This window comes from Bacillus paramobilis, from assembly GCF_038096195.1.
GTDB lineage: Bacteria > Bacillota > Bacilli > Bacillales > Bacillaceae_G > Bacillus_A > Bacillus_A mobilis.
Genome location: NZ_CP151108.1, coordinates 4,728,015 through 4,785,685 on the forward strand (window position 1 = coordinate 4,728,015; position 57,671 = coordinate 4,785,685).

The 57,671-nt window shown below is 36.9% G+C and carries 44 protein-coding genes, 16 tRNA genes, 3 rRNA genes and 1 pseudogene (1 of these 64 only partly in view); 12 read left to right on the forward strand and 52 right to left on the reverse strand.

Annotated features, from left to right (window positions below; translation table 11 throughout):
• From AABL52_RS27170 to colA, 5 genes and pseudogenes are all read right to left on the reverse strand, one after another.
• On the reverse strand, positions 1-368 hold the beginning of the coding sequence (locus AABL52_RS27170) for a methyl-accepting chemotaxis protein (RefSeq protein WP_375337819.1). It extends 580 nt beyond the left edge of the window; 368 of the gene's 948 nt are visible here — the first part of the coding sequence; it begins with the start codon at positions 366-368; the stop codon falls past the left edge of the window.
• Between the two features lie 42 nt (positions 369-410).
• Positions 411-1,397: pseudogene (locus AABL52_RS27175) on the reverse strand (HAMP domain-containing protein); the annotation flags it as partial.
• Between the two features lie 245 nt (positions 1,398-1,642).
• A complete protein-coding gene (locus tag AABL52_RS24225; protein ID WP_000155003.1) occupies positions 1,643-3,217 on the reverse strand; it encodes a flotillin family protein in 1,575 nt (524 codons plus the stop codon).
• A 12-nt stretch (positions 3,218-3,229) separates the two neighbouring features.
• Positions 3,230-3,778 (reverse strand): NfeD family protein, encoded by a 549-nt coding sequence (locus tag AABL52_RS24230; RefSeq protein WP_341518594.1) that lies wholly within the window; start codon positions 3,776-3,778, stop codon positions 3,230-3,232.
• 246 nt (positions 3,779-4,024) lie between these two features.
• Positions 4,025-6,922 (reverse strand): collagenase ColA, encoded by a 2,898-nt coding sequence (gene colA, locus AABL52_RS24235; protein WP_341518595.1) that lies wholly within the window; start codon positions 6,920-6,922, stop codon positions 4,025-4,027.
• Between the two features lie 268 nt (positions 6,923-7,190).
• Here colA and opuD point away from each other — a divergent pair, with 268 nt between their 5' ends.
• On the forward strand, positions 7,191-8,741 hold the full coding sequence (gene opuD / locus AABL52_RS24240; RefSeq protein WP_341518596.1) for a glycine betaine transporter OpuD: 1,551 nt from the start codon (positions 7,191-7,193) through the stop codon (positions 8,739-8,741).
• Between the two features lie 93 nt (positions 8,742-8,834).
• Here opuD and AABL52_RS24245 read toward each other — a convergent pair whose 3' ends face one another.
• The 15 genes from AABL52_RS24245 to AABL52_RS24315 form a co-directional block, all read right to left on the reverse strand.
• Complete coding sequence (locus AABL52_RS24245) at positions 8,835-9,701, reverse strand: GNAT family N-acetyltransferase (protein ID WP_270606152.1); 867 nt, start codon at positions 9,699-9,701, stop codon at positions 8,835-8,837.
• Positions 9,702-9,856: 155 nt separating this feature from the next.
• On the reverse strand, positions 9,857-13,282 hold the full coding sequence (locus tag AABL52_RS24250) for a leucine-rich repeat domain-containing protein (RefSeq protein ID WP_341518597.1): 3,426 nt from the start codon (positions 13,280-13,282) through the stop codon (positions 9,857-9,859).
• A gap of 129 nt (positions 13,283-13,411) precedes the next feature.
• Complete coding sequence (gene yhbH, locus AABL52_RS24255; protein WP_097844064.1) at positions 13,412-14,587, reverse strand: sporulation protein YhbH; 1,176 nt, start codon at positions 14,585-14,587, stop codon at positions 13,412-13,414.
• 445 nt (positions 14,588-15,032) lie between these two features.
• Positions 15,033-16,928: a PrkA family serine protein kinase gene (locus AABL52_RS24260; RefSeq protein WP_000353278.1), complete on the reverse strand. Its 1,896-nt coding sequence runs from the start codon at positions 16,926-16,928 to the stop codon at positions 15,033-15,035.
• Between the two features lie 393 nt (positions 16,929-17,321).
• Positions 17,322-19,391 (reverse strand): sensor domain-containing protein, encoded by a 2,070-nt coding sequence (locus AABL52_RS24265; RefSeq protein ID WP_341518598.1) that lies wholly within the window; start codon positions 19,389-19,391, stop codon positions 17,322-17,324.
• A 128-nt stretch (positions 19,392-19,519) separates the two neighbouring features.
• A complete protein-coding gene (gene trmL, locus AABL52_RS24270; RefSeq protein ID WP_000538149.1) occupies positions 19,520-20,008 on the reverse strand; it encodes a tRNA (uridine(34)/cytosine(34)/5-carboxymethylaminomethyluridine(34)-2'-O)-methyltransferase TrmL in 489 nt (162 codons plus the stop codon).
• 58 nt (positions 20,009-20,066) lie between these two features.
• On the reverse strand, positions 20,067-20,954 hold the full coding sequence (locus AABL52_RS24275; RefSeq protein WP_000260544.1) for an amidase domain-containing protein: 888 nt from the start codon (positions 20,952-20,954) through the stop codon (positions 20,067-20,069).
• A gap of 44 nt (positions 20,955-20,998) precedes the next feature.
• Positions 20,999-22,141, reverse strand: coding sequence for a tRNA epoxyqueuosine(34) reductase QueG (gene queG / locus AABL52_RS24280; RefSeq protein ID WP_000345210.1), 1,143 nt, complete (start codon positions 22,139-22,141; stop codon positions 20,999-21,001).
• 159 nt (positions 22,142-22,300) lie between these two features.
• Positions 22,301-23,458 (reverse strand): RNA-guided endonuclease InsQ/TnpB family protein, encoded by a 1,158-nt coding sequence (locus AABL52_RS24285; RefSeq protein ID WP_341518599.1) that lies wholly within the window; start codon positions 23,456-23,458, stop codon positions 22,301-22,303.
• A complete protein-coding gene (locus AABL52_RS24290) occupies positions 23,455-23,718 on the reverse strand; it encodes a MerR family transcriptional regulator (protein ID WP_341518600.1) in 264 nt (87 codons plus the stop codon). The genes AABL52_RS24285 and AABL52_RS24290 overlap by 4 nt, the downstream gene beginning before the upstream one ends.
• Before the next feature lie 234 nt (positions 23,719-23,952).
• A tRNA-Gly gene (locus tag AABL52_RS24295) sits at positions 23,953-24,026 on the reverse strand.
• A gap of 114 nt (positions 24,027-24,140) precedes the next feature.
• On the reverse strand, positions 24,141-24,791 hold the full coding sequence (locus tag AABL52_RS24300) for a DsbA family protein (protein WP_000841315.1): 651 nt from the start codon (positions 24,789-24,791) through the stop codon (positions 24,141-24,143).
• A 187-nt stretch (positions 24,792-24,978) separates the two neighbouring features.
• Positions 24,979-25,755, reverse strand: a complete 777-nt coding sequence (locus AABL52_RS24305; RefSeq protein WP_341518601.1) for a transglycosylase domain-containing protein — start codon at positions 25,753-25,755, stop codon at positions 24,979-24,981.
• A gap of 482 nt (positions 25,756-26,237) precedes the next feature.
• Entirely contained in the window at positions 26,238-26,699 is a 462-nt protein-coding gene (locus AABL52_RS24310; protein WP_341518602.1) for an NUDIX hydrolase, read from the reverse strand.
• 149 nt (positions 26,700-26,848) lie between these two features.
• Positions 26,849-27,568 (reverse strand): YebC/PmpR family DNA-binding transcriptional regulator, encoded by a 720-nt coding sequence (locus tag AABL52_RS24315; RefSeq protein ID WP_000532956.1) that lies wholly within the window; start codon positions 27,566-27,568, stop codon positions 26,849-26,851.
• A gap of 351 nt (positions 27,569-27,919) precedes the next feature.
• Here AABL52_RS24315 and AABL52_RS24320 point away from each other — a divergent pair, with 351 nt between their 5' ends.
• Positions 27,920-28,240 carry a DUF3884 family protein gene (locus AABL52_RS24320; RefSeq protein WP_341518603.1) on the forward strand — a complete coding sequence of 107 codons (321 nt, stop codon included), beginning with the start codon at positions 27,920-27,922 and terminating at the stop codon, positions 28,238-28,240.
• 175 nt (positions 28,241-28,415) lie between these two features.
• On the opposite strand, the gene AABL52_RS24325 is transcribed toward AABL52_RS24320, so the two are convergent.
• The 18 genes from AABL52_RS24325 to AABL52_RS24410 all read right to left on the reverse strand — a co-directional run bounded on the left by AABL52_RS24325 (position 28,416) and on the right by AABL52_RS24410 (position 34,625).
• Positions 28,416-28,497 (reverse strand) — tRNA-Leu (locus AABL52_RS24325).
• Between the two features lie 10 nt (positions 28,498-28,507).
• Positions 28,508-28,578, reverse strand: a tRNA-Cys gene (locus tag AABL52_RS24330).
• A gap of 14 nt (positions 28,579-28,592) precedes the next feature.
• Positions 28,593-28,667: transfer RNA gene (locus AABL52_RS24335), tRNA-Gly, on the reverse strand.
• A 5-nt stretch (positions 28,668-28,672) separates the two neighbouring features.
• Positions 28,673-28,747 (reverse strand) — tRNA-Gln (locus tag AABL52_RS24340).
• A gap of 63 nt (positions 28,748-28,810) precedes the next feature.
• A tRNA-His gene (locus tag AABL52_RS24345) sits at positions 28,811-28,886 on the reverse strand.
• A gap of 19 nt (positions 28,887-28,905) precedes the next feature.
• A tRNA-Trp gene (locus AABL52_RS24350) sits at positions 28,906-28,979 on the reverse strand.
• A 7-nt stretch (positions 28,980-28,986) separates the two neighbouring features.
• A tRNA-Tyr gene (locus tag AABL52_RS24355) sits at positions 28,987-29,070 on the reverse strand.
• A 10-nt stretch (positions 29,071-29,080) separates the two neighbouring features.
• Positions 29,081-29,156: transfer RNA gene (locus tag AABL52_RS24360), tRNA-Thr, on the reverse strand.
• An 18-nt stretch (positions 29,157-29,174) separates the two neighbouring features.
• A tRNA-Phe gene (locus AABL52_RS24365) sits at positions 29,175-29,250 on the reverse strand.
• A gap of 9 nt (positions 29,251-29,259) precedes the next feature.
• Positions 29,260-29,335, reverse strand: a tRNA-Asp gene (locus AABL52_RS24370).
• A gap of 3 nt (positions 29,336-29,338) precedes the next feature.
• Positions 29,339-29,415: transfer RNA gene (locus tag AABL52_RS24375), tRNA-Met, on the reverse strand.
• Between the two features lie 24 nt (positions 29,416-29,439).
• A tRNA-Val gene (locus tag AABL52_RS24380) sits at positions 29,440-29,515 on the reverse strand.
• Positions 29,516-29,519: 4 nt separating this feature from the next.
• Positions 29,520-29,594: transfer RNA gene (locus tag AABL52_RS24385), tRNA-Glu, on the reverse strand.
• Positions 29,595-29,611: 17 nt separating this feature from the next.
• A tRNA-Ser gene (locus tag AABL52_RS24390) sits at positions 29,612-29,703 on the reverse strand.
• A gap of 2 nt (positions 29,704-29,705) precedes the next feature.
• Positions 29,706-29,780 (reverse strand) — tRNA-Asn (locus tag AABL52_RS24395).
• A gap of 8 nt (positions 29,781-29,788) precedes the next feature.
• Positions 29,789-29,904, reverse strand: a 5S ribosomal RNA gene (rrf, locus tag AABL52_RS24400).
• 101 nt (positions 29,905-30,005) lie between these two features.
• Positions 30,006-32,927 (reverse strand): 23S ribosomal RNA (locus AABL52_RS24405).
• Positions 32,928-33,073: 146 nt separating this feature from the next.
• Positions 33,074-34,625, reverse strand: a 16S ribosomal RNA gene (locus AABL52_RS24410).
• Together the 16S, 23S and 5S rRNA genes with 15 tRNA genes alongside form the textbook arrangement of a ribosomal RNA operon.
• 400 nt (positions 34,626-35,025) lie before the next feature.
• Here AABL52_RS24410 and AABL52_RS24415 point away from each other — a divergent pair.
• Complete coding sequence (locus AABL52_RS24415) at positions 35,026-35,382, forward strand: YgzB family protein (RefSeq protein ID WP_000025063.1); 357 nt, start codon at positions 35,026-35,028, stop codon at positions 35,380-35,382.
• A gap of 201 nt (positions 35,383-35,583) precedes the next feature.
• Here the strand turns inward: AABL52_RS24415 and perR are convergent, their stop codons facing one another.
• The 6 genes from perR to AABL52_RS24445 form a co-directional block, all read right to left on the reverse strand.
• Positions 35,584-36,012, reverse strand: a complete 429-nt coding sequence (gene perR / locus AABL52_RS24420) for a peroxide-responsive transcriptional repressor PerR (protein WP_000237831.1) — start codon at positions 36,010-36,012, stop codon at positions 35,584-35,586.
• Positions 36,013-36,310: 298 nt separating this feature from the next.
• Complete coding sequence (gene bcp / locus AABL52_RS24425) at positions 36,311-36,766, reverse strand: thioredoxin-dependent thiol peroxidase (RefSeq protein WP_341518604.1); 456 nt, start codon at positions 36,764-36,766, stop codon at positions 36,311-36,313.
• A gap of 44 nt (positions 36,767-36,810) precedes the next feature.
• Complete coding sequence (locus tag AABL52_RS24430; protein ID WP_000964346.1) at positions 36,811-37,215, reverse strand: potassium channel family protein; 405 nt, start codon at positions 37,213-37,215, stop codon at positions 36,811-36,813.
• Between the two features lie 72 nt (positions 37,216-37,287).
• Positions 37,288-38,073 (reverse strand): ABC transporter permease, encoded by a 786-nt coding sequence (locus AABL52_RS24435; protein ID WP_061676757.1) that lies wholly within the window; start codon positions 38,071-38,073, stop codon positions 37,288-37,290.
• A 4-nt stretch (positions 38,074-38,077) separates the two neighbouring features.
• The gene (locus AABL52_RS24440) at positions 38,078-38,869 is read right to left on the reverse strand and encodes an ABC transporter permease (protein WP_000521523.1); all 792 of its coding nucleotides are present in this window, start codon (positions 38,867-38,869) and stop codon (positions 38,078-38,080) included.
• Positions 38,862-39,875, reverse strand: a complete 1,014-nt coding sequence (locus AABL52_RS24445) for an ABC transporter ATP-binding protein (protein WP_097844067.1) — start codon at positions 39,873-39,875, stop codon at positions 38,862-38,864. Before AABL52_RS24445 ends, AABL52_RS24440 begins: the two co-directional genes overlap by 8 nt.
• A gap of 127 nt (positions 39,876-40,002) precedes the next feature.
• On the opposite strand from AABL52_RS24445, the gene hemL reads away from it, so the two are divergent.
• The 3 genes from hemL (at position 40,003) to AABL52_RS24460 (ending at position 47,284) form a co-directional block, all read left to right on the forward strand.
• Entirely contained in the window at positions 40,003-41,301 is a 1,299-nt protein-coding gene (gene hemL / locus AABL52_RS24450) for a glutamate-1-semialdehyde-2,1-aminomutase (RefSeq protein ID WP_000673239.1), read from the forward strand.
• Between the two features lie 199 nt (positions 41,302-41,500).
• On the forward strand, positions 41,501-45,937 hold the full coding sequence (locus AABL52_RS24455) for a glutamate synthase-related protein (protein ID WP_341518605.1): 4,437 nt from the start codon (positions 41,501-41,503) through the stop codon (positions 45,935-45,937).
• A gap of 258 nt (positions 45,938-46,195) precedes the next feature.
• The gene (locus AABL52_RS24460) at positions 46,196-47,284 is read left to right on the forward strand and encodes an aromatic acid exporter family protein (RefSeq protein ID WP_000765792.1); all 1,089 of its coding nucleotides are present in this window, start codon (positions 46,196-46,198) and stop codon (positions 47,282-47,284) included.
• A gap of 15 nt (positions 47,285-47,299) precedes the next feature.
• Here the strand turns inward: AABL52_RS24460 and AABL52_RS24465 are convergent, their stop codons facing one another.
• The 4 genes from AABL52_RS24465 to AABL52_RS24480 all read right to left on the reverse strand — a co-directional run bounded on the left by AABL52_RS24465 (position 47,300) and on the right by AABL52_RS24480 (position 50,628).
• Positions 47,300-49,060 (reverse strand): ABC transporter ATP-binding protein, encoded by a 1,761-nt coding sequence (locus AABL52_RS24465; protein ID WP_341518606.1) that lies wholly within the window; start codon positions 49,058-49,060, stop codon positions 47,300-47,302.
• Positions 49,061-49,114: 54 nt separating this feature from the next.
• Positions 49,115-49,645, reverse strand: a complete 531-nt coding sequence (ntdP, locus tag AABL52_RS24470; RefSeq protein WP_000506626.1) for a nucleoside tri-diphosphate phosphatase — start codon at positions 49,643-49,645, stop codon at positions 49,115-49,117.
• A gap of 252 nt (positions 49,646-49,897) precedes the next feature.
• The gene (locus AABL52_RS24475) at positions 49,898-50,158 is read right to left on the reverse strand and encodes a YgaB family protein (RefSeq protein WP_000997582.1); all 261 of its coding nucleotides are present in this window, start codon (positions 50,156-50,158) and stop codon (positions 49,898-49,900) included.
• A gap of 188 nt (positions 50,159-50,346) precedes the next feature.
• Positions 50,347-50,628 carry a gamma-type small acid-soluble spore protein gene (locus AABL52_RS24480; RefSeq protein ID WP_000039039.1) on the reverse strand — a complete coding sequence of 94 codons (282 nt, stop codon included), beginning with the start codon at positions 50,626-50,628 and terminating at the stop codon, positions 50,347-50,349.
• Between the two features lie 124 nt (positions 50,629-50,752).
• Here AABL52_RS24480 and AABL52_RS24485 point away from each other — a divergent pair, with 124 nt between their 5' ends.
• Positions 50,753-50,977 carry a hypothetical protein gene (locus AABL52_RS24485; RefSeq protein WP_141524251.1) on the forward strand — a complete coding sequence of 75 codons (225 nt, stop codon included), beginning with the start codon at positions 50,753-50,755 and terminating at the stop codon, positions 50,975-50,977.
• A gap of 120 nt (positions 50,978-51,097) precedes the next feature.
• Here AABL52_RS24485 and mutY read toward each other — a convergent pair whose 3' ends face one another.
• Positions 51,098-52,195 (reverse strand): A/G-specific adenine glycosylase, encoded by a 1,098-nt coding sequence (gene mutY / locus AABL52_RS24490; protein ID WP_097844073.1) that lies wholly within the window; start codon positions 52,193-52,195, stop codon positions 51,098-51,100.
• Positions 52,196-52,345: 150 nt separating this feature from the next.
• Between mutY and AABL52_RS24495 the strand changes: the two genes are divergently transcribed.
• Entirely contained in the window at positions 52,346-53,326 is a 981-nt protein-coding gene (locus AABL52_RS24495) for a metal-dependent hydrolase (RefSeq protein WP_000379118.1), read from the forward strand.
• Positions 53,327-53,350: 24 nt separating this feature from the next.
• Here AABL52_RS24495 and AABL52_RS24500 read toward each other — a convergent pair whose 3' ends face one another.
• Entirely contained in the window at positions 53,351-53,617 is a 267-nt protein-coding gene (locus tag AABL52_RS24500) for a YfhJ family protein (protein WP_000998156.1), read from the reverse strand.
• Positions 53,618-53,739: 122 nt separating this feature from the next.
• Here AABL52_RS24500 and AABL52_RS24505 point away from each other — a divergent pair, with 122 nt between their 5' ends.
• Both AABL52_RS24505 and AABL52_RS24510 read left to right on the forward strand, forming a co-directional pair.
• Positions 53,740-53,898, forward strand: a complete 159-nt coding sequence (locus AABL52_RS24505; protein ID WP_000517891.1) for a small, acid-soluble spore protein K — start codon at positions 53,740-53,742, stop codon at positions 53,896-53,898.
• A 37-nt stretch (positions 53,899-53,935) separates the two neighbouring features.
• Positions 53,936-54,088: a YpzG family protein gene (locus AABL52_RS24510; protein ID WP_000122093.1), complete on the forward strand. Its 153-nt coding sequence runs from the start codon at positions 53,936-53,938 to the stop codon at positions 54,086-54,088.
• A 64-nt stretch (positions 54,089-54,152) separates the two neighbouring features.
• On the opposite strand, the gene AABL52_RS24515 is transcribed toward AABL52_RS24510, so the two are convergent.
• A complete protein-coding gene (locus AABL52_RS24515; RefSeq protein ID WP_001057029.1) occupies positions 54,153-54,470 on the reverse strand; it encodes a YfhH family protein in 318 nt (105 codons plus the stop codon).
• A 10-nt stretch (positions 54,471-54,480) separates the two neighbouring features.
• Positions 54,481-55,293 carry a recombination regulator RecX gene (recX, locus tag AABL52_RS24520; protein WP_000268498.1) on the reverse strand — a complete coding sequence of 271 codons (813 nt, stop codon included), beginning with the start codon at positions 55,291-55,293 and terminating at the stop codon, positions 54,481-54,483.
• A gap of 81 nt (positions 55,294-55,374) precedes the next feature.
• On the opposite strand from recX, the gene AABL52_RS24525 reads away from it, so the two are divergent.
• Positions 55,375-56,280, forward strand: coding sequence for a TIGR01777 family oxidoreductase (locus tag AABL52_RS24525; RefSeq protein ID WP_341518607.1), 906 nt, complete (start codon positions 55,375-55,377; stop codon positions 56,278-56,280).
• A gap of 140 nt (positions 56,281-56,420) precedes the next feature.
• Positions 56,421-57,551, forward strand: coding sequence for an amidohydrolase (locus tag AABL52_RS24530; protein WP_000698308.1), 1,131 nt, complete (start codon positions 56,421-56,423; stop codon positions 57,549-57,551).
• The last annotated feature ends 120 nt before the right edge of the window (positions 57,552-57,671 follow it).

A 57,671-nucleotide genomic window follows, 5' to 3' on the forward strand; every position in this document is an offset into this window, starting at 1 on the left:
AACACAATCACTTTATCAGATTGTGAAACAGACTCATGGATTAATTGCATTTGATTCACAGTTTGTTCAACTAACTTCCCACCATCTTCAGCCTTTTTCTTCGTATACATAGATGCTGTGGATACTAATGAAGAACTATCTGCAACACGCTGAATTCCTTCTGTAACTTCTTCTAATAATGTTGCGCCTTCTTCAACTTCTTTCGTTTGTATTTCCGCTCCACTCGACACTTGCTCTATCGCTTGTGTAATTTGTTCCGTCGCTTCACTCGTCTGCTTCATACTAGCTGTTAATTCTTCTGAAGATGCCGCTACATGACTTGCTGAAGTATTTATATTAGAAATGACCTTCTGTAATGATGCTGCCATCTCGTTAAAACTTTCTCCTAGCTGTCCAATTTCATCCCTAGAATGAACTGTAATGGATTCTGTTAAATCGCCTTCACTAATTTTTTTCGATGATATAACAAGTTGTTTTAACGGATTAATAATAGAAGCAATGATGAAGTAAATTAAAATCCCACCAATTATTAATGCAATACCAATAACAGTTATCGTTTTATAGAAAATAGGTTCCGCTGCTTCAATAATTTCTTTTGAAGGCATAATTCCTGCTATTTTCCATCCAGTTATCTTATTTGTTTTAAAAGTGATATGGCGCTCTTCACCATCTAATGTGAAATTAAAATCACCTATTTCTTGTTTATACAACTTTTTTTCAAGCTTCTCTTCTACCTTATCCCCTGGCTTCATCGTTGGATGCGCTACTACATTTTTATCTTGATCAAAAATTGCTACATATCCACTTTTACCGATATTAACCATCTTCGAAGTGTTTACGATATCATTAATAATTAAATCAATACCGAGAACACCGCTCTTATCCTCATTTTGTTTTGCTATTGTAATAACAATATTTCCTGTCGTTTTTGATTTATATGGAGCTGTAATAATTACTTCTCCACTTTTTTTCGCTGCCTCTTTATACCAATCTCTTTCTGTAGGATTATATCCTTCTGGCATTTGAATAGACGGTGATTGAATAAACTGCCCATTGCTGGTTCCAGTATAGATGGCTTCCAGTTCTGGATGTAACTTATTATATTCTTCTAGTTTATTTTGGATATTTTGTATTTGATCCGCTTGGTAACTTGTTTGTGTAAATAACTTCGTAAAATAAACTGCATCTACTTTTTTACTATCCAATTCTTTATTAATTACATTATCCAAAACTTTTATATTGTCTTTCGCCGATTGTGAAATCGTTTCATTAAAATTTGTCTTCGCTTGCTGATAAGACGTCCAACCAATTACAATACTTGGAAGAATTAAAATAATAACAAATGATACAAGTAACTTTGCTTTTAAGCTACTACTCCTTAATTTTCCTTGAAACATGTTTCTACCCCTCCATACCGTTTTAAATGTAATGGTCTTACATTTAATTTCTTTATATAAATTATACGATTAAAATGTATCAATGTGACTCTCTATATCTTTCTCTATTGAAGAGTTGATACATACCTTTTTCATTCTATATAATTTATATAATTAAAACAATATATAAAAATGTATATTATTCGAAATATTATAATTCGCAGAAGAACCTCTAGTATCTCACTTACTAGAGGTTCCTCACTTTGCTATTCTTTATCTTTTGCTACTTCTTTTTTCTCATCTTCTACTACAGATACAACAGGTTTATCGTTTGATAATTGTTGTACTGCTCCTTTTCCAGCAAATCCTTCTAATAACTCTTTTAAGTCAATGCCAGAAGAAGCTTTTAATGTTTCTTGCATCGTTGCCATTAAATCAGTCGCATAACCTGCAACTTTTCCGGCGCCGCTATTTTTACCACCGCCGCCTGTATCGACAACTGTAATTTTATCAATGTTGCTAAGTGGGCTTGCAACTTCCTTCGCATAACTTGGAAGCATGTTAAGAACCATATCCATAATTGCCGCTTGGCCATATAACTCAAATGCCTCTGCAATTTTTTGCTTCGCTTCTGCTTCTGCTAAACCTTTTAACCTAATAACATCTGCTTCCGCTGTACCTTGTGCTTTTTGTACTTCTGCTTTTGCTTGACCTTGCGCTTTTTCGATTTCCGCTTTCGCTAAACCTTCTACACGTACTTCTTCTGCGCGAGCTCTCGCTTCAGCTTCAATCTTATATTGATCTGCATCTGCCTTTTTAATTTGCTTTACTTTTTCTGCTTCCGCTGATTGCTCAACAGCATAGCGATCTGCATCTGCTTTTTTCTTTACTTCTGCATCGTATTGCTTTTCACGACGCGCAATCTCTTTTTCTTCTAATTCAATTTGTTTCTCACGCTCAATGATTTTAACGCGCATTTGCTCTTCTGTAACACCTTGTTGCGCTTTAGCTTGTTGTAATTCGTAAGAAAGATCCGCATCTGCGCGAGCTTGTTCTTGCTCTCTCTTATAAGATTGTACTTTTAACTCTTTATGTTTTTCAGCTTCAGCGATTTGGGCATCACGTTGGTATTCAGCTTCTTTCGCTTCTTTCTCAGCACGAGCTTTTTCAATACGAGCTTCTTTTTCACGCTCTGCATTTGCAATTGTTGCATCACGCTTAACTGTCGCAATTTGCGGCTGACCAAGTGCATCTAAGTAACCGTTCTTATCCATGATTTCTTTAATTGTAAAGGAAACGATGCGAAGACCCATTTTCTTTAAATCTGTAGAAGCTACTTCATGTACCTTTTGAGCAAATTGCTCTCTATTACTATATGCATCTTCTACTGTCATAGAAGATAAGATAGCACGTAGATGCCCTTCTAAAACCTCTTTTGCTTCTATTTTCAACTCTTCTGTTTCTTTTCCTAAATATTGTTCAGCTGCTGTAGAAACTTCTTCAATGGTAGATCCTACTTTAATAATAGAAACACCGTTTACTGTAATCGGTACACCTTGTTTCGTATACGTATCACGTGTTCCCACTTCTAATTTGTAGTTTAATAGACTTAAAGGCTCTGCTCTTTGCATAATCGGAACTACGAAAGTACCGCCACCACGAATAATCTTAATCTTCTTTCCATCATCAGTGGTAACTACATTTTTCCCGCCGCCAAGCCAGTTTCCAGTAACAATTAATGCTTCATCTGGTCCAACTGTTCGATACTTTGTAATGAATACTAAAATGAGTAGAATTAATATTGCGAGTAATACTCCACCGATAATTAATGGAATCGTCATGTAAATTCCCCCTTATAATTTTGGTTTCTTTAAAGAATAAGCGATGTTCTGTACAAGCAAAACACCATCTTGGACTCCCTCGATAATAACTTCAGTTCCTTGTGAAATATCTTTCTTCCCAACTGTTTTAGCTAGGATTGCATTGTTTCCAAATTGGGAGGAAATTAATACTTCACCAAACCCTTCTGTAGGAATAGTCGTAATGACCTCTCCCTTACAACCGATGAATTCATCCATACGCTGCACTGTGTTTTGTTCTGCTTCTGCAATCGGCTTTAAAATTAATATTTTCATTATGAATACACCAATAAAGGATATAGCACATGCAGCCCCGAAAATAAGAATGCTATTAAAGGAAAATAAATATTCTCCTATATAACTAAGTCCACATAACATGGCGAAAAAACTAAGTAATAAAGTAACAACGGATACAGATCCGCCTCCAAAACTAAATATGGATTCAAATATATCTCCAAAAAAGATATAAATAACAGTGAGTATAGTAGCAATAATAAATCCGTATAAATAAATTGTTTCAAGTGGATAACCAAACAAAGCCATTTCTTATCCCCCTCTCTTAAACAATCCTTTTTTTGTTATGTGTATGCCCCACCTCTTTCAAAGATTATTGTTCTTAATTTTCAGTTATTTACTTTTTAAAGAAAAGCCTGTAAGACAGGCCTCTAAAAAAGAACAGGAGAAACCTATTGTGACAGGCTCCTCCTAGTAAATAACCGATATATTGTATATCTATATAATATACTATTTTCCACAAAAAGTAAAGTTAAACATACATTGGAAAAGCGCTTATTTTATTGATAATTTGTACGTTCCATCGCCATTATCATATTTATATACATACAAATAATACTTCCCTGGTTTTGCATTAAATTTTGCTTCTATATGATTTCCATTAGCTTGACCGTAAGCTGCATAATTTTGCATGTCTGATTCATGGTGAAGTACCCATGTCATCCCGATTCCATACTCATTTAAAACGGAAATATCGATATCTTTCGCTGATGCTACATTAAATGTATAAACATCAGTGTGATCTCCGCCGATAAGGCTACCTTTTATAGTAGTGTTTAGCCCAATACGATTTGCTTCCTCTGGACGATTATTTGGTTCTGATTCTGTTAAACTTCCATCTTTAATCGTAACAGTTGTTTCGCTTCTGCTCTCTTTACCTTTATCATCTTTTACTCTTAACGCTACTTTATAAGTTCCTTCTCTTTCATACGCATGTACTGGATTAACTTCTGCACTTGTGCTTCCATCACCAAATTCCCATAAATAAGAAACGATTTTTCCATCTTCATCATTTGAGCCATCACTTTTAAATCGAATACCTTCTTTTACAAGTCCGTTATAAGGCCCATTTATATTAACTGTTGGGGCTTTATTTTCTCCGTCATCTTTTGCGATACCGTGGAAGACTACATCATATTCAAATTGCTTTGAGCTATTCACACGGTAATTGACGAAGTATGCTGTAATAGTTTTGTAGCCACTCCATTCTTTTTGTGCCAGTTGTTCTAGCGCTTCATTTACTTTCTTACTCATTGCATTCCAATCTTCTGCCTCACCTTTTGTTGCACTACCCGTATACGTACCTTCTAATGTAAATGTATTAAAGAATTGTGAGCTATGTTTTGTCATTTTCCCATCTTTCATAGGCATCGTATCACTAATTTCTTTCTCTACTGCTGTTAGTGATTTCGGTGCATGTTCAGCTAAATAATCATTTGCTACTTCCGGCACATTATATTTATCTTGATTATCAATTAGCTGTTGCATATAATCTTGATACTCTTTATTTAGTTTAGAATCTTTACTTAGCTTTTCACGATATACATCATAATTTTTCACGTCATTTGCACGAATTAAATCTTGAATTTTATCAAACGTTTCAAATTGATGTGTATATAAATAAGACTGCAATGCAAATGAGTAATTATAGAAATCCCAAGAACCATATTTAGCAAATAATGTGCGCTCTGCTGTATAACGGCTTGCAGGATCAGATGATAATCCACTAATAATGCTCTTTCTCGGTACTACATTATTTGTACGAGTAGATCCTGCGAAAAATTCTGCATTTCCTTCTTGGAACCAAGTTAATCTTTCATTTTGATACATATCCCCTCTTCCAAATAAACCTGGCACTTCAAATCTACCTTGAAGATAATGAGTAAACTCATGACGGAATAACTCTTCTAAACTATAAATACTTTGCTCTGGCGTACGCTCATATGTAAAGAATGTTCCTGTTTCTTCAATATAAATTCCACCGTTGTTTGTTTCATATCCATACAGTTGTCTATTTAACTGATACTCCTCTGGACTGTTATAAATTACTATCGTTAATACATCATCTGCATTGCCTGGCTCTAACGCTTTGTCATTTCCAATTACACGATGATACTGTGCTTTTACTTCCTTTGCAGCCCAGTATAGTCTCTTAATTTTTTCTTCTGATACTTTATCCCCTGTTTTAAACACAATAGATCCATCATCGAATGTGTACGTTTTTGGTAAGTACTGTTCTTTTCCTTCTTTACGTATTTTCTCTAAATCTACTGTATTCCCGCTATAATCTTTCCCGTTATAATTTGTTGTAATTTGTTCTACTGCAACAAAATATGGCTCACTTAAACGCGGGTACATATGCATTGCTTGTGTAACAACCTCTAATCCTTTATTAGGATTACTATGAAACTTCCCTAAACGACTAGCGAAATAAATTCCATTATTAACGAGCCACTTGTTTTCTGGTGTTACTTCATTTAGAAGAGCGATACGATTTATTTCATTAATAAACCCATCTACTTTCCCATACCACATTGTATCTTTTGCCTCTTTACGAGTTTCAAATAAATAAGATTGCATATCATAATCAATACCCTGCATCATATCGTATACAGCTTGTCCTTTCATACGATCGTCTACATACGTACGAAGATTATCATTGTATTGTTTTAAAATATTAGCTGCGTATTGAACCGTTTCTACATCACTTGAAGCATTGCTGATTAATTTACCGTATGCAGATACGACTGAATCTTGCTCATATGTACCTAGCTTAAAGTTTGGATTTGTTGCGATTGCTTTTAAAGCAGGTAAACATTTATCCTGGAAGCTTCTCTCATTTAAATCGCTTAATTCATTATTGTAAAATGCAAGATAAAAAGCTGAACGTAACACTTCCGTAAACGTTTGAATTCCTTTTGAATCATCTTTCGTAAATGTACTACCTCGATGAGCTAATTCATCTATAACCACTTGCATTTTTCCTTTGTCTTTATAAAAAGCCTTTGCATCTTCATTGAACTGGAATAAGTCTGTAATTTGATTCCACTTAATACTTCCTAGTGTTTCAACTAATTCTTGATCATTCATTTTATTTAAATCAGCCATTGAATAGCTTTCTTTCATTTGCTTTACTTCTGAGCTCTTCATAATAGATGCTGGTCGCTGCGAGAAGTCTCCTACTTGTAACCGTTCTTTAAACGATAATGTCTCCTCTGCTTTAGAAACGTGCCCAATCTCATCTACTGGCTTTTCAATTCCAACCGGTTTCGAATGCAATACATTATATGGCACCTTTTCTTCTGCTGATACGTGAGTTTGAATTGCCCCCATTGATAGAGCCATTGTACTAATGCTAAGCATTACTTTATTAATTGTTGATTTCTTGTTCATATCCTTGCCCCCTATTCAAATATTCCATTCACGAATTTAACATAAAATCTATATACAACAATATAAAATGCAATATTTCATATTATTTCTTCTTACATTTTGTACAAATCGTGAACAACCTTCCCTTTATCTAACCTCCAATAGTTATGAATCTATGGCAATTAAACAGTCCCTTCACACGTGTCAAAAAGAGAATTTTTTGACAATTAAACCTTTAATTGTTATGATTAATATAATTGTTAACTTTATTAAATAAGGGTGGGATTCTATGATAAAAAAAGAGAACAGTGTATTTTATATCTCCATCTTGCTAACAACATTATTCATCATATGGGGAATTACCCCGGCAAGTTGGATACAAGGCTATGATTTACAAAGTGTTACATCTTCCTTAAATTCATTTATCCTCAATAAATTTGGATGGTTTTACTCTCTACTTATGACCGCAATGATTATTTTAGCCACTTATTTAGCATTTTCTAAGTACGGTTCTATTCGTCTTGGTAAAGATGGAGAAAAACCAAAGTATAGTTATCCATCTTGGCTATCCATGTTGTTTGGAGCAGGAATGGGAATTGGACTCCTCTTTTATGGAATCGCTGAACCAATTTCACATTTTACAGATCCATTAATCGGAAAAGCAGGTACAGAGGAAAGCGCCAAGCTCGCTATGCAATATTCATTTTTCCACTGGGGTCTCTTTCCATGGTCACTATACGCAATGGTTGCTTTAACAATTGCATATTTCACATTCCGCAAACAAAAAGGTAGCACAATTGGGGCTACAGTTACTCCATTATTTAATCGATCGAAAAATTCTCCTATCGGAAAAACAGTCGATATTTTAGCTGTTTTAGCCACAGTATTCGGTATTGTGCCATCTGTTGGGATTGGTGCTCAACAAATCGCCGGAGGATTAAGCTATTTATTCCCTTCTATTCATAACACTTTACTTACACAGCTCGTACTTATCGCCATCTTCGCTGTTTTATATTTAACAAGCGCACAAACGGGCTTAGATCGTGGGATTAAATATTTGAGTAACTTAAATTTCTCTCTTGCAGGTATATTACTCATCTCCTTTTTACTTTTAGGACCAACTGTATTTATTATGAAATATTTCACATCTACACTCGGTTCTTATATCGGAGCTTTACCTAGTATGGGATTAAATTTAGGAGCATTTAATGAAAAATCTTCTTCTTGGATTGAAAACTGGACTATTTTCTATTGGGGATGGTGGATCTCTTGGTCTCCATTCGTCGGTACATTCATCGCTCGTATTTCTAAAGGGCGCACAATAAAAGAATTTATTGTTGGAGTTGTATTAGTCCCAACTCTTATATGTACATTTTGGTTTGCAGTATTTGGCGGTACGGCTATCCATATGGAAATGTTCCAATCGCTTGGAATAGCTGATGAAATTGCAAAAAACGGTACAGAGATTGGATTATTTGCTGTTATTTCACACCTACCATTCTCTACATTTTTAACGGTTATCGGGTTAATTTTAGTAGCCACATTTTTCGTTACTTCTGCCGACTCGGCAACGTTTGTTGTTTCAATGCAAACGAGTAACGGAAGCTTATCACCGAAAAATAGTTTAAAACTTATATGGGGATTAACAATCGCGATCATTGCAGCTCTTTTATTACAAGCTGGAGGATTAAATGCACTACAAATTGCAGCTATAATCGCAGCACTACCATTTTCTATCGTAGTCGTTCTTATGGTTGCTTCGCTCTTTAAAGAGTTGCGAAAAGAAGATGTTAATTCGCAAACGAAAGAAGTTCCGAAAAAAATAAAAAAAGTTATGTAACGATTAGCACCCAAATCCGTTATTACTGAGGGCGGCAAAGTAAATTAAATAAAACCCATTCGTATGAATTATAATCTTCATACGAATGGGTTTTTACTCTATTATATAGTGTTGTAAACATGCTTTCTCCTCAAAACCTACTTTCTTGTACAACTTCATCGCACGATCATTATTCGTATTCAAACATAACTCTATCTCTCTCATCCCGTGGAACGAGAAAATATACTGAATAGCAGCTTGTAATAACCGCTCTCCGACACCTTTTCTTCTACTATTTTCAGCAGTTGCAATAAATTCGATATTCGCTTCTTGAAACTCCGGATTTACTTCAACATATACGTAACCTTCTAACTTATCATTCTTCATACTTACAAATAATTTATTCGTATCACTTAAACGTTCGATAATTTCATTTCCTTCATAATATGTATTAGGAAAAGCATTATTGTGTAAAGAGATAAACTGCTCAAATACTTTTGGTAAGGCTTCTTCTACATTACATATACTACGTTCTTCCACAATACTATGGCTTAAACTGAAAATACTATGTCGATCTTGTTCTTTTGCATATAATTCCTTCATTAAGCGGGCACAATTATTATTTTCTACATGATAAAAACCATAAAACTTTTCAATATGAAAAGGCACCTTTTCGATAAGTTCCTTCCACATATGTAAAGCAACTTCTTCCCAATTCGCTGAAAGAATAAACGGTCCCCAAATCTCTGCACATTTTTTTACTTCATCCACATCAAATCCTAATACACCTATTAAATTATTATTCTCATAAGTAGCAACAAAAGATTGTTCCCATCCTATATCCGAAAAATCATGAATAATTGTCTGCAACAACTCCTCTTTCTCATCTCCACAATAACCAACATGATGAGTAGCATCTTTATTCATATTCGCAATAAATGCTGCCACCTCTTCAATTTTCAAAATAGAACTAACATGCATAACCTCTCCTCCTTCTCTAATACATTTACACTTTTTCCATTTATATCCTTCAAAAAAAGACATTATCATAAGCATATTTCAAAATGAAATCGCCATAATAATGTCTTCTCAAAAAATCATATAATTATTTTACGTTATAGCAAGATAAAACGTTTTTATTTCTTAAATAATTTCTTTCTAAATACAAACATACTTAATGCTGAAAGAACTAATGCTAGGCCACCAAATAAAGATACATTATTTTCTTGCCCACCTGTTGCTCCTAGTGATTTCTTACTTTCTTCTTTCTTAGTAACAACTGGTTTATTTTCTTTCACACTTTGATTCGCTACTACTTTTTCTGCCACAACTTGATTATTCACGTTTTGTTCTTGAACTACTGCGGATTGATTTACTGCGTCTTTTGAACCTTCAACTCCTGGTGTTGGTTCTTTTGGCTCTTCTTTCGGTTCTTCAACTTCTTTTGTTGGTTCTTTTGGCTCTTCTTTCGGTTCTTCAACTCCTGGTGTTGGTTCTTTTGGCTCTTCTTTCGGTTCTTCAACTTCTTTTGTTGGTTCTTTTGGCTCTTCTTTCGGTTCTTCAACTCCTGGTGTTGGTTCTTTTGGCTCTTCTTTCGGTTCTTCAACTTCTTTTGTTGGTTCTTTTGGCTCTTCTTTCGGTTCTTCAACTCCTGGTGTTGGTTCTTTTGGTTCCTCTTTCGGACCTTCAACTCCTGGTGTTGGTTCTTTTGGTTCCTCTTTCGGACCTTCAACTCCTGGTGTTGGTTCTTTTACTTCTTCTTTCGAAACTTCAACTCCTGGTGTTGGTTCTTTTGGTTCCTCTTTCGGACCTTCAACTCCTGGTGTTGGTTCTTTTGGTTCCTCTTTCGGACCTTCAACTCCTGGTGTTGGTTCTTTTACTTCTTCTTTCGGAACTTCAACTCCTGATGTTGGTTCTTTTGGCTCTTCTTTCGGACCTTCAACTCCTGGTGTTGGTTCTTTTGGCTCTTCTTTTGGAACTTCAACTCCTGGTGTTGATTCTTTCGGTTCTTCTTTCGCTACTATATTTTGCATAACCGTACCACTGAATAATAGAGATAGACCGTGATAATTTCCATTTAAGGAGAATGCATAAACTTTTTCTCCTGGGGTTTTCCATACGACTGTTCCTCTATCGGTCACGATACCGTCTTCACTCTTCAGTTCAATATCTTCGAAGATTTCTCCCTCTAAATCGTAGATAGGAATTTGGATTTCTTGATTCATTTGTCCATCTTCTAAAACAATTTTTTGGTTTTTAATATCAACTGTTATCCATTGAGCCAATTGAATGATCGGTCTTACATCACGAATCTCATTTCCAGCTAATTTCAAGCTAAGTAAATCAAGCATAGAAGAAAAAGTAGAGATATCTTTAATCTTATTATCAGATAAATTTAACCACTGTAAGTTTTTCAAGCTAGCTAATGGAGAAATATCTCGTACTTTATTGCCCATCATTTCAAGCTTATTCAATTTGATAACTTTGCCAATCTCATCTAAATTATTGATTTCATTATTATTTACTAACAATGCATCTAGATTTTCCAATTGATGAATTCCATCCAAAGCAGCATTATCAAGTTTATTATTCGATAGGTCTAGATTTTTTAATTTCTGCATCTTAAATAATTCTGGAACATTTTTTATACTGTTATTGCTAATATTTAGTTTTTCAAGATGCTCTAATGAATGAAGTGGTTTAATATCTTCAATGTGATTATAGGATAAATCTACTGACTTCAAATTTCTCAAACTCGAGATAAATTCCACATTTTTCATATTAACATTTTGTAATGTCACTTCTTCCATATTTGTCATGAATTCTAATCCAGAAAAATCTGTTATGCCCTCTTTTTTCCCATCCGTAATTTTCAAAGTCTTAACTGTTAATAAATCTTCTTTCGTTATAGGGGTATTTACATTTTTCCGTTCAAAATTATGTTTATTCATGTATTGTCTTAGTTTCATATCCTGAATTACGTTCGAACTCTCTTCTCGTTTTTCAACGATATTTTGTATTACCCTTCCTTGGAACCTTATCTTACTTTCGCCAGCATCCATCTTAAATTCATACGTTTTTTCCCCAAGGCTATTCCACTTTATTGCTCTGTTCGTAATACTTCCGCCTTCACTCTTCCACTCAATATTTTGAAGTGCTGTCCCATTTACATCATATATAGGAATTTTCACTTCTTCATTCATATAGGCTTCATCTAAAAAGACTTTTTGTCTTTGAGCATCAATCTTAATTCGTTTTCCTAATTCTTGAATAGGTCTTATATCACGAATCTCATTTGTTGCAAGTTTTAAATCATATAAATTGTTCAAATTACTAAGAGATGATACATCCGAAACATAGTTTTCCTCTAAGTTAAGTGATTGTAAGCCAGTTAGTTTAGATAGTGATGCAATATCTTTAATATCATTTTTTTGAAGATCAAGTTCCACAATACCACTCATCTTACTAATTGGTTCAATATTTACAAGCCCATTACTTCCTACCCCTAATGTCCCTAACTTATTCATTTGCTCAATGCCTGTAAGATCAGTAATCTTATTATTACTTACATATAGCTTTCTTAAAGAAGAAACATTATATAAAGGCTTTATATCACTAATTTTATTACCTGATAAGTTAATTGTTCTAACCTTTTTAAGTTGACTCAGTGGAGTAATGTCAGCAATTCTATTATTTTGTAGCTCTAGTATATCCAGTTTTTCTAAGTTTACAAGCGGCTCAACATTTTCTATTTTATTAAAAGATAGATCAACTACTTTTAAACGTTTTAGTTGTGAAATAGAAGCTATATTTCGTACATCAGATCCTTGTATTGTTAGTCTTTCTAGATTTTCCATATACTCTAATCCATTTAGACTCTCAATTCCTTGACCTGCATATATATTTAACTCTTTAATTTCTTTTAAATCTTCCTCTAGTATAGGTTCATTTACATCTTTTCTATTTAACGCATTTTTATTAATTGCTTGTTGTAATCGTTTATCACGTATGATATTTTGTGTATCTTCAATTTGTTCCTCTTCATCCTCTTCTATATCGCTTTCTACAAATGTCCGCATATTGACTTCAAACTGAATTTTGAATTCCTTATCATACCCTAAAGTGGGGATTAAAATATGCATTTGCATATTATATCTTTTTCCTAACTCACCTACTTCAAATTGTATAACTTTCGTTCCATGTTTCCTTTTATCTTCTGAAAGCACCTTTACATCATGGAAGACACCTGGTTCTTTACTATCTTCGACTTTCAGATAGTCAAAGAAATCACTATCTTTTAATGTTGCTGTAATAATTCTTTTCCCATTTTCAATCGTCAGCTTTGGATCTTTTATATATACAGTTGCATATGATTCTTCATTTGAGTTATCTTTATAAGCCTTAATTACCGCATCAAAAACATTCTTTTTTTGACTTTGTGCAGCCATATTCTCTGTAGCAGCAGTAGCTGCTAAAACAGGTGTAGCATAAACCGCAAACGGTAGCGATAATGTCGCAGCCACTAACATCGCATTTATATGTTTTCTTTTATTTTTTTTCAACTTTACATCTCCTCCAAAATATATAAATCTAAATGTAATCATATCTCGAATAAATGATAATGATTTTCATTTTCAATGTCAACTAGAAAAATAAAAAGTTCACAAAAAAATAACCCCTTTTTTAAGGGGTTATGCCATTTTCTCTCCTGATTCTTCTCTAAAGAAGCTCTTCATCGCGTGGAATACATCTGCTTTTTGCTTTAAAATATAATATCTGAAATTCTCATCTTTAATATTTTTATAGGCTGACATAAGGGTACTGTGGCGGTTGTACTGGTTCACTTCCCCATACCCAAACATGTTACACTTCTTCATCAACTCTTCGACAAGCTTTACACATCTAGCGTTATCTGATGTTAAATTATCACCGTCTGAAAAATGGAATGGATAAATATTATAGCGGTCTGGTGAGTATTTATTATCAATTAGCTCGAGTGCTTTTTTGTATACAGAAGAACAGATTGTTCCGCCACTTTCTCCTTTTGAGAAAAACTCTTCCTCTGTAACGACTTTTGCCTCCGTATGATGGGCAATAAACTCAATATCTACTGTTTCATACTTCGTTCGTAGAAATCTTGTCATCCAGAAAAAGAAGCTACGTGCCATATACTTCTCCCATATTCCCATCGATCCACTTGTATCCATCATCGCTAATACAACAGCTTTTGAATCTGGCTTTAATACTTCATTCCAAGTACGGAACTTTAAATCTTCTTGGTGAATTGGGTGGAAGGATGCTTTACCACTCATTGCATTTCGTTTATATGCGGATATCATCGTTCGTTTCTTATCAATATTTCCCCATAATCCAGTTTTTCTAATATCATTAAATTCAACATGTTCAATCCGGTTTTCATCCAGTTCTTTTCTCTTTAAATTAGGCAGCTCTAACTCTTTGAAAAATGCTTGCTCTAATTCTAGAATAGAGACTTCAGCTTCATAATAATCTTCTCCAGCCGCATCTCCTGCTCCTTGCCCTTTTCCTGGTCCTTTTTGCTTTTGCCCACCTGATCCATCTCTCGCAACGACATCACCAACTTTGCTGTCACCATTTCCTTGCCCAACGTGTTTGTTTTTATCATAATTGTATCTAATCTTATACTCATCTAGAGAACGAATTGGTATTTTTACAACATCCTTGCCATTAGACATAACTATACTTTCTTCTGTTACAAGATCGGGTAAATTATTCTTAATTGCCTCTTGTACTTTTTCTTGATGGCGTTGTTGGTCGTCATATCCTTTGCGATGGAGGGACCAGTTTTCCTGTGAAATCGTATAATTTGGTTGGTTTTCTTCACCCATTTCTTTCCCTCCTTACTGTAATTGTCTTCCTATATGAACAGCAAGCTAGAAATTTTGTTTTATACTGTGCAAGCTAGAATGAAAGGTAACTGCCCATCGAAATTCATCCCATAAACATATATAACGTTTTTCATATAATACCCCGAGCATTCTAAACAAAATTTTGCCACTCACATACTAGAAAGAACATTCAGCCGTTGATAAGAAAGAAACACAATGCATAGTTGCACACATTTACACTTTGCAACATATTGTATTGTGTTGGCTTTTTTCGTATGAATGGTTGGTTACTCTATCATATGCATATTGTAAAAATAATTGACAATAAATTCATGAAATTGCATCTTAATTTATTATATTTGGACAAGGTATGACACTTTACACATATGAATGGATAATAAAACGCTGTCCCGCAAAATACAAGAGACAGCGTTTTGTTATCAAACTATCGGTTTAGCAGGCTACCTACATAGCGTAATAATTCATTCGCAGATGAAGAATTATAGCCGTGCTCATCAATTAAGCGGGCAACAACATCATTGATTTTCTTAAGCTGATTTTCGTCTGGCGTTTTCGTTGATGTTGTAATTTTCACTATATCTTTTAAATCAGCAAATAGTTTTTTCTGAATCGCTTCGCGAAGACGCTCATGTGAATTATAATCAAAGCGTTTTCCTTTACGCGCATAAGCAGAAATGCGAATTAAAATTTCTTCACGGAATGCTTTCTTAGCATTTTCTGAAATTCCAATTTGCTCCTCAATTGAACGCATTAACTTTTCATCTGGACTCATTTCTTCGCCTGTTAATGGATCACGTAATTTCGATTTATTGCAATATGCTTCAACGTTATCTAAGTAATTATCCATAAGTGTCTTCGCTGATTCTTCATATGAATACACGAATGCTTTTTGTACTTCTTTCTTCGCAATTTCATCATATTCTTTTCTCGCTAATGAGATGAAATTCATATAACGCTCTCGATCTTCATTACTAATTGACGGATGCTGATCCAACCCGTCTTTTAGAGATCTAAGTACATCTAATGCGTTAATAGATGGTACCTCTTTTCGAATAATTGTAGAAGAAATTCGGTTAATAACATAACGAGGATCAATACCTTTCATACCTTCATCTTGATATTCACGTTGCAGCTCCTCTACATCAATCGCATTATAACCCTCTACCGTTTCTCCATCATATAAACGCATCTTTTTAATTAAATCAATATCCGGACGCTTCGGATCTTTTAAACGAGTTAAAATCGTAAACATTGCTGCAACGCGAAGTGTGTGCGGTGCAATATGCACATTGGATACATCACTTTCACGAATCATTTTTTCATAAATATGTTCCTCTTCACTCACTCGTAAATTGTATGGAACTGGCATTACAATAATTCTTGAGTGTAATGCTTCATTTTTCTTGTTTGCTATGAAAGAACGATACTCCGTTTCATTCGTATGCGCTACAATTAATTCATCTGCTGAAATAAGCGCAAATCTTCCCGCTTTGAAATTCCCTTCTTGCGTAAGCGATAATAAATGCCATAAAAACTTCTCGTCGCATTTTAACATCTCTTGGAATTCCATCATCCCACGGTTTGCCTTATTCAATTCTCCATCGAAGCGATACGCTCTTGGATCTGATTCTGAACCGTATTCTGCGATTGTTGAAAAGTCCAGACTACCTGTTAAATCGGCGATATCTTGTGATTTAGGATCAGACGGGCTAAATGTACCAATCCCTGTACGGCGATCTTCCGAGAAGAAAATACGCTCTACAACTACATCCTCAATTCTTGAACCATATTCTTGCTCTAGGCGCATAACGTTTAGTGGTGATAAATTCCCTTCAATTCTAACCCCATACTCATCAAAGAAATCATCCCGTAAATGATGCGGAATTAAATGAAGTGGATCTTCATGCATTGGGCATCCTTTAATTGCAAAAATTGCTCCTCGATCTGTTCGTGAATATTTTTCTAATCCTCGTTTCAACATCGTAACTAATGTTGATTTCCCTCCACTAACAGGACCCATTAATAATAAAATACGTTTTCTAACATCTAATCGTTTTGCAGATGGATGAAAATATTCCTCTACAAGACGTTCTAAAGCATCCTCTAATCCAAATAGCTGATTACTAAAGAAATTATACTTTCTTCTACCATCTACTTCTTCAATTCCAGCATCTTTTATCATATTGTAAATGCGAGAGTGTGCTGTTTGAGCCACCCATGGTCTTTCCTTCACAAGCTCTAAATACTCCGCAAACGTACCTTCCCATTGTAAGCGTTCTTCTGCTTCTCGATGCTGTTCAATTTTTTTTAGAATATCCATTATAGCTCCTCCCCCATCTCCTTGTTCAATCGGATTATTATAAAAGGTATGCTAGGATGTCCTCAAACATTCTTTAAATCAAAATGAAATATACAGTAGTGCTATAAAATTCTCTCCAAAATTCAAAGAAAATTCTGTATAATATAGGTATTAAAGTTTTTACACCGCTATTCATTTTAAATAAATTCTTTTCTTCCAAGAACCTTACATACATTTCGATTCATATTTAAGATTCGTAAACTGAAAAAATAGGAGGGATATTAGTATGAAATTATTATTAATTTTAGGTGTATCACTCACATTTCTTACAGCTATTTTTACATCTGGTTACAATGATAAACCTGGTACAAATAAAAAGTGATGTGCTTCTAAGCACATCACTTTTTTTATCCATCATTTATAATACACATTTTCCACATCATCTTTTGGTAAAGGTCGACTATAATAATAACCTTGTACAAACTTCACATTCTTTTCCTTCAAAAATTGTATTTGTTCTGCTTTTTCTACTCCTTCTGCAATTACATTCAATTCCAAAGTATGAGCTAAATGAATAATCGCAGCCGTAATATTCGTGTCACGTTCATCTACATGTATACCTTCCATAAAAGAACGATCGATTTTCAAAGTATCAATTGGATACGTTTTTAAATAACTTAAAGATGAATATCCCGTCCCAAAATCATCTAAATGAATCTTTAAATTTTGTTCTTTTAATTGTAGCAATACTCTTTTCGATATGTCTTTATGTATAAGGGCTCCTTCTGTAACCTCAATCGCTAATAGATGAGCTGGTACATTATACTTATGTAACGCTCGTGTAATCATCTCTATTAGTGTAATAGAGCGAAAGTGCCTGGCTGAAATATTAACTGCAATCGGGACCACTTCATACCCTTTATTTAACCATTCACGTATTTGCCGACACACTTCATTTACTACCCATTCATCAAGCTTAATAATAAATCCTGTTCTTTCTGCTAACGGAATAAATTGATTGGGAGAGACAAATCCTAATTCTTTATTTTCCCATCTTATTAAAGCTTCCATACTAGCTATTTTTTTCGTTTCAATATTCATTTGTGGCTGATAATATAAGAAGAATTCATTTTTTTCTATAGCACGATGTAATTGGTTTTCTATTATAAATCTTTGTTCTCGCTCACAATCTAATCCACTACAATAAAAATAATAATGCCCTTTTCCTTTTTCTTTTGCTTTTTCCAAAGCAGCATCAACTCTTTGGAATAATATTTTTTCATCCTCTCCATCTGTTGGAGCCATTACAATTCCGATTGACGCACTTAAATACACGTCCTCTTCTTCGATTACAAAATGTTCACTAATCTTTTTTAATATGCTTTTTGCAACTACCTCTACACATTCTTTCGTTATATTTTCTATTAACATAACAAATTGATCATCGTGTTCTCTAAATAAGTGCATACCGCCTATTTGGATACTGCTTAAACATTCTGTCACTTTTTGTAATACTTTATCTCCTTCTTTATGACCAAAGGTATCATTAATAAGATGAAATTCATCTAAATCTATAAAGATAAACGCAAAATCTATCTTCTCATTTAAAAAAACATTTAACTTATTTGTACATGAAATTCTATTCATTAATCCTGTTAACTGGTCATAATAAGCTAAATATTCTGTTCTCATCTCATTTAATACTTGCCTTGTAACATCCCTCGTAACAATATATATCCCAACAATTTCACCGTTCACAATAATTGGAATAGTTCTCAAAGAAATATAGAGCTCGTACCCTTCTTTATGAACATATTTCTTTGAAACAATTTGCTTCGCTTTTCCTTGCATGGATCCTTTAAAGATAATTTGAAAATCTTTTTCATATTCTTTATTAATAAATTCAAAAATAAATTTATTGTTTAATTCTTCATATCGATATCCGAATATTTCATACGTTGCTGGATTGGCATATGTAATTCTACCTATAGAATCTATAGATATAATAGAGTCATTATTATATTCTAGTAATGACTTAAATAACATTTGTTTTTCCTCTATTTCAATCTTCTCCTCAATTTGAGCTGTAATATCCCTCGTAATACAAATAATAAACTGACATACTCCTTCTTCATCAAATACAGGATTAAGTGAAGATTCATAATGTGAATTACCAGTTGGTAAACCAACTACATCACAAAAGGTATGTGCTTTCGCTTCGCTCGCTACTTTTGCATATTGTACTTGCAATATTTCCGCCGTATCTTCTGGTAATACTTCAGCAAACGTTTTTCCATAACATTCTTCGCTCAGCTTCGCATAATCCATACCTATCTTATTTACATAAATATATTTAAAGGTTTCCTCATCAATAACTTTCACAATAAATACTAAGTCCTGAATAGCATGTAATAATCCTCTTCTTATTAAATCCATATCTATCATACTTAAAAAGGTATTTTGATTATTATATTGTTCCTTCATATTTATCTCAACCCGTCTAATCTATTTTTATTCATATATCCCCATTCTATATGAATATGTACCCTTTTTTAAATGTATGATTACATATTATTTTTATTTTTATAAAAAAAGTCGCCATATGGCGACTTTTAATAAACAATTTCTAAATCTAATCCTGGATAATTTTGTTGACGGAATGCTTCATAAATTAAAATAGCTGCTGTATTAGATAAATTTAATGAGCGCACTTTATCAGTCATTGGAATACGTAAACAATGATCGAAATTTTCTTCGATTACATTAGCTGGTAAGCCGTTTGTTTCTCTTCCAAATACAAAATAGTAATCCTTCTCACGTTTGCTATAATCAAACGCTGTATGAGCTTTCTCGCCATACTTTGTTAAATAGAAGAATTCACCGTCTTTATTTTTCTCATAAAATTCTTCAATTGAATCATAATACGTAACTTTCACGTGCTGCCAATAATCTAATCCTGCACGCTTTAACATTTTATCATCCGTTGAAAATCCAAGCGGTCTAATCAAATGTAATTCTGTTCCAGTTGCTGCACAAGTACGAGCAATATTCCCTGTATTTGCTGGAATTTCTGGTTGATATAAAACAACATGTACTCCCACGCGATATTCACCTCTGTTTTTTGTCTACTACGTATTATACCACTTGAGCGAAAAATCTCTACCCATTAATAATGTGAAAGAATTTATATTTCATTTGTGGTGTATATTTACTAGAATCTTCATAGTTCCAATAACGCCGACGGCTATTCGCTGAATGTGCATTTACAAGTGGCATACCATCTGCGTCTTTTGCTACTACAATCGTCGTATGATTCCACCTACCATCATCCTCGAAATCATAAGCGATGACATCACCAAGAATAAGATCCTCTGGCCTTTCTACCGCTTCTGCTCGAAGCCCTGTTGTAGCGCCTGACAAATACCAATAAAAAGAGTGTGCAACAGCCCAGCTCCAACTCCACTGATTCTCCCTTTGCCACCATCCTTTACGAATATTAGGATATCCATTCATTGGTACTTCTCCAGTATGAAGACATTGAGAAATAAAATTCGTACAATTATCAGGGAAATTACGATATACAGGGTTTCGATCATCCCACCAACGCTCTGCATATTTAACTGCCTCTAAACGGTTATACTGATAAGAACCATACTTCTCTTTTATAACTTCTCTTTCTAACGTCTCATTCATTCCAGCTGCTTCTGGCACTTCAATAGCATAATCACCTATTACCCGGCTCTTATTTAAACAAACTCTTCGTTTTAGTTGTTCCTCTTCGATATAAAATAATTCTTTATGCTTAATTAAATATTTAAAATGTATTTGATAATCAATTTCTTGATGATTGCTATTATTTAATTGTCTCATGAAAGAAACGTCCGCAGTTGCTTTCACTATATGTGCATTACGCTTTTGAAACAATTGTTTCTTTCTCTGTGCTATTTGGAATAAATCTTCAGCAATACCATCTACATTTGTTCGTTTTTCTGTTATATATGCTAAAAATTGTTGTACTTGCTTTTCAATATTTATTTTTACAACCATTTTGTCTCCCTCCCATATTACAATATGAAAAAGGGAGATATTATCTACTCTTTTTTCTGCGCTAATAATTCAAGCCCGCGATTCATTTCATGAAGAACCTCTTCATCTTTCTCGCGTTGCATCGCTTTTTCAATGGCTTCACCCACGGCATCTCCACCAATTTTCCCAAGTGCCCATGCTGCTGTTCCCCGAAGTACTGGTCTTGGATCATCTTTCATAACACCGATTAAATCAGGAATTGCTGATGCTTCTTTAAAATGCGCAAGTGCCAAAATCGCATTTCGTTGCAACGGCTTTTTACCTCTCCATGATCCAGACATAATTCCATATTTCTCTTTAAAATCACGATTACTAATTGTTAAAAGTGGTGTTAATAGCGGCTTAACTAACTCAGGATCTGGTTCCATCTCAGGGTGGTTATGAAAATCCATTCCTTTATTTTTCGGACAAACAGTCTGACATGTATCACATCCATATATACGGTTTCCTATTTTGTCGCGATATTCTTCCGGTAGGAATCCTTTCGTCTGTGTTAAAAATGCAATACATTTCTTCGAGTCTAACTGTCCTCCTTGTATTAAAGCACCTGTAGGACAAATATCAATACATTTTGTACAGCTTCCACATTGATCTTCTATTGGTTGATCTGGTGGGAATGGAACGTTTGTAATCATTTCTCCTAAATATACATACGAACCAAATTCAGGTGTAATAATAGCGCAATTCTTACCGCTCCACCCAATACCGGCACGCTCCGAAACAGCTCGATCACTTAATTCACCCGTATCAACCATTGACTTAACTTCTATATCGGGAAGTTTTTCGATTAAATATGCTTCTAATTTTTGCAAACGATCTCGTAAAACAAGATGATAATCTTGTCCCCAAGAAGCACGACAAAAAATCCCGCGGCGTTCTCCACGCTTACTTAATGGTGCATTTTTTAACTTTGAAGGATATGCTAATGCAATCGCAATAATCGATTTTGCGCCAGGTAATAGAAGCTGCGGGTTCGTTCGCTTTTCTATATCAGGCTCTTCAAATCCAGATTGATAATTTAATTGTTGCTGCTGGATTAAGCGCTGCTTTAATTCCTCAAATGGTGAAGCACTAGCAAAGCCTATTTTATCTATACCAATTGTTTTACTATACGCAATTACATCTTGCTTTAATTGTTCAAAATCCATTCCTAATCGCCTGCTACTAAAAATATAGACAAATGTATATTCTTAGAGTATTCCTGCTTCTACGTGCCCTGCCTCGCTAATCACTTGCTACTACAGTTTGCTGTGACACTCCACAGGCGTAAATTCCGATGTAGCCCACCGTACATATATACAATCTATTTACGTTAGTATTGTATATTTTTTTGCTTGTAAAAGGTTGATCGCTGCGTTCAAATCTCTATCCATTACATTGCCACATTCACATGTATATACTCGGTCAGATAGCTTTAAATCCGCTTTCTTTTGACTGCAACATGAGCATAACTTTGACGATGGATAAAACCGGTCTACTTGACGTAATTCAATTCCATATTCCTCACATTTCGTCAAAAGCCACGTTTTAAAAGCAAAAAAAGACTGCTTGGCAATTGTTTTAGATAAATGTTTATTCTTCATCATACCTTTCACATTCAAATCTTCCACTGTAATAAACGTTGGCTTGGTTTTCACCACATTCGTTACAATAGACTTTACATACTCTATTCGAATATTCGCTAATCGAGCATGCAACTTTTGCACTCTAAGAACATTTTTATCTATATTCACTCTTTTATTAGTAACAGATTTTTCACCTCTCTTTTTTAGATTTTCAAATTTACGTGCTAAAGAGCGTTGTTCACGTTTTAACCGTTTTTCTATCTTTTTTACTTTCATTGTTTTGTTGATGTTTTCATGAACGATCCCATCGCTACGTGTAGCAAAATCCTTCACTCCTAAATCAATCCCTAGACCTATTTTATTGAGTGCTAACTTTGTTGCCATTTCTTCCAATTCGCAAAGTACAGATACAAAATATCTTCCTGCTCTTTGATATACTGTGCCACTTTTTACAGTTGCATTTTTAGGGATATATCCATATTCTTTTAACCTTACCCAACCAATTGTAGGGACTTTTACTCTATGTCTTTCTACTGTCCAATCTGTTTTGTTGTTTTTCGGAAAGTAGCACTTCACATCTTGCTTCTTCTTTTTTTTATATCGTGGAAACTTAGATAAACCTTTAAAAAACCGCTTAAAAGCTTTATCTCCATTCATAATCGCTTGTTTTACCGCTTTGCTCGACACTTCTTTAATCCACTGGTCACACTCTTTTGTATGAATATTGTTTAGCCATTTGGAAAAGTCATAGCCACTAAGAAATTTCCCCTCCGACTCATATGCCTCTTTATTTTTAGAGATATACAGGTTATATACATATCGACACACCCCAATAGTTTGACGGATTTTACTAACTTGTTCAGTTGTCGGTTTGATTTCTATTAAATATGCTCTTTTCATAAGTCTCCACCCTCCGACATTTTCTTTTTGTATTTTCTCAACCCATATATTCTACAGCTAAATACATGAATGATAGATATTAAATCCTGAACAAGTTCTTCTTGAATCCCCATATATTCCTTATACTGTTCTTCTGTATAGTATCTTCTTCCTTTTGGGTTTCGGTAAGCAGGTAAAACACCTTGATTGTCCCACCTTTGTAATGTCTTAACAGAGACATTAAGCATTTCTGAAAATTCTTTTGGTTTATATTGTTTCATAATTACTTTTTACTATATACGCACATTTTTGTTTACTGTTTCTTTCTCCTCAGATGAATTCACCCTTTATGTAACGTCTATATTAGTTAGCAATTCACTTTTGGAATACTATTCTCTACTTCTATTTTCGCATACAATTACGTTTTTCAAACATTAAAAAACGCAATGCCTCGTTTATCTTAGAAACGAAACACTGCGTTGATCACAATTTATAGAAAAACATTTAATAAAATTTGGAGCGGGTGAAGAGAATCGAACTCTCGACCAGAGCTTGGAAGGCTCTTGTTTTACCACTAAACTACACCCGCAAATATGAAATAAATATAAGATATTAGAATAACTTATGTAAAGTAGTATAGCATGTAAAAAAAACGGAAGCAAGAATTTTATCGAAAAAAGTCGAAAAAGTGATGAGTAGCTCATCACTTTTTCAATTCTTTATCAATCGCCTTCTTCATACTATCGAAATCAGGGTTTGCAAGATTTCCGTTTATGTATACTGAAGGAGCACCTTGAACTTTTAATTTTTGAGCACGATCTGAATCTTTACGTACTTTTTCTTTTATTTCTTTACTGTGTAAATCCTTCTTAAATTGTTCTACATTAACTTTCGGAAGCTTCTCTTTCACAATGTTAAGAAGTAATTCTTCTGTAATCCACTCTTCCGTGTCTTTCTTTTGACTTTGATAAATCTCATCATAGAAAGTCCAGAATGAATCTTTATCTTGTTTATAAATTGCTTCACCAGCTGCTGCGCCTAAATCAGAGTCTTTTCCGATAAACGGGAAGTTAATAAAATATAACTGCACTTTACCTTTATCGATATACTCTTCTTTTAATCGTGGTAATACTGTTACATCCCAAGTACGACACGCAGGACATTTGAAGTCTCCAAATTCAACTACCTTAACTGGTGCATCATCTTTCCCTAAAGATTGTTGTGTGGAATAAGCAAACATCTCATTCCCTTTATCTTTTTTGTCATTTATGATGCTATAAGCAATCGTTCCGATTACAATCAATACTGCGATAGAAAAAACTATACCAAGAGCCATGAGTTTATTTGATTTCATATACATTCCTCTTTAAATTCATATTCTGTATACAGCATTGTACACAATACACATAATATCAACACTTATATACGTCACGCAATGAACACGCTCACATAAATTACAAAAATACAATAATTGTGACGATATTGTGTCACAATTTGTCACAATTTATTCAAAAAAAGAAGCTCCTATGTAGGAACTTCCTTTAGCTTACTGCTTTTTCACGCGCGTTATTTAACATCGACTGCTCTGTTTTGATATCATGACGAATTACTAACTTCTCACTAACTGCTTGCACATACTCATCATGATTGATATAGCCTTCTTTCTCCATCAATCTCAAAACGACATTTCGTCTCTCTACGGCCTTATCATAATTTTGTGCAGGTGAGTAATAAGCAGGTGCCTTTACTACAGCAGCCATCATTGCACTTTCAGCCAGCGTTAATTGGCTTACTTTTTTACCAAAGTAAAGGTTTGCCGCTTTTTCAATTCCCCATGCTCCTTCTCCGTAATAAATATTACTTACATACAATTTTAAAATTTCATCCTTCGTAAATGTGCGTTCAATTTTTTTCGTATAAAAAATCTCTTTCCACTTACGAGAAAATGTACGTTCATTTGTTAAAAAAGCATTTTTGGATAACTGCTGTGTAATTGTGCTTCCACCTTGCACAACACCACCAGCCTTTATATTCTCAACAGACGCTCTGACAATCGCTATATAATCTAAACCGTTATGATGATAAAACCTTTTATCTTCTGTCGCAATAAATGCATGTGTTAATGATTCTGGCACCTCTAACTTAGCCGGTACATGTAATTTACTAATATCACTTTGCTCGATCATTACATTTCCAACGAATAATAACGTACAACTTAACAATAATAATAAAATAATGGCTTTATAAAGGAATTTAGTCATTGGATTTAATGCAACTTTTTGATGATAGTTCACCCTAGATAATACTCGTTCTTTCATCTTGAACACCTCTTTTCCACACAGCATATAACTCATACTTTAAGAATACCTTGTTGCAAAAAAACATCCCATCGATTTCTCTTACACGTACCTTACATCATTGTAAGGTATAAAGTGAAACCTTAATCAGCCCTCACCAATCGGGCTGTCCGGCAAATAGCGGGGTAAAAAAGTATTGTATCACAGTCTTTTTTTATCTACTATTCATCTGAAATATTGAATATATATTATGCTAAACCAATAACAGAGTATACCTTAAGCCTATACTTCTCTATTAAAACATCCTATTTTCATTATATCATCTACAAATATATATATTTGTAAGTATCTAGTAATCTAAATGTATACAATATATCATACATTATACAGAACAAACGTTCTCAAAATCAATACTAGCACTATTATTATTTTGACCTTTTTCTTAAACAGTATACAAAAAAGAGTAGTGATTTGATTGTATCTCAAACCTGCTACCCTTTTCTTTACAATCTACCTATTAAATTATAAGGCTGCACTTCCCACGTTTCGTACGGAATAAAATGTGTTGCTCTCATCGCATCAAGCGTTCTGGATTTCATATGAGGACGAGTTATATACTCATCTATGTTCTCTTCATTTAAAGCAACAAATTTAGCCTCTTGTATTTCTTCAGGCTGAATTTGTATTTCACCGCTCACATATGCGACTTTAAAAACAACAGATAAAATATGCATAGAAGCATTATAGTAAACACCTGTAACTCCAAGCGGCTTCACAGTTAAACCTGTTTCCTCAAACATTTCCCTGCAAACTGCTTGATCGAGCGCTTCTCCTTCTTCCACCTGTCCTCCTGGCAACTCCCACGTATCCGCTCGCCAATGTACTTTAGCTAATAACACTTCACCTGTTTCATTTGTTAAATAACCTGCTACAGCAACGATATGCTTTGGTGTTTTATGTTCCATATTAAGCCTCCTAGCAATAATGAATATTTCATATATCCCTATAAGCATATTCCCTGTCTACAACAAAATCCCTTTACTCATTCATCATCTTAATTAACTTCATAAAAAAAGCCCCCTATCCGTTAAACGAACAGGGGGCTTCTATCGTATTATTCTCCTAAGTCTACGTTGTGGTAAACTTGTTGCACATCTTCTAGGTCTTCTAATGCATCAACCATTTTTTCAAATTGTACTTGAGCATCTTCAGGAAGTTCTACATCACTTTGTGCAAGCATTGTTAATTCTGCAACTGTGAATTCTTCAACACCAGCATCTTTAAGTGCAGATTGTACAGAATGGAATTGATCCGGTTCAGCATACACGATAACAGCATCTTCTTCTTCAAGAATGTCACGTGCATCTACATCTGCTTCCATTAAAATTTCAAGAACTTCATCTGATGTTTTACCTTCAAGACCGATAACAGCTGTCGCATCAAACATGTAAGCTACAGAACCGTTTACACCCATGTTACCACTGTTTTTGCTAAATGCAGCTCGTACATCTGCTGCAGTACGGTTTACGTTATTTGTAAGTGTATCTACAATTACCATAGATCCATTTGGCCCGAATCCTTCATAACGAAGCTCGTCATAATTTTCTTCTGAACCGCCTTTTGCTTTTTCAACTGCACGATCAATAATTGTTCTTGGCACATTGTATGTTTTCGCACGTTCTAATACGACTCTAAGCGCTTGGTTTGATTCTGGATCTGGCTCACCTTGTTTTGCTGCCACATAAATTTCACGTCCAAATTTCGCGTATATACGGCTTGTATTTGCATCTTTTGATGCCTTTTTATCTTTAATATTATTCCATTTACGACCCATACTTTCCACTCTCTTTCCCGTTTTAAATCTACATAAAAATATTAATATGAAATATAATGTGTATTCAACACATTTTTAAAAGAAATATAAAAAGTTCATTTTTGATTCATATTACAGACATAATATAAATCACTATCATTTTGTTCTATCGACAAGTTATATTATACATGAATTCCTACGTTTATTACGAATTTTAGAAGCACATAGTATAATTTAACAAAAAAGGTTCTAACATTTCTGTTAGAGTCTTTTTATATCGCCGATACTATTTTCCATAATATTCCTACATTTCCTTCCTATTGTTGTATAATAAAAATAGGAAAAAATTTGAAGTGGAAATGAGGGAGAATTATGACACATTCAAATGAGAAAAAGGCACATGGTCTTAAAGGAATTGGAGAGAAATTAAACCCAACTATCTATCAAGTAAGATTCATGAAATTAGATGAACCCATTCAATTTGAGTCGTTTCCTGAATTAAAGGAATTAGGAGACTGGTTAAGTACTTCAACGCACATGTGGGCGTGCCACTCAACTATGTATAAGTACAACAGAGAAGAGTTTAAAAAGAAGTTTTTAGAAATTACAAAATTAACAGCTGATAATGTGCTAATATCTACTGGTGGTGTCGGATTTAACTTCATGTCACCAGGCTGGAGAAGTTCTCTCTAGAGTGCTTGAAGAGAATATTGTATAGAATACCGGAATTAAAAGGATAAAAATGAATGTTTGTTTTTATCCTTTTAATGTTTCTTAGTTTACTCACCGCACACTTTTTGTCACACCAATAAAACACAAAAAATCTCTATACAATTAGTATAGAGATTTTTTATTACGCCGTTCATGATACCGATGGTCGGGGTCGAACCGACACTCCCGAAGGAACACGATTTTGAGTCGTGCGCGTCTGCCAATTCCGCCACATCGGCACAAAAGAAAAGGCGGCAACCGGATTTGAACCGGTGATAAAGGTTTTGCAGACCTCTGCCTTACCACTTGGCTATGCCGCCATATTAAATTATATTGGAGCGGAAGACGGGATTCGAACCCGCGACCCCAACCTTGGCAAGGTTGTATTCTACCACTGAACTACTTCCGCAAAAATGGCTGGGCTAGCTGGATTCGAACCAGCGCATGACGGAGTCAAAGTCCGTTGCCTTACCGCTTGGCTATAGCCCACCGAATTCTTACTTAATTATATGTAAGTATCCATTAGATTATTTGTAATTTTTAAAATAAAAATGGGGCGACTGATGGGAATCGAACCCACGAATGCCGGAGCCACAATCCGGTGCGTTAACCACTTCGCCACAACCGCCATGTTGTGTAAATATATTTGGCAGGGGCAGTAGGAATCGAACCCACACTGGAGGTTTTGGAGACCTCAGTTCTACCTTTAAACTATGCCCCTATGTAAATGGTGGAGGGGGGCAGATTCGAACTGCCGAACCCAAAGGAGCGGATTTACAGTCCGCCGCGTTTAGCCACTTCGCTACCCCTCCGAAACTTACATGGTGCCGGCTAGAGGACTTGAACCCCCAACCTACTGATTACAAGTCAGTTGCTCTACCAATTGAGCTAAGCCGGCATATTTTATTAAGATAAATGGTGGCTCGGGACGGAATCGAACCGCCGACACGAGGATTTTCAGTCCTCTGCTCTACCGACTGAGCTACCGAGCCTTATTAAAATGGCGGTCCCGACCGGGGTCGAACCGGCGATCTCCTGCGTGACAGGCAGGCATGTTAACCACTACACCACGGGACCATTTGGTTGCGGGGACAGGATTTGAACCTGCGACCTTCGGGTTATGAGCCCGACGAGCTACCGTGCTGCTCCACCCCGCGATGATACTACTTATATAATTTATATGGTGGAGGATGACGGGATCGAACCGCCGACCCCCTGCTTGTAAGGCAGGTGCTCTCCCAGCTGAGCTAATCCTCCAAAGTGGTGACCCGTACGGGATTCGAACCCGTGTTACCGCCGTGAAAGGGCGGTGTCTTAACCACTTGACCAACGGGCCAAATATTATAAATCCTATGGCGGAGAGCAAGGGATTCGAACCCTTGATACGCTTGTGACGTATACACGATTTCCAATCGTGCTCCTTCGGCCAGCTCGGACAGCTCTCCAATGGCTCCGCAGGTAGGAATCGAACCTACGACCGATCGGTTAACAGCCGATAGCTCTACCGCTGAGCTACTGCGGAATAATATTGCCTGGCAACGTCCTACTCTCACAGGGACAAGGTCCCAACTACCATCGGCGCTAGAGAGCTTAACTTCCGTGTTCGGTATGGGAACGGGTGTGACCTCTCTGCCATCATTACCAGACATTATTCTTTTGAGACAATCATTATTATAACTTATTCACTCTAAAAGTCAACAAGTTTTTTATGTTCTCTCAAAACTAGATAACATTTGCTTCATATTATATGGTTAAGTCCTCGATCTATTAGTATTCGTCAGCTCCACATGTCACCACGCTTCCACCTCGAACCTATCAACCTGATCATCTTTCAGGGATCTTACTAGCTTACGCTATGGGAAATCTCATCTTGAGGGGGGCTTCATGCTTAGATGCTTTCAGCACTTATCCCTTCCGCACATAGCTACCCAGCTATGCCCTTGGCAGAACAACTGGTACACCAGCGGTGCGTCCATCCCGGTCCTCTCGTACTAAGGACAGCTCCTCTCAAATTTCCTACGCCCACGACGGATAGGGACCGAACTGTCTCACGACGTTCTGAACCCAGCTCGCGTACCGCTTTAATGGGCGAACAGCCCAACCCTTGGGACCGACTACAGCCCCAGGATGCGATGAGCCGACATCGAGGTGCCAAACCTCCCCGTCGATGTGGACTCTTGGGGGAGATAAGCCTGTTATCCCCGGGGTAGCTTTTATCCGTTGAGCGATGGCCCTTCCATGCGGAACCACCGGATCACTAAGCCCGACTTTCGTCCCTGCTCGACTTGTAGGTCTCGCAGTCAAGCTCCCTTATGCCTTTGCACTCTACGAATGATTTCCAACCATTCTGAGGGAACCTTTGGGCGCCTCCGTTACACTTTAGGAGGCGACCGCCCCAGTCAAACTGCCCACCTGACACTGTCTCCCGGGTCGATAAGACCCGTAGGTTAGAATTTCAATACAGTCAGGGCGGTATCCCACCAGCGCCTCCACCGAAGCTAGCGCTCCGGTTTCAATGGCTCCCGCCTATCCTGTACAAACTGTACCAAAATTCAATATCAGGCTACAGTAAAGCTCCACGGGGTCTTTCCGTCCTGTCGCGGGTAACCTGCATCTTCACAGGTACTATAATTTCACCGAGTCTCTGGTTGAGACAGTGCCCAAATCGTTACACCTTTCGTGCGGGTCGGAACTTACCCGACAAGGAATTTCGCTACCTTAGGACCGTTATAGTTACGGCCGCCGTTTACTGGGGCTTCAGTTCAGAGCTTCGCTTACGCTAACCCCTCTCCTTAACCTTCCAGCACCGGGCAGGTGTCACCCCCTATACTTCGCCTTACGGCTTCGCAGAGAGCTGTGTTTTTGCTAAACAGTCGCTTGGGCCTATTCACTGCGGCTTTCCGTTAAGAAAGCACCCCTTCTCCCGAAGTTACGGGGTCATTTTGCCGAGTTCCTTAACCAGAGTTCTCTCGCACACCTTAGGATTCTCTCCTCGCCTACCTGTGTCGGTTTGCGGTACAGGCACCTTTTATCTCGCTAGAAGCTTTTCTTGGCAGCGGGGAATCAAAGACTTCGCTCCATAAGGAGCTTCCCCATCACAGCTCAGCCTTCACGATAAGCGGATTTGCCTACTTATCAGCCTAACTGCTTGGACGTGCACAACCAATCGCACGCTTCTTCTATCCTTCTGCGTCCCTCCATTGCTCAAACGATAAAGAGGTGGTACAGGAATATCAACCTGTTGTCCATCGCCTACGCCTGTCGGCCTCGGCTTAGGTCCTGACTAACCCTGAGCGGACGAGCCTTCCTCAGGAAACCTTAGGCATTCGGTGGACGGGATTCTCACCCGTCTTTCGCTACTCATACCGGCATTCTCACTTCTAAGCGCTCCACCAGTCCTTCCGGTCTGACTTCACTGCACTTAGAACGCTCCCCTACCACTGATACCATTGGTATCAATTCGCAGCTTCGGTGGTGTATTTAGCCCCGGTACATTTTCGGCGCAGAGTCACTCGACTAGTGAGCTATTACGCACTCTTTAAATGGTGGCTGCTTCTAAGCCAACATCCTAGTTGTCTAAGCAACTCCACATCCTTTTCCACTTAATACACACTTTGGGACCTTAGCTGGCGATCTGGGCTGTTTCCCTCTTGACTACGGATCTTATCACTCGCAGTCTGACTCCTAAGGATAAGTCATTGGCATTCGGAGTTTGACTGAATTCGGTAATCCGATGAGGACCCCTAGTTCAATCAGTGCTCTACCTCCAAGACTCTTACACTTAAGGCTAGCCCTAAAGCTATTTCGGGGAGAACCAGCTATCTCCAGGTTCGATTGGAATTTCTCCGCTACCCACACCTCATCCCCGCACTTTTCAACGTGCGTGGGTTCGGGCCTCCATTCAGTGTTACCTGAACTTCACCCTGGACATGGGTAGATCACCTGGTTTCGGGTCTACGACCACGTACTAAACGCCCTATTCAGACTCGCTTTCGCTGCGGCTCCGCCTCTTCAGCTTAACCTCGCACGGGATCGTAACTCGCCGGTTCATTCTACAAAAGGCACGCCATCACCCATTAACGGGCTCTGACTATTTGTAGGCACACGGTTTCAGGATCTCTTTCACTCCCCTTCCGGGGTGCTTTTCACCTTTCCCTCACGGTACTGGTTCACTATCGATCACTAGGGAGTATTTAGCCTTGGGAGATGGTCCTCCCAGATTCCGACGGAATTTCACGTGTTCCGCCGTACTCAGGATACATTCAAGAGAGAACGAAGTTTCGACTACGGGGTTGTTACCCTCTACGACGGACCTTTCCAGGTCGCTTCGTCTACCTCGTTCCTTTGTAACTCCGTATAGAATGTCCTACAACCCCAAGAGGCAAGCCTCTTGGTTTGGGCTATGTTCCGTTTCGCTCGCCGCTACTCAGGAAATCGCATTTGCTTTCTCTTCCTCCAGGTACTTAGATGTTTCAGTTCCCTGGGTCTGTCTTCCTTACCCTATGTATTCAGGTAAGGATACCATACCATTACGTATGGTGGGTTTCCCCATTCGGAAATCTTCGGATCAAAGCTTACTTACAGCTCCCCGAAGCATATCGGCGTTAGTCCCGTCCTTCATCGACTCCTAGTGTCAAGGCATCCACCGTGCGCCCTTTCTAACTTAACCAAACTAAAATTAAAAAAATATGAGCTACACTGTTATCTAGTTTTCAAAGAACATACATTTATATATGAGAGATAGTTCTCTCAAAACTGAACAAAACGAAACACGGAAACTTATATTGATGAACAGCGTTCATCAATTCTCCATAGAAAGGAGGTGATCCAGCCGCACCTTCCGATACGGCTACCTTGTTACGACTTCACCCCAATCATCTGTCCCACCTTAGGCGGCTGGCTCCATAAAGGTTACCCCACCGACTTCGGGTGTTACAAACTCTCGTGGTGTGACGGGCGGTGTGTACAAGGCCCGGGAACGTATTCACCGCGGCATGCTGATCCGCGATTACTAGCGATTCCAGCTTCATGTAGGCGAGTTGCAGCCTACAATCCGAACTGAGAACGGTTTTATGAGATTAGCTCCACCTCGCGGTCTTGCAGCTCTTTGTACCGTCCATTGTAGCACGTGTGTAGCCCAGGTCATAAGGGGCATGATGATTTGACGTCATCCCCACCTTCCTCCGGTTTGTCACCGGCAGTCACCTTAGAGTGCCCAACTTAATGATGGCAACTAAGATCAAGGGTTGCGCTCGTTGCGGGACTTAACCCAACATCTCACGACACGAGCTGACGACAACCATGCACCACCTGTCACTCTGCTCCCGAAGGAGAAGCCCTATCTCTAGGGTTTTCAGAGGATGTCAAGACCTGGTAAGGTTCTTCGCGTTGCTTCGAATTAAACCACATGCTCCACCGCTTGTGCGGGCCCCCGTCAATTCCTTTGAGTTTCAGCCTTGCGGCCGTACTCCCCAGGCGGAGTGCTTAATGCGTTAACTTCAGCACTAAAGGGCGGAAACCCTCTAACACTTAGCACTCATCGTTTACGGCGTGGACTACCAGGGTATCTAATCCTGTTTGCTCCCCACGCTTTCGCGCCTCAGTGTCAGTTACAGACCAGAAAGTCGCCTTCGCCACTGGTGTTCCTCCATATCTCTACGCATTTCACCGCTACACATGGAATTCCACTTTCCTCTTCTGCACTCAAGTCTCCCAGTTTCCAATGACCCTCCACGGTTGAGCCGTGGGCTTTCACATCAGACTTAAGAAACCACCTGCGCGCGCTTTACGCCCAATAATTCCGGATAACGCTTGCCACCTACGTATTACCGCGGCTGCTGGCACGTAGTTAGCCGTGGCTTTCTGGTTAGGTACCGTCAAGGTGCCAGCTTATTCAACTAGCACTTGTTCTTCCCTAACAACAGAGTTTTACGACCCGAAAGCCTTCATCACTCACGCGGCGTTGCTCCGTCAGACTTTCGTCCATTGCGGAAGATTCCCTACTGCTGCCTCCCGTAGGAGTCTGGGCCGTGTCTCAGTCCCAGTGTGGCCGATCACCCTCTCAGGTCGGCTACGCATCGTTGCCTTGGTGAGCCGTTACCTCACCAACTAGCTAATGCGACGCGGGTCCATCCATAAGTGACAGCCGAAGCCGCCTTTCAATTTCGAACCATGCAGTTCAAAATGTTATCCGGTATTAGCCCCGGTTTCCCGGAGTTATCCCAGTCTTATGGGCAGGTTACCCACGTGTTACTCACCCGTCCGCCGCTAACTTCTTGAGAGCAAGCTCTCAATCCATTCGCTCGACTTGCATGTATTAGGCACGCCGCCAGCGTTCATCCTGAGCCAGGATCAAACTCTCCAATAAAGTTAGTTTGTCTAGCATCTAAAAATAAAAATTGACGTTTCACGTTGTTTGTTTCGTTCAGTTTTCAAAGAACTACTTGGTCGCTCATTTGCGACTTCCTTATGTTAACATCTTCGTTTTTCGATGTCAACTAGGTTTTTTAATTTCTTTTTTGTCGTTTTCTGCGTTTCCGCATCAGCGACGGTTATTAATATATCATGCAGTACATACAGGGTCAATACTTTTTATAAAAAAATTTCACATCCCGTTAAAATCTTAAAACCATGTTCCAAAAACCATTATACCCTCCCTTCATTCTTCATCATACTCCATATCTCCTATCTTATCGGTTTATCACATTTACGAACGGGTGAAAATTCTAAATTTTATGTTATATTATTATTATAGGAGCGTGGTGAGAATGAGCATTAAGTATTCAAACAAAATCAATAAAATCCGGACCTTTGCATTAAGTTTAGTATTTATCGGCCTCTTCATTGCATACTTAGGAGTCTTTTTCCGTGAAAACATTATTATTATGACAACATTTATGATGGTTGGCTTTTTAGCTGTTATCGCTAGTACTGTCGTTTATTTTTGGATTGGCATGTTATCTACTAAAACTGTACAAATTATTTGTCCAAGTTGCGATAAGCCAACAAAAATGCTCGGTCGTGTTGACGCATGTATGCATTGCAACCAACCTTTGACAATGGATCGAAATCTAGAAGGAAAAGAATTTGATGAGAAATATAATAAGAAGAGCTATAAATCATAGGTATATATGGGTACAATGTAGCCTTACAAAACTAAACAGTAAAAGGTGATTCCTTAACCAAGAAATCACCTTTTGTATTTACCCTTAATTAAATTAGGTTCTTCACTGAGCATTTTAAACCCTCCTGAGCCTAACGCAATTCCTATATATAATAAAGAAAGAGGTTGACGTAAAGCCGTCAGCCTCTTTCTTTATTATATATTACGCCTTATGACACTCTGGACAAACGCCATAAATTTCTAAGCGATGACTATTAATAACGAAGCCTGTCGTTTTCGCAGCTTCCTCTTCAAGCTGTTCCAAACCTCCATAAGGAAAATCAACAATCTTACCACATTTTTCGCAAATCACATGATAATGTTGACTTGTAACATAATCAAATCTACTTGAAGCGTCTCCATAAGTTAATTCCTTTACAAGTCCAACCTCTTTAAATACACGTAAGTTATTATAAACAGTTGCAACACTCATATTTGGAAACTTACCTTCTAATGCTTTATAAATGTCATCCGCTGTTGGGTGCGTCATAGATTCCACAAGGTACTCTAAAATAGCATGACGCTGTGGAGTAATGCGTACACCCGTATTTTTCAGCATTTCTAGCGCTTCTTTTAATTCTTCTTTGACCACCGTCATGCACCCCGATTCTATACGGATTATTATTTTATAATTCTTATAAAGAGTGTACTCCTTTTCTTATAAATCGTCAATATTTCTACTATAAGTATGTGGTTTATTTTTGTATATAGCCTTATTCTTATATATCTTTCCCCATCTTCTATACATTTACATAGAAAAAAAGTGCGACATAATCGCACTTGGAATACTATCATCTGAGGAGGTATGCCCTACACTTCACTTTATGTAAGGCGATAAAATATGTATAGACACTTGCCTTACTTCTATATATTTTATCTCTGCAGTGAATTTACTTTATATAAGAAAGAACATCCTCAATATGTCCTTTCACTTTCACTTTACGCCATTCTTTTACAAGCTCACCGTCTTTATTAATAAGGAATGTAGAACGCTCGATTCCCATGTACTCTTTCCCAAAGTTCTTTTTCAATTTCCAAACATCGTACAATTCTGCTACCTTATGATCTTCATCTACTAAAAGTACAAATGGAAGTTCATGCTTCTCAATGAATTTCAGATGTCTGTTCGCTGAATCAGGGCTTACACCAAGAATAACTGTATCTTTCTCTTGAAATAATCCATATGCATCTCGAAAATCACACGCTTCAGTTGTACACCCTGGAGTCATATCTTTCGGATAAAAATATAGAACTACGTTTTTACCAAGAAAATCAGCTAAGCGAACTTGTTCCCCGTTACTTCCCTCTAATGTAAATTCTGGAGCCATTTCTCCTACTGTGATCATTGTTATCACTCCTACTCTTTTCTTTTACTATATCAAATGCAATCTTATTTTTCATTGTCTATTACAGACCTCATGACAAAAGCAAACGGTAATGTATATCCAATTAGCGCTTCTGCAATCGCAATCCATCTCCCTATTCCAATCGGAGCTATATCACCGTACCCAACGGACAATAAAGTAACTGCGCTAAAATATAAGCAAATTTCTACGAGTTGAAAAGATTGGGCATGCAAGCTTTCTCCATCTTCTTTCAAAACTGCAAAGCCCATTTCTTCTAATACAACATAACTTAACCCAAACGCAATCAATACCGTTGTATAAATTAAAAATAAGGAGGCTAAATTATAAAACGAAAAGAAACGCCTAGAATCTGAATATGAACTCCATAACAATTGGACACTTCTTAAAATAGCAATTGCTGCAATTAATAGAATAAATCCCCATAACATGTCCTCCACCTCATTTTATATGTATGAGACAGCCATTGAATTTATCCCTTAGAAACAAACAAGCTTCTATAATTAATTCCCAGCACCACGGTACCTTTTTACCCCTTGATTCCAAAGAGTGATTGCAATCGTAAAACAGATAACACCAACGAATGGTGTTGCAAAGGCATAGCTATTCCACTCTGTTTTTCTTAAAAAGTATGCTGCTGGATACACTCCGACAAACGCAAATGGTAAAACAAACGTTAAAATGAAGCGAATCACACGGTTATAAATGTTAACAGGATAGCGACCATAGTTACCTATGTTATACATTAGCGGCATAATCGAACTTTTCGCATCCGACCAAAAACCAAGGCTTGCAAGCGTAACAAATATCCCTCCGTATACAAGGGCGCCCCCTCCTACCATCAGTAAGAATAAGAAGAAATCGTACCAGTAAAAAGATAATTGCAACTCCACTGCTGCGTAGCCCATTACAATTATTCCTGTAATCGCTCCAATTAAAGATTCAAGCTCCATTCTTTCTAATATAATTTGAAACAAACTATGAATCGGCCTCGTTAATATGCGATCCATTTCTCCTTTAATAATGTAACGATCATTAAAATCCCATATGTTAAAGAAAGCTGAGAAAATGGCAAACGGCACTAAAAAGAAACCATAAATAAAGATGACTTCCTCTCTACTCCAGCCTTTTAATGCTTGTGTATGCCCAAACACAACGAGAATAAAGATTAAATTAACAGCCTGCAGTGATAAATCAGAAAGTAGTCCAACGATAAAATCGCCCCGATACTCCAATTTTGTTTTTATATATTGGCTTGCATATTGCAAAAATAGGTTTATATATATCATCTCATCATCCCCCTTGTACAATTAGACGTTTTCTCGCCGTTCTCCACATGAGTACAATTGGAATAATAAGTACAATTGCCCAAATTACTTGGAATAATAATGCCTCATACAATTTACTTCCTTGTATACCTTCTGAAAAAATCATACTCGGAATATAACTAATGGCCTGAAACGGTAAAAATACCATTGCCTTTTGGGCCCATAACGGATAAAAACTAATTGGTAATAATAGACCTGAAAATAAATCAATAACAACACGTTTTGCATACATAATTCCACTATTATTAAATAGGAAGAACGTGAGCATTCCCGTCATTAAATTAATTTGTGTATTAATAATAAAACTAAATATTAAAGATAAGAAGAAATATAACCACGTTTGAAAATTCGTTGTAATTTGCAATGAAAATAATAAGGTAACGATAACCATACCTGGGATTGAAAAGAAGGCAAAACGAAATATTCCTTCACCAAGACCTTGCATCACTTTCATTCCTAAATAGTTATATGGACGAATCAGCTCTACCGCTACACGTCCTTCCTGAATCTCCATCGCAATTTCTCTGTCTATATTATTAAAATAAAAGGCACGTGCCATCCACGCAATTGCGATATACGTAGTCATTTGCGAAATAGATAAACTTTCAATATTCTCTTTTCCACTATAAATTGCTTGCCATAAAAAATAATACGCACCGATATTAATTGTATAAATTAAAATCCCACTATAATAGTTTGTACGATACGCAAGCATCATTAAAAAGCGAATCCGAATCATTTCAATGTACTTACCCATGTTTAATACCTTCTTCATAAATGTTACGAATGATTTCCTCTGTAGACACTTCGTTAATTTTTAAATCTTTAATTTGAAAGGCTTGTACTACTTTAGAAATAAGCATTGAAATGATAACTTCTTCATTCGGTATTTTTGCAATCCACGCGTTTTCCTCTTTCGCTTTCGACCAAACGACATGACTATCTGGCATAACCATTGATAAAGCCTGATAGGAAACTGGTGCAATAAATTGAAAATGTATTTCCTTCTCCGCTCCCCACTGCGTACGAAGATTATTTAAAGAACCGTCATACATAATATTTCCTTCATCCAGCATGATAACGCGCTCACATAAAGCTTCAATATCCGTAATATCATGGGTTGTTAATAAAATTGTTGTTTTATAACGTTCATTCATTTCTTTTAAAAATTCACGTATTTTCAATTTCACAAGAACATCTAACCCAATTGTAGGTTCATCTAAAAATAATAACGGCGGATTATGAATTAACGCTGCCGCTAATTCACAACGCATTCTTTGACCTAGAGATAACTTTCGAACCGGCTTATCTAATAAAGGACCAATATCTAACGTTTCAATTACGTGCTCCATATGCTCTTTATACTGAGCGTCTGATACACCGTACACCTTTTTTAATAAACGAAACGACTCTTGTACAGCAATATCCCACCAAAGTTGCGAGCGTTGACCGAAAACAACACCAATTGTTTTTACAAATTCTTCTCTCTGCTTATGCGGATTCATCCCATTTACTAAAATCTCTCCTGATGTCGGAGTCAAAATCCCCGTAAGCATTTTAATTGTCGTTGATTTACCGGCACCATTCTCACCAATATATCCAACCATTTCACCTTGTTTCACAGTAAAAGATACGTCATTTACTGCTGGTACTATTTTATAATTACGATTTAATAAATCGCGAAATGCACCCTTTAAACCTGGACGACTTGAATAGGCTGTAAACTCTTTACGTAACCCTTGTACCTCAATTACCGATTTCATAACCGGACCCCCTTCCTAAATGTCACAACGAATAGTTTACCCAACTGCCTTCTCTATCACAAACAATACGTCTTTTCGAAAAACATGTTAGAATAATACATAGATTTTTGTAAGGAGATGAATTGTAGTGAAATTCACAAAATCAGAAGCATTACATAAAGAAGCTTTAGAACATATTGTTGGTGGCGTTAATAGTCCTTCTCGTTCTTTTAAAGCAGTTGGCGGTGGCGCTCCTGTTGCTATGGAACGTGGAAAAGGTGCTTATTTCTGGGATGTAGACGGAAATAAATATATCGATTATTTAGCAGCATACGGTCCTATTATTACTGGACATGCTCACCCGCACATTACAAAAGCAATTACAACAGCTGCTGAAAATGGTGTACTTTACGGAACACCAACAGCGCTAGAAGTAAAATTTGCAAAAATGTTAAAAGAAGCAATGCCTGCATTAGATAAAGTCCGCTTCGTAAACTCTGGTACTGAAGCAGTCATGACAACAATTCGTGTCGCTCGTGCTTACACAGGCCGCACAAAAATTATGAAATTCGCTGGTTGTTACCACGGTCATTCTGATTTAGTACTTGTAGCAGCTGGATCTGGCCCTTCTACGCTAGGAACTCCTGACTCAGCCGGTGTACCACAAAGTATTGCTCAAGAAGTTATTACCGTTCCATTTAATAATGTAGAAACTTTAAAAGAAGCATTAGATAAATGGGGACATGAAGTAGCTGCTATTCTTGTAGAACCGATTGTTGGAAACTTCGGTATTGTAGAACCAAAACCTGGCTTCCTTGAGAAAGTGAATGAACTTGTTCACGAAGCTGGCGCACTAGTAATTTATGATGAAGTTATTACTGCTTTCCGCTTCATGTACGGTGGTGCTCAAGACTTACTTGGCGTAACACCAGACTTAACAGCGCTTGGTAAAGTTATTGGCGGCGGACTTCCGATCGGTGCTTACGGTGGTAAGAAAGAAATTATGGAACAAGTTGCCCCGCTTGGACCTGCATATCAAGCTGGTACAATGGCAGGAAACCCTGCTTCTATGGCATCTGGTATCGCTTGTTTAGAAGTTCTTCAACAAGAAGGGCTTTATGAGAAATTAGATGAACTTGGTGCGATGCTTGAAAAAGGAATTTTAGAGCAAGCTGCAAAACATAATATCGATATTACATTAAACCGACTAAAAGGTGCTTTAACTGTATACTTCACAACAAATACAATTGAAGATTACGATGCAGCACAAGATACAGACGGTGAAATGTTCGGTAAATTCTTCAAGCTTATGCTGCAAGAAGGAATTAACTTAGCACCTTCTAAATATGAGGCATGGTTCTTAACGACAGAACATACAAAAGAAGATATTGAATATACAATCGAAGCTGTAGGCAGAGCATTTGCTGCTTTAGCAGACAATAAATAATCCCGTCATTAAAAGGAAAAAAGAAAGCACATCTTTCTTTTTTCCTTTTTTCTATTTCATAAATCCCTCATTAATAGTATAATTATTCATAATTATCTGTTTAATTATTCTTTTATATCCTTACTATCTTTGCATACAAGGCTGCTCACGCCTTAAATAGTAAGATTATTCAAACTTCAATAAGAGGGGGGATTGACGGATGCTCAATAAAACAAATACATGGACACCGTCTTTATTTCGAGGTTATAAAAATGCAGAACACGATGCGTGTGGAATCGTTTCCGTTATGGAGAAACGAAAAATTCCTACAAAAGAAAACATTGACCTTTGTATACAATCACTAGTCAAAATGAATCATCGGGCTGGCTTCATTAATGGTGAAGGCGATGGAATCGGCATTCACATTGATGTACCAAAAGCACTTTGGAATGAAAAACTAAAAAGTAGCGGATATAATCCAACGATCGTGGATCATCCCCACTTTATCGTTGGACATTTTTTTCTAAACAAAAACGAAAATATAGTTAATTTAAAAAATTATATTCGTACACAACTAAACAACGAAAACTTTGCAATCCTTTTCGAAAGTGACGACGTAATAAATTCCGATGCACTCGGTCCACTTGGTAAACAAGAAGAACCTTTATTTTGGCAAGTTGCTCTTATCGCGGAAAATGAAGTTAAAAATATTGAGCAAACATTATTTTCGGTAACGATAAAAATAGAGAAAGACGAAGCGATTCATGTTGCTTCTTTAAGTCGTGACCATGTTGTATACAAAGTTCTAGGTGCTGGGGATACACTTGTTGCCTATTACAACGATTTACAACATCCACTTATCGCTTCAACTATGACACTTGGACATAATCGCTATTCTACTAATACATTATCTAATTTTTTTCGTGTACAACCATTTAGCGTTCTCGGACATAATGGTGAAATTAACACAATTGCAAAATTACGCGATCAAGCTGAAATGATTCATGTTCCACTTACTGCTGGGGGCAGCGACTCCCAAGATTTAAACCGCACCTTAGAAACTCTACTTGTTCAATACGACTACAGTTTATTTGAAGCAATGGATATACTATTCCCACCAATTATTAATGAAATTAAACTTTATAAACCGCATTTACAAGATTTATATACGTATATACGTGAAGCATGGGGCCATTTTGCGCAAGGTCCAGCTGGCATTATTTCACGTTATAAAGATGAAGCTGTTTTCAGCGTTGATTCCCTTGGACTACGACCAGTATGGAAAGTTGAAACAGAAAGCTCTTATATTTTCTCTTCTGAACCTGGAGTTGTATCACCAACTGAATATGTAGCAGAACCAAAACCACTCGCTCCTGGAGAAAAGGTCGGATTAAAGTGGAATGAGCAGGATGAGCTTGTACTCTACGAATACGATGACTACCAAACTCAAGTATATAACCGTTTTAAAAAGCGGGTTGATACTAAAGGTTATCATTTAAACTTATCTATCCCTGAAACGAAAGAAATCTCGGGATTATGTGATTCTATGCAAGTTGAGACGAAGCAATATGTTGCTTTTGGATGGGACCGAGAGCATATTCAACTTCTTGAACAGATGGCAACAAAAGGCGTTGAACCAATTCGCTCACTTGGGCATGACTCACCACTCGCCGCACTCGATACTGATAGACGAAATATCGCTGACTTCATTAAGGAAAGTGTAGCCGTTGTTACAAATCCAGCAATCGATCGTGATCGAGAGGTCGAACACTTCTCCACACGGACGATACTTGGAGAGCGTCCAAGTTTATTAAGCGGCGTTAAACAGCCATTTGTAGTTGAGATGCTTTCCCCCGTTATTTTAGAAGGAAGTGTAGCACAATCTATTGCAGAGGAATTACACACAATTACGTACGAACAACTTATAGAGCTATTCAATACTCATAGCTCTATCGCTACAATCTCTGCTACATTCAGTCCGGCAGAAACTTTACAATGCGCCTTAAATCGAATTAGTTCTGAAGCAATAACAGCCGTGAACGATGGAGCTTCTCTACTACTAATAGACGATGCCAACGCTCATCTAAATGAACAGTTATGGATTGATCCGCATTTAGTTACCGCCAAAGTACATCAAGTATTAAGCGAAAATCAATTACGCCGAAACTGCTCTCTCGTTATACGTTCTGGTGCCCTTCGCTCCTTACACGATATCGTCACACTGTATGGATTAGGAGCAGATAGTATTAATCCATATTTATTATTTGCAACCGTAAATGATGGGACAAAAACACCAATTACGAATTTATATCATGCACTTAATAAAGGACTAGAGAAAGTCATTTCAACAATTGGAATTCATGAATTACGCGGTTACGGTCGCCTCTATTCTTCCATCGGATTACATGAGGAAATCGCAAATATATTACAAATCACGAATTTCTTTGGTTCAAATAATCTAGCTTTTTCGCTTGCGTCACTTGCTGAAGATGCACAAATGCGAGCAGATGATTACAATGATCCTAAAGTTAGAATGCGAAAATCTTTTCATATATTCCCACGAATTTGGAAAGCAATCGGCGATGTCGCAAAAGGAAACTCTTATAATGATTACCGTGACAAGTTAAGTGAATTAGAAGAAAACAACCCAATTGCAATTAGACACCTTGTTCAAACGAAACAAGCAAAACATGTAGTTCCCGCTGAAGAAGTGTCCATCAGCATTCAAAATCATGATTTGCCATTTATTATTAGTTCCATGTCATTCGGTTCTCAAAATGAAGTTGCCTTTCGTTCGTATGCAGAAGCAGCTGACCAGCTAAATATGATCAGTTTGAACGGTGAAGGCGGAGAAATTAAAGATATGATCGGAAAGTATCCACATACACGTGGACAACAAGTTGCATCTGGACGATTTGGTGTAAACGCTGAACTACTAAATTCATCAAACTTAATTGAAATAAAAATTGGGCAAGGCGCAAAGCCTGGTGAAGGTGGACATTTACCAGGTTCAAAAGTAACAGCAAAAATCGCTGAAGCACGTAATGCTACAATTGGCTCAGATTTAATTTCACCTTCTAACAACCATGATATTTATTCCATTGAAGATTTAGCTCAAATGATTACAGAAATTAAAACCGCCAATCAACTTGCAAAAGTAGCTGTCAAGGTCCCTGTCGTCCCTAACATTGGAACAATTGCTGTCGGTATCGCAAAAGCTGGCGCTGATTTTATTAACATTAGCGGATTTGATGGCGGTACAGGAGCTGCACGTATTCACGCATTGCAACATGTAGGCCTTCCTGTAGAAATCGGTGTGAAAGCCGCTCACAATGCTTTATTAGAAGCAAATATGAGACACAAGGTAGAAATTTGGGCAGACGGTGGTATTCGAAGTGTGAATGACGCCTTGAAAGTCATGCTTCTTGGGGCAAACCGTATTGGATTTGGTACATTATCCATGATTGCAATCGGCTGTACAACTTGCCGCGGATGTCATCTAGATACTTGTCACGTTGGAATTGCAACACAAATTGAGTCTGAAGCTCAGGCGAAAGAACACGGATTACGCCGCTTTGTCCCACGTGAATTAGAAAGCGCCGTCGCTGGATTATTACATTTATTCACCACTTTTGGCGTAGAACTAAAACGATTAACAGGAAATCTTGGTTATACAAATTTGCAAGAAATTGTTGGGCGTTCCGATTTATTAGAGCAAGTTCGAGGCGAAAATTTATTAGACTTATGTAATTTACTACAAATGATAGAACATCCATCTGTTACAAAAACAGAAGACGTACCGGAAAAACAATTTGAAACAGTTCATTCCCCTCATTCGAAAGAATTAGTAGGAGTTGGCGTAGAGCAACGCGTTATGGGTGGTCTAGAATCTTGCTATCGCGTTCGTAGTAAATTATATGAAGACACGAAGCTTGAACCACTTACATTAAAGTATACGAATGGCTCTATTCCTGGAAATGGATTAGGCGCTTACAATAGTGAGAACTTATTTATACACGTAAATGGCGGTGCACAAGATGGCATTGGTAAAACTTCCTTTGGTGGTGGTATTTATATAACGAAAGCAAAAGGAAAAGACGGCACATATTATAACGGTTCTGTCGGAAAAGGTTTTGGATACGGTGCACAAAAAGGAGCGCTATACGTGCAAGGTAATGCTGATGCTCGCGCTGGTATCCGCCTCTCTGGAGCAGACATGATAATTGGAGGGCGTATGACAAAGCCACTCCGCGAAAAAGAACAAGGCAATATAGGTGCATACTCTAACATTAAAGGTTTTGCTTTTGAATATATGACAAATGGGCGAGCGCTTGTTTTAGGGGATCCTGGTCCATGGATCTGTGCTGGTATGACTGGCGGTGTTGTTTATTTACGTCATGATTCAAGCTTAGGTTTAACTGAACAGGCTTTAAAAAGAAGAATCGCAAAAGGAGCGAATGTTACATTACAACCAATTAGTAAAAATGGTGCGCAAGATGTGACTGAGTTATTGCTAGATTATATTCGTGTATTAAATGAGCATGAGCAATACGAAGAAGTTGCTTTATTAACACCGTTACTCGATGATATGCAACAACAATTTTTTGAAATCATCCCGAAAAAAGAGCAGGCTGATCCGTCTATCTCAACAGAGTGATATAGCTACCTTTCATTTTCAAGAATAAATTGACGAAGTACACTTCTCATAGTAATCTATAGTAACAATTTGAAACCTGCTGAAATTCAGCAGGTTTTTTTACTAAAAATTGATGTTTAAAAAGAATTAGGAAAAAGTATAAATGAATCTTAATTTCTTATGAACGTCACTAAAATATCACTTGCTAACATATTGTAATGAATGTATAGTATCATGTTGTACATTCATTATGACAAGAGAAAGGATCTTATTAAGGGTATGAAACTTGGTGCTCGCATTTTAAAAACGGGTATTGCCATCACATTAGCTTTATTTGCTTGTATTTTACTTCAATTACCGAGTCCAGTATTCGCGGGAATCTCAGCTATATTCGCTGTTCAACCGTCTGTATACCGCTCGTATTTAACAGCTCTTGAGCAAATTCAAGCAAACGTCATTGGTGCGGTATTCGCTATCGTATTTGCTACTGCTTTTGGACATAATCCTTTTATTATTGGATTAACATGTATATTAGTAATTGCGCTTACGTTACAATTACGATTAGAAAACACAATATCAATTGCTTTAGTAACAGTTATCGCCATTATGGAGTATCAGGGCGACGATTTCTTTAGTTTTGCCTTACTTCGCTTTGCGACGATTATGATTGGAATTATTGCGGCTTCACTTGTAAATTTAGTGTTTATGCCGCCAAAATACGAAACAAAACTATATCATCGTATCGTTGATAATACAGAAGAAATTGTAAAATGGATTCGAATGAATAGCAGGCAAGCTTCTGATTTTACAACGCTAAAAACTGATATTGATCGTATGAAAGAAAAGATGATCAAACTAAACCATTACTATTTGCTGTATAAAGAAGAAAGAAGCTACACGAAAAAAGTAAAGTTCGCAAAAATTCGTAAGCTCGTTTTATTCAGACAAATGTTAGCGACGACAAGCCGTGCTTTAAGTACGTTAAAATCATTACATCGTACTGAAAATGAACTGCGCTATATGCCAGAAGAATTTCAGGAATCTATCCAAAACGAACTTGACTCATTAACCCATTATCATGAACAAGTTTTATTAAAATTTATTGGTAAAGCAAAAAAACAACAATCCGTTGAAATGCTTGATGAAGTTGAAACAGGTAAACAAGAATTAATTGATATCTTTATGGATTATCAAAACAAGGACGATGAGGAAGCTTATAAAACATGGCTACACCTCTTCCCTCTTATTTCTGCCATTATTAACTATAGTGAAGAAGTAGAGCATTTAGATTTACTTGTGGATAGCTTCTACACATACCATAAACCAGAAGCAGAACTCCAAATCGAAGATAAAAAAGAAGACGAATAAAGAAAACAGCTCCTTTTACGCTAAAGGAGCTGTTTCTGTTATATGTTGAAGTTGATATAAATTGTAATAAAACCCTCTTTTTTTCATTAACTCTTCATGAGAACCTGTTTCTTTAATTTCACCATCTTCAATGTAAATAATCGTATCCACATGTGTAATCGTCGCCAATCGATGTGCGATTACGATCGTCGTCCGATCAGAAGCTAACGTCTGAAGCGCCTGCTGAATATACCGTTCATTTTCTAAATCTAAAGCGGAAGTCGCCTCATCTAATATAAGTAACGATGGATTCTTTAGAAACACTCTTGCAATCGCTACACGTTGCCTTTGCCCACCAGATAACTTCACACCGCGTTCCCCAACGACAGTATCATAGCCATCAGGTAACTCTATAATAAAATCATGAATTTGCGCAGCTTTAGCAGCTGCAATCACTTCTTCCTCTGTAGCTTTCGGATTTCCATATAAAATATTTGCCCCGATTGTATCACTAAATAACAAATTATCTTGCAGTACAATTCCAATATGACTACGTAAATTTCTCATATCATACTTTCTAACATCTATTCCATCTACATAAACTGCGCCTGAAGAAACATCATAAAAACGCGGAATTAAACTAGCAAGAGATGACTTCCCTCCCCCACTTGCTCCTACAAGTGCTACCTTCTCTCCTGGCAACATAGTTAACGAAAGGTTATGTAATATCTCTTTTTCATCTGAATTGTAACGAAAAGATACATTATCAAATATCACTTCACCATTTAATTTTTTCGTTTGTACCGCACTTGGCACATTGACAATATCGTATTTCTCATCTAACAATTCAAACACTCGATCCATCGATGCGAAAGACTGCGTTAATGTTGTAGAGGAATTAACAAGACGGCGAAGCGGACTATACAAACTATCCATATATCCAACAAAGGCAACCATAGTCCCTAATGTTAATTGCCCCTGAATTACTTCATATGCTGCAAAACCGATTACAAGTAACGGACCTAAATCGGTTAACGTATTCACTGCTGAAAATGTCCTTGCAGTCCAACTCGTATGAGTTAACGCTTTCGTCAAAAATTCATTATTTCTTTTTTCAAACTGCTTACCCTCATACTCTTCTAATGCAAAGCTACGTGTCACTTGCATCCCTTGAATACGTTCATGTAAATACCCTTGCATCGTTGCTAACGCTTGTGAACGCTCTTTCGTCAATTTTCGAAGACGCCCGAAAAAATATTTCACTGCCACTACATAAATAGGTAAAATTAATAGCGCAACAAATGTTAATTTTACATTCATAGAAAACATAACAATAATAGCGATAGCAATTGTTGCCGTATCTAACCAAACATTCATCAATCCAGTAATTACAAAATCCTTCGTTTGTTCTACATCATGAATGACACGTGAAATAATCTCTCCTGTTTTTGTATTCGAATAATAGCGTAAACTCAACTTTTGCAAATGACCAAAAATATGTTTTCGCAAATCATATAGTATTGTGTTTGCGATACGTTGCGCAAAATATTGACGATAATATTCAATTGGTGGTCTTACTACTGCAAAAATAAAAAAAGCAATCCCAACGGCTGTTACTAATTGAGATGTTTTATCTTGAAGTGACCCTCCACCTTGAATTACATCATCAATAATATATTTTAATAACCACGGCATAATAAGCGGAATGCCGAATTTAACTAGACCAATCATAATCGTAATAGCAATAAGCCATCGATATGGTTTAACAAATTGCAAATATCTTTTTATACCTTGCACATAATCCCCCCTCTAATAGGACAAACCTGCCGGGAAATCCCCTGCAGGTTTGTTTTAATTTCTGTACATTAAATATCTTTCATACCACATATCTACGAAATCTGGCGCGAATGGCCCTTTTCTCTGATGAATCCATTGTGTTAATTGTGCTACATTTCTTTTTAAAATAGTATCAATAACAGGCGGATACTGCATAATTTGACTATGCTTTTCATACTCATCTTCATCTAAAAGCGTATATGTCATATCTGGATACACTTTAATATCTAAATCATAATCAATGTACTTTAACGCTTCAGAATCATATGCAAAAGGTGAGCCTAAATTACAATAATAATATACGCCCTCTTCCCTTAGCATCCCAATCACATTAAACCAATAGTTTGCATGAAAATAACAAATTGCTGGTTCACGAGTAATCCATGTTCGGCCATCTGATTCTGTCACTACTGTACGATCATTTGCTCCGATCACAAGACTCTGTGTCCCTTTTAAAATTGTTGTCTCTTCCCACATTCTATGAATGGAGCCATTATGTTTATAACTATGTATTTGTACTTTTTCTCCTTCTTTGGGAAATCCCATATATGCTCCCTTCCTTCAACTGCAAATGCTCTTTGAGCTGCATTCACTTTTTTTCTATTATAACTTTTTTGTCGAAATTTTAAAACTAAAGCGACAAGGCTCTATCTTTTTCACACTAAATACCATATCTTTAATCTTCTTCGGGGACTGGGCTTTCGCTACATTATTTAGAAACGAGGAAATGAAAACAGAAAAAGCCCTTCCTTATTTCTATCTAAAGAAGGACCTTTCACCGAAAGGTAACAATATGTCTTATCCTAAATTCGAAATCATTTTTTCAGTTTCAAAAGATTGAATCACACTATTGGTTTGCTCTTCAAATTTCTCATGTAACAGTTTTAACGCTAATTCTGTTCTATATATTTCTTGGCGGATAAAATGTAATTCCTTTTTATCGCACGTATCCTTTTCACTCATTTCAATTTGCTGATACTTCTCTAGATGAGCTTGTAGCTTTAACAACTCATCCATCGTTTCCAATTGTTCTCCTACCAACTTATCAAAATCGTTCATTACTTACCCCCTTTTAGACTTATTTATCAGTTATTATTCCTCATTACATATTTCTAATCTTTAACTTCCTTCTCCTTTGACTACATTTGTTGACTTATTAGAAGTTATGTCGTTCACTTTCTTTTCATTACCATGACCCAGGCACAAAGAAAACACTTCTCCTGAGTTAGAGAAGTGTTTTTCTTTCATTACTGATTTGAACTAGAAGATTGTGATTGTTTTGCAGCTGATTGTGCATTTTGTTTTTTCACAGCATGCACGTCTGTTTCAGTTGCAAATTCAGTACCATAACTCGCGTTTGCACTTTGTGCACCAGAAGCTTGTGCTTTCTTTGCTTCTGATTGTGCGTTTGCTTGTTTTACTGCTTGTACATTTGTTTCAGTCGCAAACTCTGTACCATAACTAGCATTTGTACTTTGAATGCTAGCACCAGAAGTTGCCTTGTTATAACCTTGTTGTTTTTTACTCATCTTTCTCACCTCCACAACCAATAATGTAACCAATTCACTTAGAAGCTATCCGTAATTTTCTTTTAAAAAATTACACATATATTCCCCATCACTCATTCAAACTATAGAAAATGGAGGTGGAAATATGTATATAGGACGCGATATGACTGAACTAACGATGGTTTCAAAAAATCAGTGGAAAGAAGATGAATTAGCTTATTTTCATCATTCATTACAACAGATTCTGCCTTATTTAAATGCAGAAGGTCAAAGTATTTACAAAGAAATTGTAATAGAAATTGAAGCAAGAGGTGGCTTACACGAAGGTGATGCTAGTTGGACTCATGGGACCAAAATTTCTTACGATTAAAAAAGTGTTCCCAATCTAGGGAACACTTTTTTATTTATCCCGCTTTAATGGGCAGCCCGATTGGTGAGGGCTAATAATCAGTGGGGGATGAAGAAACCCCCCACTGATTAAAGTTTCACTTTATTGCATTGTAATTTTCTCAACGCAATTCTCATAAATCGTACGATGCGATTTCGAGAAAGGTAACTGCTCAAATGCTTCTTTCGATACAAATTTCAATGTATCTGTTTCAACAATATCACCGGTTACTTTTCCGTAAAATACAAATATGTCCCAAGTACGATGTGTAAACGTATGTTGCACATTCATTGCGTATTCTTCAATAGAAATCGAAAGCTCAAATTTTTCTCTCATATAATCTGCAAGTTGTTCCTTCTGGTTCCGAATCCCTTCACCAAGTTCGGCATTAGGAAACTCCCACATGTTAGCTAATAACCCGGTACTTGAACGTTTATTAATGACGTAACGACCATCTTCCGTTTGCAGCACACCTGCAACGATCGGTACCATTGTCGGAGCCTTCGCTTTACTTTTTACTGGCAACTCCTTTTGAACGCCTTCAGCATATCCTCGGCAATGCTCTCGTACAGGACAAAGTAAGCATGCTGGATTTTTTGGAATACAAATTAGTGCGCCTAACTCCATCAAACCTTGATTAAAATAAGATGGATTTTCAGCCGAAATAATTTCACGCACAATCTCTTCAAACACTTTTCTAGTTTTCGGTTTTGCAATGTCATCCCATACTGATAAAATACGGGATAATACACGCATAACATTTCCGTCAACTGCCGGCTCTGGTATACCATATGCAATACTTAAAATAGCACCTTTTGTATAGGGTCCGACTCCTTTTAATTTTTCGATTTTCTTTACATCACTCGGTACGATTCCGCCGTATACTTCTTTTACTTCTTTTACGGCCGCATGTAAATTTCGTGCTCTAGAATAATACCCTAAACCTTCCCACGCTTTTAACACTTCTTCATCATCCGCATTTGCCAAAGCTTCTAGAGTAGGAAACTTCCCCATAAAATTCGCGTAATATGGTTTTACAGCTTCTACCCTTGTTTGCTGCAACATAATTTCTGAAACCCAGACGCGGTATGGATCTTTATTTTTACGCCACGGTAAGTCGCGTTGCTCTTTTTCAAACCAACCAATTAAATCATTTTGAAACTGCTCTATGTTAAAATTATTTAATATTTCAAGTGTCAAACTTGATCCCCCTCATTTTTTTGCATATAAGTACTATTATAAAGATTTTAGGAAAAAATTTAAGTAAGATGACATAGGAAATAGAAGGCAAAGGACTTGAGGTATCGAATAAAAAGAGTTACATTAATAAAAAAACGGAGGTGTATTTCTATGGACACAGCCACTCACCTTGTTATGGGCGTTACTCTAGGCAGTTTGGCAACATTAGATCCAGCCATAGCACAAAGTGATATTGGGCCACAAGCAGTTATGCTTGCTGCAATTGCCGGTTCCAATATTCCTGACATCGATACAGTTTTAAAATTGCGTAATAACGCTAAATATATAAGAAATCATCGCGGGATTACTCATTCCATTCCTGCCGTGATTCTTTGGTCATTCCTTATAAGTGGCATCTCTTTCGCCTTCTTTTCAGACGCCCCATATTTGCACCTACTACTTTGGTCATTTATTGCCGTCTTTCTTCATGTCTTTGTAGATATTTTTAATGCCTACGGTACACAGGCATTACGGCCCTTCACAAAAAAATGGGTAGCACTCGGTATCATTAATACATTTGATACCGTCATTTTCTTTATTCATATACTAGCAATTGCTTGTATGCTCGTAGGATCTCATAAAGGGTATACCGCCTTAGCAGCGTATATATTGATGGTCGTTTACTATATCGGACGGATTATGATGCATAGAAACATACGTAGTGTCGTATATAAACGTTTCAATCATGTTGAGAAGATCATCATTTCTCCTTCTTATCGATTTTATCATTACCATTTAGCAATCGTTACAACTGATTATTACTACGTTGCTAGATGGCATCGTGGTAACATCATGGTCTATGATAAATTCGACCGGGTACCGTTCCCAGACAATGCTATTATGCGCGCTGCGAAACAAGATGAAAACATCTCAGCATTTCTATCTTTCTCCCCTGTGTATCGCTGGGACGTTTTCGATTATGATCATTATTACGAAGTTCGATTCATTGATTTGCGATATCGCAGTAAAGATTATTATCCATTCGTTGCAATCGTTCAACTCGATCATAATTTAAATATTATTAGTTCCTATACAGGATGGATTTTTAGTGAAGAAAAACTCCGAAAAAAACTGGAGTTACTTCCACATTAAAAAAAGCGACTTAAGTCGCTTTTTTTAATGTTTCAAATGATCGTCTTGATTGATTAAATGGCTATATTTCGGATTATTTGTACGCATTTCATGAAGACGTGCTCCATGATTATTAATCCATGTTCTTACCACTTGTTCAGTCATTTCATCACCTTGGTAACGACCTGACTTCGCATAAGTTGTTTGAAAATCTTCCCATAGTAATTCAACCCACGCACGAGCCTGTGCGTAAGAAAGCTTGTCATTTTTGTCTAATAGTTCTTTCGTTAATGCTTCATAAATATCATTCATTTTCTAATCTCCTTTTACCTATTTATCCCTTCATTTCTAAAGGATAGTTTCTTCTATTTTGCACATTCTATAATTGATACTTCTTCAAGAGGTATCAACTGATGATGAGGAGGGCGTTCTCAATGGGTAAACAAGCCGAATTTTGGTCTGAGTCAAAAAACAACAGCAAAATCGATGGTCAGCCGAAAGCGAAATCACGCTTCGCTTCGAAGCGACCTAACGGCACAATTAACACGCACCCACAAGAACGTATGCGTGCTGCAAATCAGCAGGAAGAGTAGTACAAATTAAATTAACTTCCTACACGAGGTGATAAAGATGAGCTACCGTGATCGCTTAGATAGTCGTTCTGAATTATTTAACCATACGTGGACTCGTCCGAAACATGCTAAAGCGCAAGTTAACGGACAGACGCAACAAACCCAGTCTCTCATTATATTGGCGAATGAATGTAAAAAGCGCCAATTTTAGAATCTCCTATCTCCTGTAACGCCTACCAAAGATGAAAACCAGAGAGATATTTACTCTCTGGTTTTTATTTTTCTTGCAATAAGGAAATCGGTATTCCAATCTCTTCATTATCATTTTGCTTATGTCCCCAAGCAAATACCCCATTGAAATACGTAATTTTAAATAATATACCAGGTTCTTCTACCAATTCATATGTCTCACCAATATGGAATTTATTTATGTCAGTCATATAAGCGCGAGCCATTGCCATCTTTCTCATTAATACATCGAACTCATTTACAATTCCAAGCTGCTCAGCCTTTATCGCTTGCTCTTTCAAAAGGCCAATTTCTTCCCTTAGCTCATGTGGTGTCATTTCACTGTAGCGCTTTGGCATATTCATCTTATTCCCCTCATCCCTCTTCGCGTTTCATCTGCAAAAATACCTCTATCTCATCAATAGAGAATCCTTTGCGATATAACGCTTGTTTCATCTTATTTTCAAATGTCCATCCATCATACTTCTTATATTTCTCATAATATTTATTCCCATGATAGTGTAACGCTTCTTGTTGCTGTTCGTCATCTTTTTCGTCTTTCAATTCTTCCAAACAAATTTGAATCACATCTCTAGAATATCCTTTACGAACGAGCATTTCGTCTAACTTTAGCTTCATTTGTAAAAAGGAATGCTTTTGATAAGATTTTTTCTTCTTTTCTACAAGAATTAAAGCATTCTCAATTTGCTTTTCTTTCGGATATTCTTGTAAACTATGCGTAATAATTAGATCCTGAACACCCTTATTTAACAACTCTCTTTTAATAACAGTGGGACCTTTTCGATTCACATTACTTTGCGTTCTCGTATATAAAACAGCGTACTCTTTATCATTAATATATCGGTCATGTAATAATTTCGAAACGACTTCAGAGATGATGGCCTGTCCCACTTCTTTTTTTCGTAAAAAATCTTCTATTTCTTGTTTCGTTCTCATTTGGTAGGATAAATAGGAGACTGCTTGTAAATATGCTTTTTGTACCTCTTCATTGTACAAAATATTTCCTAAAGCTATTTCATCAATTTCTAAGCCCTTTTGTAATCCGTGTTTTATTAAGATTACTTCATTCACACTAAACCCGTACTCTTCACCTTGACCTTTATCAATATAAATATTAAACCGTTCTTTCAATCGTTTTTGCACTTCTATTTTTGTAATGACAGCCATACTCTCACCTCTCTATTATTTTACCATAGTCAAGGAACGTTTTTGCTTTTCAAGAATATATATAATGAGGAGGAAATAATTGTGAGAATCGCAATTTCTGGTGGTACCGGCTTTATCGGTAAATACCTTTCTACTTTTTTGATTCAAAAAGGATATAATGTTTACATTCTTACTCGAAACAAAACTATTAAAACTTCCCACCCTAACCTTCAGTATGTGCAATGGACACCAGATCTACAAACCTTCCCCCTCTCTTCTATCGATGTAGTTATTAATCTAGCTGGAGAGTCTATTAATAGTAGATGGACAACGAAACAAAAGGAATCCATTTTAAACAGTAGAATTCAAATAACAAAAGGGCTCATTAAACAATTGCAAACACTTGATACAAAACCAAATACATTTATTAACGCAAGTGCTATTGGATATTATGGAACGTCTGAAACTGATTCTTTTACAGAACAGCATGAGATTCCTGGAAATGACTTTTTAGCAAATACAGTATATTCATGGGAACAAGAAGCATCTAAAGCACGTTCTCTCGGAATGCGAACAATCTATGCAAGACTTGGAGTTGTATTAGGCGTAGACGGAGGAGCTCTTCCCAAAATGCTACTCCCATATCAATTCTATATCGGAGGTACAATTGGATCTGGAAAGCAATGGTTATCATGGATTCATATAGACGATGTCGTTCGCCTTATTGATTTCATCATACACAAAGAAGAAATTGATGGACCTTTTAACCTTACAGCTCCCCTACCTATACGGATGAAGGAATTTGGAGAAACCATTGCAACTATAATGAAAAAACCTCATTGGTTACCTGTCCCTTCATTTATGCTTCACACTTTATTGGGTGAGATGAGTATACTTGTACTAGAAGGACAACACGTATTACCTAGTAAAGCAATTAAACATGGGTATCAATACGCATTTCCAGCAATAGACCATGCATTACAAAATATACTTTCGCATACAATGTAGTACTTATAAAACACAGTTTTACAGGGACCCCTTTCAAATCTTTCATTTTCTAGAATCCGGAGCATTATTACACAAATAATCTTTCAGTTACTTTCCCTTAAATTTCATTAACATTGTAAAGTAACAGAAATGAGGTACCTATGAAAATATTGCTCAAACAAGCCATTGTCTATCCTATTACATCCCAAAAATTTCAAGGGGATGTACTCGTTATAGGAGAAAGAATTGCCGAGGTCAAGCCTTCCATTCAACCTACTCAAGATATGACAGTTATAGACGCTCGTGCTCTTCATCTTTTACCTGGATTTATTGATGTTCACACTCATCTTGGTCTCTATGATGAAGGTACTGGTTGGGCTGGCAATGATGCAAATGAAACATCTGAAGTTTCAACACCACATATCCGTTCCTTAGACGGAATCCACCCTTTTGATATTGCATTTCAAGATGCTGTACAAAACGGAATCACAACTGTTCACGTTATGCCAGGAAGTCAAAACATTATCGGTGGTACTACTTGTGTAATAAAAACAGCTGGAACTTGTATTGATCATATGATTATTCAAGAACCTGCTGGCTTAAAGATTGCCTTTGGAGAAAATCCTAAAAAGGTCCATAGTAATGGAACAAAAGAATCCATAACACGTATGGGAATTATGGGGTTACTTCGGGAATCATTCTATGAAGCACAGCACTACGGACATGAAGCTGATTTTCGAATGCTTCCTATCTTAAAAGCATTACGCCGCGAAATACCCGTACGTATCCACGCTCACCGAGCAGATGATATTAGTTCTGCTCTACGCTTTGCAACAGAGTTCAATCTCGATTTACGTATTGAACATTGCACAGAAGGACACTTTATTGTTGAAGAACTTTCAAAACACAATTTGAAGGTTTCAGTTGGCCCCACTCTTACACGTCGTTCTAAAATCGAACTTAAAAACAAAACATGGGATACTTACCATATATTATCGAAAAATGGAGTGGAAGTTTCTATAACAACAGATCACCCTTATACACCAATTCAATATTTAAATGTTTGTGCTGCTGTCGCAGTAAGAGAAGGATTAGACGAAAAAACTGCACTAGAAGGAATCACTATATTTCCAGCACGAAATTTACGTTTAGAGGATAGAATTGGCAGCATTGAGGTTGGAAAAGACGCTGATCTCGTGTTATGGACTCATCATCCTTTCCATTATTTAGCCAAGCCTGTACTAACCATGATTGATGGGAAAATAATTTACAAAAAAAATAAAAAAAACTAGTTTATTTTTTTGACTAGATAAAGTATTATACGATTATAAACTGAATGAAACCATAATCAATTTGTGTCGTGATTATCATTTTCAAATTGATGAATGGGGAAGGCAAATGGTGCGCCACCA

Coding starts and splice junctions, on each gene's coding strand:
- AABL52_RS24315 (WP_000532956.1), bottom strand. CDS start 27,568: ATGGGTCGTAAATGGAATAATATTAAAGATAAAAAGGCATCAAAAGAT.
- AABL52_RS24225 (WP_000155003.1), bottom strand. CDS start 3,217: ATGACGATTCCATTAATTATCGGTGGAGTATTACTCGCAATATTAATT.
- AABL52_RS24430 (WP_000964346.1), bottom strand. CDS start 37,215: ATGTTATGGGGATTTATTCTATTAATTGCAGCAATTGCTATTTTAAGA.
- AABL52_RS24505 (WP_000517891.1), top strand. CDS start 53,740: ATGGGTAAACAAGCCGAATTTTGGTCTGAGTCAAAAAACAACAGCAAA.
- recX (WP_000268498.1), bottom strand. CDS start 55,293: ATGGCTGTCATTACAAAAATAGAAGTGCAAAAACGATTGAAAGAACGG.
- AABL52_RS24275 (WP_000260544.1), bottom strand. CDS start 20,954: ATGGTTGTAAAAATAAATATTGAAAAGCAAGTACAACAATTTTTAGCA.
- ntdP (WP_000506626.1), bottom strand. CDS start 49,645: ATGGGATTTCCCAAAGAAGGAGAAAAAGTACAAATACATAGTTATAAA.
- AABL52_RS24475 (WP_000997582.1), bottom strand. CDS start 50,158: ATGAACGATTTTGATAAGTTGGTAGGAGAACAATTGGAAACGATGGAT.
- AABL52_RS24310 (WP_341518602.1), bottom strand. CDS start 26,699: ATGGAACATAAAACACCAAAGCATATCGTTGCTGTAGCAGGTTATTTA.
- AABL52_RS24290 (WP_341518600.1), bottom strand. CDS start 23,718: ATGAAACAATATAAACCAAAAGAATTTTCAGAAATGCTTAATGTCTCT.
- queG (WP_000345210.1), bottom strand. CDS start 22,141: ATGGATTTTGAACAATTAAAGCAAGATGTAATTGCGTATAGTAAAACA.
- AABL52_RS24415 (WP_000025063.1), top strand. CDS start 35,026: ATGAGCATTAAGTATTCAAACAAAATCAATAAAATCCGGACCTTTGCA.
- yhbH (WP_097844064.1), bottom strand. CDS start 14,587: ATGGGTGAAGAAAACCAACCAAATTATACGATTTCACAGGAAAACTGG.
- AABL52_RS24245 (WP_270606152.1), bottom strand. CDS start 9,701: ATGCATGTTAGTTCTATTTTGAAAATTGAAGAGGTGGCAGCATTTATT.
- AABL52_RS24305 (WP_341518601.1), bottom strand. CDS start 25,755: ATGAAAGAACGAGTATTATCTAGGGTGAACTATCATCAAAAAGTTGCA.
- AABL52_RS24495 (WP_000379118.1), top strand. CDS start 52,346: ATGGACACAGCCACTCACCTTGTTATGGGCGTTACTCTAGGCAGTTTG.
- AABL52_RS24265 (WP_341518598.1), bottom strand. CDS start 19,391: ATGAAGGAACAATATAATAATCAAAATACCTTTTTAAGTATGATAGAT.
- AABL52_RS24320 (WP_341518603.1), top strand. CDS start 27,920: ATGACACATTCAAATGAGAAAAAGGCACATGGTCTTAAAGGAATTGGA.
- AABL52_RS24260 (WP_000353278.1), bottom strand. CDS start 16,928: ATGGATATTCTAAAAAAAATTGAACAGCATCGAGAAGCAGAAGAACGC.
- bcp (WP_341518604.1), bottom strand. CDS start 36,766: ATGATCACAGTAGGAGAAATGGCTCCAGAATTTACATTAGAGGGAAGT.
- AABL52_RS24440 (WP_000521523.1), bottom strand. CDS start 38,869: ATGGGTAAGTACATTGAAATGATTCGGATTCGCTTTTTAATGATGCTT.
- AABL52_RS24455 (WP_341518605.1), top strand. CDS start 41,501: ATGCTCAATAAAACAAATACATGGACACCGTCTTTATTTCGAGGTTAT.
- AABL52_RS24300 (WP_000841315.1), bottom strand. CDS start 24,791: ATGAAATCAAATAAACTCATGGCTCTTGGTATAGTTTTTTCTATCGCA.
- AABL52_RS24485 (WP_141524251.1), top strand. CDS start 50,753: ATGTATATAGGACGCGATATGACTGAACTAACGATGGTTTCAAAAAAT.
- AABL52_RS24515 (WP_001057029.1), bottom strand. CDS start 54,470: ATGAATATGCCAAAGCGCTACAGTGAAATGACACCACATGAGCTAAGG.
- AABL52_RS24500 (WP_000998156.1), bottom strand. CDS start 53,617: ATGAATGATATTTATGAAGCATTAACGAAAGAACTATTAGACAAAAAT.
- AABL52_RS24435 (WP_061676757.1), bottom strand. CDS start 38,073: ATGATATATATAAACCTATTTTTGCAATATGCAAGCCAATATATAAAA.
- AABL52_RS24445 (WP_097844067.1), bottom strand. CDS start 39,875: ATGAAATCGGTAATTGAGGTACAAGGGTTACGTAAAGAGTTTACAGCC.
- AABL52_RS24285 (WP_341518599.1), bottom strand. CDS start 23,458: ATGAAAAGAGCATATTTAATAGAAATCAAACCGACAACTGAACAAGTT.
- colA (WP_341518595.1), bottom strand. CDS start 6,922: ATGAACAAGAAATCAACAATTAATAAAGTAATGCTTAGCATTAGTACA.
- opuD (WP_341518596.1), top strand. CDS start 7,191: ATGATAAAAAAAGAGAACAGTGTATTTTATATCTCCATCTTGCTAACA.
- AABL52_RS24230 (WP_341518594.1), bottom strand. CDS start 3,778: ATGGCTTTGTTTGGTTATCCACTTGAAACAATTTATTTATACGGATTT.
- AABL52_RS24530 (WP_000698308.1), top strand. CDS start 56,421: ATGAAAATATTGCTCAAACAAGCCATTGTCTATCCTATTACATCCCAA.
- AABL52_RS24510 (WP_000122093.1), top strand. CDS start 53,936: ATGAGCTACCGTGATCGCTTAGATAGTCGTTCTGAATTATTTAACCAT.
- AABL52_RS24460 (WP_000765792.1), top strand. CDS start 46,196: ATGAAACTTGGTGCTCGCATTTTAAAAACGGGTATTGCCATCACATTA.
- AABL52_RS24480 (WP_000039039.1), bottom strand. CDS start 50,628: ATGAGTAAAAAACAACAAGGTTATAACAAGGCAACTTCTGGTGCTAGC.